This window comes from Motilimonas eburnea, assembly GCF_021295345.1.
In the GTDB taxonomy this organism is placed as follows: Bacteria; Pseudomonadota; Gammaproteobacteria; order Enterobacterales; family CBDFNC01; genus Motilimonas; species Motilimonas eburnea.
On the sequence record NZ_JAIMJB010000004.1, the window covers coordinates 57,672 to 115,342 of the forward strand.

The following is a 57,671-nucleotide window of genomic DNA, read 5'->3' on the forward strand; positions in this document are numbered from 1 at the left end:
CCGGCCAAGGAGCCCGGCACCCGCCCCACCAGCGCATAGAGTAAACCTTGCAATGAGAAGTTCTGGCGATATTGCCAAGCATTAAACAGCGACAAAATCAGGCCAATGATGGTGATGGGCGCAGGCACATAATCAATGGAAATAAAAATCAATATAGGCGCGGTTGCGATGGCCAAGCCAAAGCCGGTGGCCGATTGAATAAACGAGCCCATGATGATCACAGCCATGGCCAGCAGGATCTCGGGCGAAAACACACTTTCCATTATTAATTACCTTAAATAAACAAAAAGCCCCAAGCAACCAAGGCTACTCGGGGCATATCTTTACAATCAAGCTGTGCTTAAGTTAGCCACAGCATGACTCAGATAAGGCTATTTCGCTTATGCTTGTGGACGCATATGCGGGAACAATAATACGTCTTTGATTGATGGGCTGTCGGTGAAGATCATCACTAAACGGTCGATACCGATACCTTGGCCCGCTGTTGGCGGCAAGCCAAATTCCAGTGCCGTAATGTAGTCTTCATCGTAGTGCATGGCTTCATCATCGCCGGCATCTTTTTCTTCCACTTGCTTGCGAAAACGCTCGGCTTGGTCTTGCGCATCGTTAAGCTCAGAGAAACCGTTAGCCAGTTCACGACCACCAATAAAGAATTCAAAACGGTCGGTAATGAAATCATTTTCGTCGTTACGACGTGCCAGTGGCGACACTTCCCATGGATATTCGGTGATGAAGGTTGGCTGGATCAATAGATGCTCAGCGGTTTCTTCAAAGATTTCACACAATACGCGACCTGGGCCCCATACATCTGGGTTTTCAGGGAACTTAACACCGACTTGTTTCGCGTAAGCTTTTAGTTGCTCAAAGTGACCTTGTGGGTCGCGGATCACGGCTTCGTCAAACTCAGGGTTGTGCTGTAGCACTGCATCAGCCATAGAGATACGCGCAAAAGGTTGACCAAATTCGTAAACCACTTCTTCAACCACATTACCTTCGGCATCTTTTTTGGTGTTAACAACCGAGGTAGTGCCGAGGATATCTTGCGCTAGGGTGCGCAGCATATCTTCCGTTAGGTTCATCAGGTCTTTGTAATCGGCATACGCTTGGTAGAATTCAATCATGGTGAATTCAGGGTTATGACGTACGCTTAAGCCTTCGTTACGGAAGTTGCGGTTGATTTCAAACACGCGCTCAAAACCGCCCACAACCAAACGCTTTAGGTATAGCTCAGGTGCGATACGTAGGTACATATCGATATCTAAGGCATTGTGGTGAGTCACAAATGGACGCGCACTCGCACCGCCTGGGATCACCTGTAACATAGGTGTTTCCACTTCCATGAAGTCACGTTCAGTTAGGAAACGGCGGATACCGTCAACCACTTTAGAGCGGATCTTAAAGGTATCGCGGGTTTCTTGGCTCATCATTAAATCGATGTAGCGCTGACGGTACTTAGTTTCTTGGTCAGCTAAGCCGTGGAACTTCTCAGGCAATGGACGCAGTGACTTAGTGAGCAATTGGTATTGCGCCATATCCACGTACAAGTCGCCTTTACCAGACTTATGCAATGGGCCTTTAACACCGATAATGTCACCGATATCCAGTTGACCGTACTTGGCTTTTAGCTCTTTTTGCACATTTTTGTCGGCATAAGCTTGAATGCGGCCTTTCATGTCTTGTAACACAAGGAAAGGACCCCGTTTAGCCATAATACGACCCGCAATAGCTACCTCATGGCCCGCTTCGGCGAGTTCTTCTTTGCTTAGCTCACCGTATTGCGCTTGTAAATCCGCCGTATAATGCTCACGGTCAAAGTCATTCGGGTGACCATTGGCTGGGCAGTTTTCGCGGATCTGATCTAATTTGCCGCGTCGCTCTGCAATCAGTTTGTTTTCGTCTTGTACTTGTTCAGTCATGTGTGCTTCTCAAAGTTATTAAAGGCCAGATTTCAAGCTAGCTTCTATGAATTTATCTAAATCACCGTCGAGTACCGCTTGGGTATTGCGGTTTTCAATCCCTGTGCGCAGGTCTTTGATGCGCGAATCATCTAATACGTAAGAGCGGATTTGGCTTCCCCAACCGATATCAGACTTATTGTCCTCATTGGCTTGTTTTTCTGAGTTTTGCTTTTGCAGCTCATACTCGTATAACTTCGCCTTAAGTTGTTTCATCGCCTGATCTTTGTTCTTATGCTGCGAACGGTCGTTTTGACACTGCACCACAATATTGGTGGGCACGTGGGTAATCCGCACCGCTGATTCGGTGGTGTTGACGTGCTGACCACCCGCGCCCGAAGCACGGTAAACGTCAATGCGTAAATCAGCAGGGTTAATATCCACGGCGATATTGTCGTCAATTTCAGGGTAAATAAATGCCGAAGCAAATGACGTATGGCGACGGCCGCCGGAATCAAATGGCGATTTGCGCACCAAGCGATGCACGCCGGTTTCGGTGCGTAGCCAACCGTAAGCATATTCACCTTGAAAGCGAATAGTGGCACTTTTGATGCCCGCTACTTCACCTTCAGAGACTTCAATCAGCTCGGTTTTAAAGCCATGGGCTTCGCCCCAACGTAAATACATGCGCAGTAACATGCTGGCCCAGTCTTGGGCTTCGGTGCCACCAGAGCCAGCTTGTAAATCCAAGTAACAATCACTGGCGTCATGGTCGCCAGAAAACATACGACGAAACTCCAGCACTTCTAATTTGGCTTCCAAATCAGCTAGTTCGGCTTTGGCTTCATTGAAGGTTTCTTCGTCTTCCGCTTCAACGGCCAGTTCAACTAGCCCAGCCACGTCTTCGAGGCCGGCTTCCATGGTATCGATGGTTTCAACCACGGCTTCAAGGCTGCTGCGCTCTTTACCCAGCCCTTGAGCACGCTCAGGCTCATTCCAAACTTCTGGCGCTTCTAGTTCGCGGGATACTTCTTCAAGGCGTTCTTTCTTAGCCTCGTAGTCAAAGGTACCCCCTAAGAAGCTCAGTCCGCTCAGACAGCTCCTTAATTAAATTATTTACTGGATTGACTTCGAACATGGTTTTACTCGAATTGGTTTTAAAAAATAGGCGCAAAATTTTACCTGAAAGCGACATCAATAGACAGCCACTTTAGACAAAATCCTTAACGAGAAAGGATCTTTTTTCGCCTCACTACGTAAAACTTAAAAATTCGACCAAGATGAAAGTAAATCACTCAGTCAACGGTCTATTGTTAACAGCATCACATCAAATTAGCGTGGCGATATATGTCCAATAAAATTCACAGTAGTGAAATCACCCCAGAGTCGGTCTACTTAAACCGCCGCCAAATCATCAAGGCGTCAGGCTTGATTGCGGGTAGTGCGCTAGCGCCAAGTACCGCCAATGCCGGCTTTTTTGGCTTGTTTGAAGATGAGCCCGATGTGCCTGAGCAAGCGGTTTATCAGCCCAAGCCCCTCAATATTAGTAAAAAAGTACCCAACAACCTTAATGAAGCGCTTACGCCAGAAAGTAAGGTCACCACCCACAATAACTTCTACGAATTTGGCACCAACAAAGGCGATCCTGCCCATTATGCAAAGGCATTTAACCCCGAGCCTTGGACCATACAAGTTGACGGGGAAGTGGCTAAGCCACAAACCTTTGATATGGAATCGCTGCTCAAACAACATGCCATTGAAGAGCGCATTTACCGTCTGCGCTGCGTTGAAGCTTGGTCTATGGTGATCCCTTGGCTCGGCTTTTCGCTGGCTGATTTGCTTAAGCGCGTTGAGCCTACCTCAAAGGCTAAATACGTTGCGTTTCAAACCCTTTACGATCCAGAGCGGATGCCGGGCCAAGCGTCACGCGGTTTTGGTGGTGGCATCCCTTTTCCTTATGTCGAAGGACTCACTATCGCCGAAGCCATGCACCCACTGACCTTACTCTCGGTCGGTCTTTATGGCAAAACCTTACCGGCACAAAATGGCGCCCCCATTCGCCTTGTCGTGCCTTGGAAATACGGCTTTAAAAGCATTAAAAGTATTGTCAAAATCACCCTGACCGAAAAAGAGCCACCAACCACATGGCAGGTGTTAGCCCCCAACGAATACGGTTTTTATGCCAATGTGAACCCCTATGTTGACCACCCAAGATGGAGCCAAGCCAGTGAACGGCGCATTAGCGATGCCTTTCGCGCCGAGCGGATCGATACCTTGATGTTTAATGGCTATGGTGATGAGGTTGCTCACCTTTACAAGGGGATGGATCTGAGAAAGTTTTATTAACACAGGAGCAAGTCGTTGATAATCAAAACTTGGCTGGTAAAACATATATCACAGTTCAAACTCCTGCTGCATTTGGCTGCCGCCGCACCACTTTGCTGGCTTGCTTGGCAAACTTATACGGAGCAATTAGGCGGCGATCCGGTGCAATACTTAACCCATTTCACCGGTAAAGGCGGCCTTAACTTACTCTTAATAACCCTGTGCGTTAGCCCATTAGCAAAAGCAATGAAATGGGGCTTTTTACTGCAAACACGGCGTCTATTAGGATTGTGGTGTTTAGCCTATGCCCTTATCCATGTCGGCATTTTTTGGTGGCTGGACTTGATTGGTCGAGTGGATTTGCTGCTCAGTGAAGTAATTAAGCGCCCCTATATTAGTTTGGGTGCGTTAGCGCTGATGATTCTTATCGCTTTAGGGATCACCTCATTTAATCACTTAAGGCGACGCATGGGCCGACATTGGCAACGTTTGCACAACTGGGTTTATTTGGTTGCCATCCTAGTGCCAGTCCATTACTACTGGTCGGTTAGATCTGGCCTCACTGAGCCCAGCATCTATATTTTGTTGGCCCTGCTACTCTTGCTGCTACGCTATAGAAAGCTGTTGCACTGGCCCTTAACCAAAGGTATCGGCTAACTGGGTGAGTTTTTTCGCACTTAACTTCAGGCCAGCTAGGCTTTCATTCACCTCATTGGCTAGTTTCACATTCTCATTGGCGCCATCATTTAGGTTATTAATATTGCGATTAACCTCTTCAATGGTCGCGCCTTGTTGCTCACTCGCGGCCGATATTTGCATGGCCAGATCCGAAAGCGCATTCATCTGCTCGCCAATTTCTTCTATCATTTGTTTGTTCGATCCACTGGTTTCCAGAGCCTGCTGCGCCGCTTGTGCGCCGGCTGACATATCTTGCTGCCATTGATGAAGTTTCTTTTGCATCAGTTGAATTGAGCTGCCGATTTCTTCCGTGACCTTATGAGTTCGTGTGCTTAAGTTTCTTACTTCATCGGCCACCACAGCAAAACCTCGGCCCTGCTCACCCGCTCTTGCCGCCTCAATCGAGGCATTCAATGCGAGCAGATTAGTTTGATCCGCGATCCCTAAGATTTCATTCATTAAATCACTGACTTTATCGGCTTCGGCTACCAGAGTGGGTGCAGAATCAGCTGATGCAGCCATTTGATCCGCAAGGGAGCTTATTGTGGTATTGGTTTGCTCCACTTGGATTTGAGTGCCTTGACAATGCTGATTAACTACTGCGATACGCTCACCACTGCTCACTATGGTCTGAGTAATTTCCGCCGTTGCCGTGGACATTTGGTTCATGGCGGCGGCCACTTGCTGCAGTTCAAACGATTGTTTTTCGATTGACTGGGCACTGTGCTGTGCGGTGTTAGATAAGGCATCGGCAACGGATCTTACCTGTTTGGCCGAATCGGCAGTACGACCTAATATGGTGCGCACTTTGGCGGCCAGCAAACCTAAGCTAAATTCGATCACCGACACAGGGCCAAAGCCAGCAAAGACATGACGGGAAACGCTGTCATTTTGCCGCTTTAACTGCGCTATAAACGTCGGCGTATCGACTAACTCAGCCTTGAGGGTAAGGGCCAGCAGCAAGATAAGCACCAAGTTGACGCCACTTAGACTCGCGCCAGATAACCACAGGGGTAAAGTCAATAACGCCAACAAGAGTAGAGTCAAAATAGACCATTTTACTTTGGCGTGCTCAGATAGGTGCCAAGGCAAGGCTTTACCTTCATTGATCCTTTGGTATAACCGGTTGGCTGATGCTTTTTGTTGCTGAGTGGGTAATACCCTTACCGACTGATATCCCGTTACCTTACCCTGCTCTATTATGGGGGTAACATAAGCATCCACCCAATAAAAGTCACCGTTTTTACAACGGTTTTTCACCATGCCTCGCCAATGCTTACCTGCTTTTAAATTCCCCCATAAGTCGGCAAATGCCGCTGAGGGCATATCAGGATGACGCACAATATTGTGGTTTTTCTGATTAAGCTCTTGAGCGCTAAAGCCAGCCACCTCACAAAAGATAGGGTTTGCGTAAGTGATCACGCCTCTGAGATCCGTTGTCGACACTAACTGTTCATCAGCGCCGAACGTCACTTCAGCACCCGCAATTTTAGGCTCTGCCATAGTCCACCCTCGTCAAAACACGCGTTCCTAGATAAAGCATAGACCTAATTTAGTTAATGTTGATACTTTAAACGATAAAGCCCAGCATCGGCTGGGCTTTGTGGTGTTACGCATTTAACACATGACTAAGGCGTAGTTTTTTGTCTTTCGCGTTTACTAAAGATTTTTTCCACTATGACAAAGAACAATGGCACAAAGAAGATGCCTAAGAAGGTAGAGCTCATCATCCCCCCTAACACCGCGGTACCGATGGCGTTTTGGCTACCTGAGCCAACGCCGCTACTGATAGCTAAAGGCACAACCCCTAAACCAAAGGCGAGAGATGTCATCAAAATAGGACGCAAACGAACGCGCACTGCGTGTAAGGTCGCTTCGATTAATCCTGCGCCTTTTTCATAGAATTCCTTAGCAAATTCCACAATCAAGATGGCGTTTTTAGTGGCAAGGCCGACCGTGGTTAACAAGCCGACTTGGAAGAATACGTCGTTAGGTAACCCCCGCCCTTGCATCGCCAATAGCGCCCCAATGATACCTAAAGGCACAACCAAAATAACCGAGAAGGGTACCGACCAACTCTCGTAGAGTGCTGCTAAGACTAAGAACACCACGAGGATCGAAAGGGCGTATAGAAATGGCGCTTGGTTACCCGACAGCCGCTCTTCATATGATAAGCCATTCCATTCAATGCCAAAGCCCGGTGGCAACTGCTGTACCATTTCTTCAAGGATTGCCATCGCATCACCTGTGCTGTAGCCCGGCGCGGTGCCACCTTGAATGTTCATGGCCGGTAAGCCGTTAAAACGCTCGAGACGAGGTGAGCCAAAGTCCCATTGTCCGGTGGCAAAGGCAGAAAATGGTACCATTTCGTTGTTACTGTTACGCACATACCAAGAGTCTAAGTCCTCTGGCTGCATGCGATACTGTGCCTCACCTTGCATGTAGACTTTTTTGACGCGACCGCGATCAATAAAGTCATTCACATAAGCACCGCCCCATGCCGTACCAAGCACACTGTTAACATCGTTGATATTGATGCCCAGAGCACGAAGCTTAGCGTGATCCACATTTATTTCGTACATGGGCGCATCTTCCTGACCATTAGGACGCACACCCACTAGATTTGGGTTTTGCATCGCCATGCCCAGTAATTGATTACGCGCGGCCAGTAAAGCATCGTGACCTTGGCCGTTTTTATCTTGCAGATAAAAATCAAAACCGTTAGCCGTGCCTAACTCAATCACCGCAGGCGGCACAAAAGCAAATACAAAGGCTTCTTTAATTTGTGAAAAGCTCGCCATTGCTCGCCCTGCAACTGACTTAACGTCTAATCCAGGAGCATCACGCTCTGCCCAATCTTTCAAGTTAACAAACGACAGGCCCATGTTTTGACCGCTACCCGCAAAACTAAAACCTGCGACACTGAACACCGACTCCACACTGGCAGCTTCATCTTCAAGAAACACCTTATCAATCTTCTTCAGCACGTCGATGGTGCTTTCTTGAGTCGAGTTAGTCGGCAAGATCACCTGAGTAAACAATACCCCTTGGTCTTCATCCGGCAAGAAAGCGGTGGGCATGCGCAAAAACAGCCACGCCACCACCCCAACAAAGGCCAAGTACAACAGCATCACACGTAGTGAACGCTTGAGGATCCCGGCAACCGTCGACTCATAACGGGCAGTTAACTTATCAAAGCTGCGGTTAAACCAACCAAAAAAGCCGGTTTGAATATGACCATGACCTTTTGGAATGGGTTTTAACATGGTGGCACACAAAGCCGGTGTTAAGACCATGGCGACAAACACCGACAAGGCCATTGCAGATACGATTGTAATCGAGAACTGACGGTAAATAACCCCGGTCGAGCCTGTCATAAAGGCCATAGGCACAAACACGGCCGATAAGGTTAAACCTATGCCCACCAAGGCACCGGTTATTTGGTCCATGGATTTACGCGTGGCTTCCAAAGGGGGGAGCCCTTCTTCTTGCATTACCCGCTCCACGTTTTCCACTACCACGATGGCATCATCAACCAGTAAGCCGATGGCCAATACCATGGCAAACATAGTCAAGGTGTTAATGGAAAAGCCCGTTGCCGACAAAATGGCAAACGTACCCAGCAAAACCACAGGTACCGCGATGGTTGGGATCAAGGTGGCGCGGAAATTTTGAAGGAACAAGTACATGATGATAAACACCAGTACGACCGCCTCAATTAAGGTGTGCACAACCCCTTCAATGGACTTTTCCACAAACGGGGTGGTGTCATAGGGGTATTTTACCTCTAGGCCTTGCGGGAAGAACGGCTTCATTTCTGCTAATTTGGCTTTTACCAGTTCAGCCGTATCAAGGGCGTTAGCACCGGTTGCCAATTTAACCGCCAAGCCTGACGCTGGCATACCGTTATAGTATGACTCTACGGCATAGCTCTCTGCGCCTAATTCAACGCGTGCCACATCACGTAAGTAAACCTTAGCCCCAGAAGTGTCCGCTTTTACAATGATTTGTTCAAATTGCTCAACCGTTTGTAACCGGCTTTGCGCTGACACAGTGGCGTTCAATTCTTGGCCCGGTAACGAAGGTGAGCCCCCTAGCTGACCCGCTGACACCTGAGCATTTTGCTCACGAATAGAGGCCATGATATCTAGGCTAGTTAGGTTATATTGGGTTAGCTTTAACGGGTCTAACCATATACGCATCGCATATTGGGCGCCAAATAGCTGTAATTCACCGACCCCAGCCACACGGCTTAGTGGATCTTGAATATTGGAGGCCACGTAGTCCGAGACGTCATTTTTATCCATCGATCCATCGGCAGACACAAACGCCGCGACCATCAAAAAGCCCGAGCTGGATTTGGCTACATCTACCCCTTGGCTTTGCACCTCTTGAGGTAACAAAGGCATGGCTAAGGACAGCTTATTTTGCACTTGTACTTGCGCAATGTCGGCATCCGCCTCGGCGTTAAACGTTAAGGTAATTTGCGCATTACCGAAGCTATCACTGGTGGAAGAGATATAACGTAAATGGTCTAACCCTGTCATCCTTTGTTCGATAACTTGGGTTACCGTGTCTTCCATGGTCTTTGCCGATGCACCGGGATAAAACGCACTGATAACAATCGTCGGCGGCGCAATACTCGGGTATTGAGAGACTGGTAATCCCTTAATGGCTAAAATACCCGCCAGCATGATTAAAATTGAGATCACCCAAGCAAAGATGGGGCGATCGATAAAAAATCGAGCCATGATATAACCTTATTATTGGGCAACTGAATCAGAGAGAGGCGTTGGATTGACCACTGCGCCAGGGCGAATTTTTTGTAGCCCTTCCACAATAAGTTTATCGCCCGCATTTAAACCACTGGTAATACGCCACTCGTTATTGATAGCCTCGGCCGTGGTAACAACGCGAGGCTCAACCTTGTTATCGGCCCCTACGACCATAGCAACCGCTTGCCCCTTCGAATTACGGGTGATGGCTTTTTGTGGCACCATAATCGCCTGCGGATCACTGCCCGTATTTAAGATGGCGCGAACATACATACCGGGCAATAAAATCCCATCTGGGTTTGGAAACTCAGCGCGTAATGTCACTGAGCCGGTATTTTCATCAACACTCACTTCCGCAAATTGCAAGGTACCAGCATGATCATAAGTACTGCCATCCTCTAGCACTAATGTCACGCTCGCGTTATCCGTTGCTTTTAATTGACCTTCTTTAAGCTTGGCTTTCAAGCGCAACAACTGGGCACTGGATTGGACGATATCCACATTAATCGGGTCGAGCTGTTGTATGGTTGCTAAGGTTTGCGTTTGGTTGGCCGTGACTAACGCACCCGCCGTGACATTAGATTTGCCAATGCGTCCTGAAATCGGCGCTTTCACCTTAGTATATTCAAGGTTGATTTGAGCCGTATTAATGGCCGCTTTCGCTACCGTCACATCGGCTAACGCTTCTTTATAGGCCGCTTGTGCTTCGTCATAGTCTTGCTTACTGATCGAGTTTTTCTTTACTAGGGCCTGATAGCGCGCCGCTTTAGCTTTTGCAGATGCAAGCTTGGCATTGGCTCTCGTTAAATCGGCCTCTGCGCTCACTAGCTCGGCATTATATGTAGCTGAATCAATTTGATATAAAGATTGTCCCGCTGTAACGTTTGACCCTTCCTCAAACGAGCGTTCAATAATGATCCCGCTTACTTGTGGTCTCACTTCTGCAACTAAAAAAGCCTTACTGCGACCGGGTAATTCAACACTAATATCTTGTTCAATCGCCACAATATCAAGCACACTGACGGCAACAGGTGGAACGTCTTTCGGTGTTTCCTGGGTGGCGTTACTTTTATCACAAGCACTCAGCACCACAGTCAAGCCGAGGGCGAAGGCAACTTTAGCTATTTGCCACATAAATACTCCTAGGGAAAATGATAAATAAAATCAAAAAGAAATAATGAATTTAAAAACGATTATATTCCTCATTAATGCCAATATCTACAGTACAAAGCACTATAAAACACCTCATTTTCGTACTAGATATTTAAGTTCCGCGATTATGGCTAGTCGATTACAAATAAATATCCTAGCTGTGTCGTAAAATGTCGCCATCAAGGATGTAAACGCAGACATCATAGAGAGATGATCACCGCGCTTTACCGAAAATTCATCGGGCAAGATGACGACAGTGATCAGATAAAAGCTTCACTCAATGATAATTTAACGGGATAAAGAAAAATGGGGTCGTTTGTAGCACTCGTTTTCATCTTTAATCGCTAAAGTACGGATAACCAGAATTAAACTAGGCTCTTTTGCCAAAATAAGGCATCCCCCATTTCTGGGTCTAATTGATAACCAGCAAAGCCCGCCTTAAGATATGCATTTTGCGCAACGGTATTGCCCTGCAATACTTCGAGCGTCACCTTACAACAGCCTTTTTGGCGCGCGATGTCCTCTAACTTAGCTAGCATACGTTGGCTGATCCCTAATCCACGAAACGTCGATTTTACTGTAATATCATGGATGTTAATCAAAGGCTTGGCCTTAAATGTAGAAAAGCCATAAAAAGCATTGGTTAACCCTGCAGGTTGACCGTCTACATAACAGATCAAGCTTACAGCATGATCCAGCTCTGCCAACCTAGCGACCAAGTTTGCAGTCACATCGCCAGCTAAAGGCTCGCCTCCCCCCATCGCATCAAGGGCATAATCATTTAATAAGGCCACTAAATCTTGGCCCTGTTGAGGGTCGTGGTAATCCACAACTTGTACTTCTATTTTCATTACTAAACCTATTCAATTAGTCGATATGTTTGCTACGTAAGGGCGGTAATTTGTCACACCAAGCACGAGGAAACATTAACAGAGCCATGTGTCGACAAGGCGCCCAAAATGCCGAGAGCAATAACAGTCCAGCCCCAATTAACAATGCTGTGGTAGCAAACCCTGTACTGATCCCGCCTTGATTTGATAACAAGTTTGATAAGGCATAAATCACATAACCTAATGCCGATACCATCAGCGCACGCCTGTCTATGGCCAAAGACACGAAGCCAATAAACAAATAAACAGCAATGATGATAAACGGCTGGCTTTGTTCACTCATCCCATCAAATGTGCCAAGTAGAGCAAATACGGGGTGAACCATTAACGGTGCCGCTAACAAATGTAACCAAAAAGCCACATCTGCACGACGCGTTTCGCGTAACGGATCCGTGCTATCCCAATACAAGGCAAAAGCAAATACGCCTAGCCCAGAAAGAAGCAAGAGTAACAGCCACAACGCGTGGGCCTTTGGAAAAAAGCCCAATATCAAGCTCAATACCAGCGCCACAAGTGAAGCCGTGATGGCAGCAATCGTAATGGGCACAGCAAAGCGACGCCAATGTAGCCAGGCACAAAAAGCCGTGACGAGGCAAGTTATCGCAACATTAAGTGCCACATAAAGCGCCATATGATGTAACGCTCCAGCCCCTAACAAGTCCAGATCATTGGGCAAGCCAAGCATAGGCAACCAGTCAAACGTCGCTCTGGCGGCCCCCAACACAAAACAAAACATCAGTACAATGGCGGGCAGTGCCATCCGGCGCTTGCGAATAAAGAACTCACTGAGCCCCCAAGCTAGGATAGCAACCACGAATGGCCCCAACCCAGCCGCAAACTGAGCGGCAATATAATTTGCCGAGACCAATAATAAGCAGCAAGCAATGACAACAAAAATGTCATTGAATCCTGTCACTAACCGAAACTGCTCTTCGTCGGCATGAGCACTGTGTTGACGCTGCGCCACGTGTTCACGAAACGCGCGTGCCGTTTCATTGTTAAATATCCCGGCTGCAACGGCCGAGTTCACATCATCGTCACTATACAATGTTACGCTTCCCTAACAATTTAATTGTGATTGACATTATCCATTCCCCCATAGGGCTGCAAGCCCATTTATTGCCTTTGTCTGTGTTCATGATTTTGGCAAGCACATGTTATAGTGCCCTAAAGTCAACCTAAACGAGAATTATCATGGCCAATATCCCCCACAATTACGCCCAATTTGAGCAAGGCTACCGAGACAAGGCCCTTAAACTATTCCCTTGGATCTGCGGCCGCTGTGCACGCGAATTCACGTTTTCCAATTTACGTGAGTTGACCGTACACCATATCGATCACGACCATAATAATAACCCCAATGATGGCTCGAACTGGGAGTTATTATGCTTATATTGCCACGATAATGAGCATGCCAAATACACCGAAGCAAGGGAATACGGTTCAAGTGTCGAAGCTGGGGCTGATTTAAAACAAGATCATGCCACCAATAACCCATTTGCCAATTTACGCGAAATGATGAATAAAAAATAAACATAACCATTCATCATTATTATTGATGACCTGTTGCAATTTACTCTCCGTTTAATACACGCTAACGGAGAGTGGACTTATTAATTAGCGTGCTGATTTGAAATCACCAGCACGCTGTGGTCATCTGAAATGCTCATGCCGAGCCAAATAATTTGAACGAGAAAAAGGTTCAAGTGGGCGGCTGGAAGAGTATTGAGCCAAACGGCGTTGACTCGCCATTTCAACTAACCCTATATCTTTTAGCGTGTGTTCACTTAAATGAGCGTAATTTTCTATATTCAGCACTTTTGCACGTTTCTCGTTACGTCTTTCATCCAACTTGATCAACAAGTTTGCAAGCTTAATGTATATAGACTGTGACACTTTCGTTCCCTTTTTTATCAAAGGGTCGAGGGAAAAACGAAGACAATAATAATGACTATTAAAGGTCGTTTATCCACGACCCAGAACAGTTAGGCAGTGAATTTATTGTTTGTCTTGGCCTTGTTTGGTTAAGGCACAGCGTGCTTGTTTGGTTAAGGCACAGCGTGCTTGTTTGGTTAAGGCACAGCGTGCTTGTTTGGTTAAGGCACAGCGTGCTTGTTTGGTTAAGGCACAGCGTGCTTGTTTAACTCGAACAACAGACACAAGATCAGAGTGCAGCATTGGCATATAGACTGAAATATTCATGCTGACTCCTTATTCAAACAATAAATTCATGAGATAGATGGAGGGCCTAAAAAGCCAACCACAAGTGATATATTATTTATATTTTTACATAACACAAGCAATTATTTTATCTATTTACATTTAATTTTAAATCCAATCTCTTTTATTTACTTGGAAGTATCTCCACCTTCATCTTGGATGAAATAAAATTCAAAAAAACCAATAAATATCGCATATATAGACAAAAAAACATGCTTTTTAATCACGCAAACAAATTCAACAAACGGATATCAATTCGCCTTTAACAAGCAAAGCCAAATCATTAAACAAGTCAGTGATTAAGTGGTGCAAGCATGTGCTTGCGATTCATCCAGCGCCTACCCACCAGCACAAATAAAACATGGCGCGAAACTCACCCTCGTTTATTGATGCACTGCTATACTTTGAGCAGTCTATTTATGCTAGTGACACCATGAACTTACTCTCACGCTTGGTTATCATTGCCAGCCTTTTTCTTACTTGGATCCCACTTGGATACACGCAAGTTCTCTTTTGCGTTGAGGCCACTGAATACCCGCCATTTAACTATCAGCAGCGTCATCAACAAACGTCTGACCAATGGGTGGGCTATGATATTGATGTATTAAAACGCGTTTTTATACCCGCAAAGGTTGACTATCGGATCATCCCTCTACCTTGGTTGCGCTGCCTTAAAGAAGTTGAGAGAGGGGAAATCGACGGTGCCATGAGCGCATCATTAAATCCAAGGCGTCAATCCCTCTACCTAGCGACGCAGCCTTACTATCACCTTACACCGAGTTACTATTACTTAAAGTCTGCATTTCCTCATGGCGTGAACATCAAACAAGCGAGGGATTTGCTCAACTTGGGGTCAGTATGTGGCATCGATGGATTTAACTACGACAATTTCGGATTTTCACCTTCTGACGCCATATATCGGATCAAAGCTTTGTTCCAACTTCCGAAAATGCTAGAGCAAGGCCGCTGTCATTTTTTTCTGGCGCGGCAAGAAGTATTCAGTGCCACCTTAGTATTAAACCGGCTCACCCACCTTGAAGATAAGCTAGCTGCTCAGGTAATGCCTGACACCAAGCCAGAGCCGTTTCACATTCTGATATCTCGTCAGTCAAGGCACAAGGAGCAGCTGTTGTCATTACTTAACAGTAAAATAGAAGCCATGAGGCAATCTGGAAAGTTAAAGCGCTTACTGCATTATCATCGCTACATCGTGACGCAATTTGAGCCTGTGACTCCCCTCCCTGGCAACCAGTAGTGCTCCACTTACCTTGTTTGCCTAATATTCAAGGGGTATTCAACTAATATTTAACTAATGTTTAACTAATATTTATCTAACGTTTAGCTAGGGGGGGAGCAAAAATGACAACAAAAAACTACATCGTCGCGTTTGACCAAGGAACCACCAGCTCTCGCACCTTGATTTTTAACCATCAAGGTGAAATTGTGGCCATGGCTCAGCAAGGTATCAAGCAAATCTACCCGCATCCAGGCTGGATCGAACATGATGCAAATGACATATTACAAAGCCAACTCAATACCCTATCAGCCGCACTGCAACAGGCTGACATCTCAGCCAATCAAATCCAAGGGTTGGGGATCACCAATCAAAGAGAAACCACGGTCATCTGGAACAAGCACACGGGCCAGCCCATCTACAACGCCATCGTTTGGCAATGCCGACGAACTACCGCATTTTGCGAACAATTAAAACAACAAGATCCTGAGCTTAACCGCTATATTAAAACGCACACAGGTTTAGTCCTCGACCCTTATTTTTGCGCCAGTAAAATAAAATGGATTTTAGATAATGTAGCGAATGCCCGTGAGCAAGCCGAAGCTGGGGATTTACTCTTTGGCACAATAGATACTTGGTTACTTTGGCAACTCACCGAGGGCCAAGTCCACGCGACCGACTACACCAATGCCTCGCGCACCCTCTTGTTTAATATTGATACCTTAAGCTGGGATCCCTATTTGCTCGACAAGTTTGGTATTGCGGCCAGTTTATTGCCTGAGGTGAAGCCCTCCTCTGGTTTTTTCGGGGAATTTAAATATCGACAACACCGCATCCCAATTACCAGCCTAGTCGGCGATCAACAAGCCGCTTTGTTTGGTCACCTTGGGGTCAAAGCTGGACAGCTAAAGAATACCTACGGCACGGGTTGCTTTTTACTCATGCACACAGGAGCCAGCAAAGTGCAATCAGATCATGGGTTATTAACTACCCTAGCCTGTGGTCCAAAAGGTGAGCCGCAATATGCTTTAGAGGGCTCGGTGTTTATGGGCGGTGCAACCATGCAATGGTTGAGGGACGAAATGCAGCTATTTGAGGATGTTAGTCAGACGTCAGAGATGGCCAAACAAGCTGCCAGTGCGAACAAGGTGTACATGGTGCCGGCTTTTACCGGCATTGGCGCGCCTTATTGGCAACCCAATGCCCGAGGCACACTCGTAGGCTTGACGCGTGGTACTCAAGCAAAGCATATCGTTAGGGCCAGTTTAGAGAGTATCGCTTATCAAACTTATGATGTGTTATGTGCAATGCAAAGTGATGCCAACCTGACCTTAAAGCAAATGAAGGTAGATGGCGGCGCTAGCAGTAATGATTTTCTGATGCAATTTCAGGCCGACTTACTGAATATTCCCGTATTAAAGCCTAATCAGACCGAAGTGACCGCCTTAGGCGCTGCTTACTTGGCTGGACTCGCAGTCGGTTTTTGGTCGTCATTTAACGCATTAGAAAAACTAAATGTAACGAATGAGGTGTTTATCCCTCACCGAGATCCACAAAAAAGAACAGCGCGGCTCAAGGGCTGGCATAACGCTATTCAGTGCGCTCAGCTATGGGCTCAACTTAATCAAGCTGATTAAGCTGTGGCTAAGGAGTTGCCATGGTCATACCCGCAACCAAACTTTCTATTGCCCCGTTGCCCGAGCAGCAAACGGTATTGGACCTTATTGTCATTGGCGCTGGCATTAATGGGGCAGGCATTGCCGCCGATGCTGCGGGACAAGGTTTAACAGTAGGCCTTTATGATGCTAAAGATATCGCGGGCGCCACTTCATCAGCCAGCTCTAAGTTGATCCACGGCGGCCTGCGCTACTTAGAACAAGGCGACTTTGCATTAGTGGCCAGTGCGCTCGCCGAAAGAGAAATTATTAGCCAAGTCGCACGTCACTTGGTCACCCCAATTCGCTTTGTATTGCCCCATCAACCAACACTTAGGCCAGCTTGGTTGATCCGTTTAGGCTTGTTCTTATACGACCGCCTCTATTGGCACAATCGTTTTCCACCCAGCCAGCAGATACACTTGTCAGCGAACAATCCCCTTAAAGATGAATTTAACATCGCCTTTGAATACAGTGATTGCTGGGTAGATGATGCCCGCTTGGTCATCAGTAATGGCCTAAGAGTGTTAGAGCACCAAGGCGAAGTGGCTAATTACTGCGCAGTCACGCAAATCACTACCTGTGATGTGGGTTGGCAGCTGACCTTGTATGATCAGCGCCAGCAGCGCACTATCACGCGCCAAGCTAAGGCCATCGTCAACGCCACCGGCCCTTGGGTCAATCAATTACTCGATAAAGCCATGGCACAACCTATGCCAGAGCCCATAGCAGCCAAATCAACTAACTCAACAAAGGCAACTAGGCTGCGCTTAGTCAAAGGCTCACACCTAGTGGTGCGCAAAATGTATCCGGGCTCGCAAGCCTATATTTTGCAACACAGCGACAAACGTATTGTGTTTGTGATCCCCTTTATGAGTGATTTTACCCTGATTGGTACCACGGATGTGGATTACCAAGGCGATCCTCGACATGCCAGTTTAGATGAAAATGAACGCACCTATTTGCTGCAAGTCGTCAATCAGCATTTTAAGCAAGGCCTCGACGAACAAGACATTGTTTGGCACTTTAGCGGCGTCCGTCCCCTGTTTGACAGCGGGGACACCAGTGCCCAAAACGCATCGCGAGATTATCAAATCGACTTGAAACTGGCGGCCAATCAAGCCCCGATCGTGACCATCTACGGCGGTAAAATCACCACCTACCGCAAGCTCGCCTTGCGCTGTATGGAAAAATTACAACCCTTTTTTGGCCAGCTGCTCAGCCAAACAAAACGCAATTGGACAGCCCGCGCGCCCTTGCCCGGCTCAGAAGGCGATTTAGCCCAGCTCCACCAGACCTTATTGGCCCACCACCCTTATTTACCTGAAACCTTACTAACGCGCTACCAGCATCAATACGGTCAAACCACATTGAAAATGTTAGCTAAAGTAGAAAAATTAGCCGATCTTGGTCACTGCTTTGGCCATGATCTGTATCAGCGTGAAGTAGATCACCTCATTGAGCACGAATGGGCATTTCAAGTCGATGATATATTATGGCGGCGCACCAAGCTTGGTTTGTATTTATCTAAAGGTGAACAGCAAGCTCTTGCCCTGTATTTGTTTCGTCAAACAGGGCAAGTGAGCTAAGTACCTAAGTTCAAGTTAACTATGCACGGTTGTTAGCATGCTCAAGAAAGGTGTTTATAAATATCAGTTGTGTTATTCGCCGAGCAAGCTCGCCTCCCACAGGACAGAGCTTGAGTGCAATCGGGAGCTTGTGGAACCTGAGCTTGCCCAGAGAAGACATTTTTAAATATGAGTTTACTTCATCGCCTCTTCAACCATGGTGGCAACTTGCTGAGACTGAGGCGTCAGCGCATTAAGGCCATTAATAACCCCTTGTTGATTCACTCGAGGCTGATTTTGACTCAATTTCCACTTGCCTTGGATCCCTGTGATCTCAATCTCTATCCCCACAATGGCAGGTAGCATACGCTCTATATAACCCGGTGGTGCTTCATCAAAGGTCCAAGGGGTGGCGGAGTCGGCTTCATGAATCGAAGTTAAATCTTGGATACAAGTCATGATCCAATCAGGATCGCGAGTGAAATTTATCTTGCCTTGGACATGCACCACAGCATAGTTCCAAGTCGGCACGGCGCGGCCATCTTCTGCTTTAGTGGGGTAATGATTGGGTGAGATATAACAGTTTGGGCCATTGAAAATGACTTGTACTTGAGTACCTGATGCCACTTTTTGCCACAAGGGGTTGGCCTTAGCAATATGTCCTTGCAACAACCCACTTTCTCCGTTTGGCTTTAGCACCATAGGCAAGTGATAAACTTCTATGCCTTCATCGCTCTGCGCAACTAAGGTCGCAAACGGATACGCTTGCATCAAAGCCAAGCAGGCTTGGATATTTTCTTGGCGAAACGCCTTTGGAATAAACACTGAATCACCCTGCATCTGTAAAAAGACAGTGTAACTTATCAGGGAAACGACATGACAACAATCATTAAACCACTACTTTTAGGCTCAAATAGGGCACCACAAAAAAGCATAAGGTAATGAGCTTATAGGCACTTAAATATTTAAAATAAAGAATCGTTAATTGCGTTTCTTCAATCTCAAATAAACGACTATGTAGCTTCACGATAGATGATCTCAATACAACCACAGCTAACGTTGATGCAGTCAAAACGAGTATGTTAATCAAACTGCACCACCCTAAAACAGTCGCAACCGTGTCTAATTCAGTCATCACATTTCTCCCTTAGTCACTGATCTTAAAGCAATACATAACAGACAAAGATAAACCCAACAATTGGAAAAAATCCGCACTTTGAGTCAGATTTCTGATATCGAATAAGGTATTTTGTCTTGCAACAACACAAACTAGCATCAGTTGCTTCAAAAATTTAAATTCAAAGCATTATTCACTACCAAATTATGTAATATACTTATTAATGAGAAACCAACGTGCCACTTTGTCATTGTAATTTAAACCATAGGCCATCTGGCAATAAACCGTTAGTCAGTTGCAAACAACTTAGGCTGTTTGTCTTGTTGCTAAGCTTAGTTGCTAACGCAATCACTAGCCTGGTCGCGAATGCAACCAGCCAGTTCGATAACATTGACCAAGTCTTGCAAGAACATGCCCAAAGGTATGATATTCCCGCTCTAAGTGTGGTTATTCGCCAAGGCGACAAGATCATTTATGACCAAACTCATGGTCAAGCAGCACTGTCTGGACCTGATAATCCCATCGATAGTCATACCCCCATGTTTATCGGCTCAGTTTCTAAGCCCATTACGGCCAGTGCGCTGATGTTACTTGTCGCACAGGGGAAAATTGACCTCAACGCGCCGGTGACTGATTACCTTCGCGAATTGAAATTTAAACACGGCGGGGAAGGCAAGGTAAAAGTGAAACACTTACTCAATCACACCTCTGGGTTATCATCGCTTAATTACAAATACCAAGCCAATCAACGGTTTGAGACTAGCGATATCATCAAGGATTTAGCCCAAGTCAAACTCGCAACCATACCCGGTGAGCACTTTTCTTATAGTAATACAGGCTATCATTTACTGGGTGAAATTATCGAACGAGTCAGTGGCCAACCCTTCGACAGATTTGTTCATGAAGCGCTGTTTACTCCATTAGGCATGAGCCAATCTGCCACCATAGCCAGCAAGCATGTGACTCACTCGGGCTACAGTGCGTTTATGGGGTTTAATCTCAAACGACAAGAATTGACTCATAACCTAAGTGAAATACCAGCAGGATTTATTCTCAGTAGTGCCCAAGATCTTTCCCGCTTTATGCAGTTTCAGCTCACCGGATTAGATAAAGAAGGTAAGCCATTGCTAAGCCAGTCTCAGCTCGCTATGTTGCGCCCACCATTAAACTCACAAGCAGATAATGGCTTAAGCTGGTTTAACTACTCCAATGGCGACATGTCAGCCTTTGGTCACGATGGTGTGTTGGCGAACCATATGGCAGAGGTGATCGCCATGCCCGAGCAAGAACTGAGCATAGTGCTCCTTGCCAATAAATCAGGATTGCCGCTGGTTTATTTTGCTCATCCACAGTTAATCGCTGCGCTAAAGGCCGAGTTACAAGGTAAGCCACATGCGGGAAATGGCCTAGTTACTTGGCTTATCTTGCTCTATCCCCTGTTGATCTTAGCCGATGTTATCAGTCATATTTTTTCGACCAGAAAGTACTATCTAAAATATCTAGTCCAAGGAAATGTCAGCCAGCAATCAACAAGGCGTGATTTAGTAGGAATCGTTATCCTGCTTGTCTTTATCCTTGCCCTGCCGTATTTAGTCCAGCTGCTATTAGGCCGTGGTATGACTTACTACATGCTTTGGTATATGGCGCCAGATCTGGTGGTCTGGCTAGGGATCATAGGGTTACTCACCCTCATCAAGCTGGGCATATTGATTAAAGGCCAAGCTAATAGAGCTCAGTCGGTAACAAAAGGAAAAACACAGATAGCTTGATAAATACGCCTTTTGAGGCAAACCCAAAAGGCGCAACAGGGACATGGGGATACTAGGGAATAAGCTCGCCAGCCTTGATTGCGGCATCAATTTTCGAAGCCGATTTTGGAAAAGCGGAAGAGTCGGTTTGCCCTAACTCATTGGTTAAATCTCGGGTATTTTTTTGCGCTGTGATCACGGCAAACAAGGCCAGCAAAAACGAGATGCCGTAAAACCCTTTTTCACTGAGTAAAATATCCGCATTAATTAAACCGATGACCAACAAGGCAACGGCCGAGGCAAACGCAACCCAGCACATGCCGAAAAAAATCTTAGTTACCGGCAAGCCTTCTTCCTGGTCCCGAACACTTTTTTGCAGGGTCACCGCGGCAAACATTGCTAACAAAAACACGGCAAAATAATAACCTTTTTCATTGAGCTCAAAGGAGGCGTTCCATAAACCAATTAAATAACTCAATACACCGATCACAAGTGCAGCCCATGTCGCCATTATATAAGCGGTAGAAGGTTTGTTTAACTTGGCTTGGTTTAGCTTCATAGCAATATCCTTATTCGACATTAATGAGAGTCCGTAACGCGTTGCCTTAGAAACATACCTTAAGGCCGATAAATAGATGCTGTTGATTAAAAGCATTAACTTCCTCGAGTGAACCATACAGCGATGGAGTTGATCTGATTTCGCTGATACGATTGGCCAAAACGAACCTAATTACAACAAGGTATGAAATGTTGAAAGGATACATTAACCGCCACCTATAAAAACATATTTATCATTAAAAAGCGACTTAACTCACTATTTATGTCGTGATGCCTTAACGGATAAGTTTAATGCTTCACCCGCTTCAGCAAAAACTTGCTCTAATAGGGCGTAACCTTCCAGCTGCATAATAAGCTCGGCTTTTTGGGATTTCGCTATGGTCAGCCAATGCTCGCCTTCTAACGCGCCAACTAAGGCATACAATAAATTTAAACTGGGGGTTACCCCGCTGGCTTGTTTGACCTTGATAAAAGCAGCAATGGCGCCTAGCGCGTTTAACTGCTCAACGCTGGTGATCCCAGCTTGATGCAACATTTGCTCTGATTTTGGCCCAAGCCCGGGTAAGTCTCTTAGCTTCATGTGAACCTCAAGACTTAACCAGCTCAGTTAACGCATTAATTTGCTTTATCCTTGCAAGAGGCTCTAAGTCTTCCCTTCTAGGATTAAACCAAATCCCTTGAAGGCCTGCTGCGATAGCGGGTAAGACATCGTTTTGCAGTGAATCGCCCACCATGAGTACAGTATGAGGTGCAACATTAAGTTGCTTAATTATCCGATGAAAAAACTCAGGCGTGCCTTTTGCTACGCCTAAATTGGCACGGCAAAAATAACCCGATAGATACTTATCTAGCCCGACGCGGGCAAAGGCCGCTTGGATCTCAGACTCACTGGAATCAGCCGCATTGGTCGCTATATAGACAGGATAACACTGAGATAACTGAGCCAAGGTTGCGACCGCGCCGTCTACCGCTGCCACATTTGGCCAATCACACATCTTGCCCGACTGATTTGGAAAATCCGCCATCAAGGTATCACCCCAATCAAATAGATAGACTTGCTGCATATTGTTTTTCTCCGAGCCTTACTCTATCGCAACGATGTGATTTGCTTCATCGAGCTTCATACAAACTTGCCCAGCCCACAAACAACCTTCTTTAATGCGGAGGTCAGAGTTATAAACATCCTGACCAATCAAATGTTGCGCTTCATCTGCGCTCAGGCCAATTAAATTTAAGTTAGCCAAATGAGTTAACTGTTGATGTGAGCGCGCTAGGGTTTCATAACTCGCCTCAAGATAAGTAAAGCTAATACCTTGATCGAGAGCAGCAAAAAACCAAAATACATTGCTAGCAAAGAGCAACACAAATAGCACAATACAGATAAGTTTCATTATTTGACCTTAATTCACGGGCTGATAACGATAATGCCCTGTGATGGGGTAACTAAATAGCATATCTTCACGCACCGGCCCCGCGCCAATATTGTGAACCACCCAAGGTGAGTTTGATGAAGCCTCCCCCTCTGGCGGCGGCACTAAAATGCCAATATGAGGCAGGTTGCCCGGTAACATCCAGGTGACGATATCACCCACTTGATAAGTATCGCCTTGGTCAGAAACGGGCAATACCTCGCCATGGCGAGAAAAATACGCCTGCAGGTTAGGTACGCGACGATGATCGATATTGCGATCGGGGCGAGTTAATCCCCAAATACGTTTAGAGGGATAAGCACTAAAGTGCTTGGCCATATCCTGATGCACCCGTTGTTGTAAATCTATGCCTAAGGCGCGATAACTGCGCACAATCACATCGGTACAGACACCAATATAGGCAGGAACATCGCCATTAGGATAGGCAATGGCAATATAGCGACCATCGTAACGCACGTTTTGCGTGGTGCGGTATAACGCGGCCGTCACTAGTTGTTGCTTAACATCACTCGATGCCAGCTCACTGGGTGTAGAAGCTGGTGCAGCCATGGTTAAGCTCGGCACTAGCACCATTATTGGCCATAACGCAAAACCCAAAACCAGACCTCTGCAAGTCAGTTTCCTAATTATCTGACACATTGCCATTTTACTTTATCCTTGTTACGCACTCTGGCCCATAGATCGCTGATCTTAGCTTCACGCCAATATGCCTGTTCAGGATCTTGTTGATACTCTTGTACTTCCACCGAGACCGCAAATTGCGCTAAGGTTAAGCGCCATTTCCCCGTGAGTTTTTTCATCATAATTACTCGCTTCGCTTTTAGTTACTCGCTTCGCTTTTAGTTACTCGCTTCGCATTTAGTTACTCGCTGCGCTTTTAGTTACCGCTTAAGTCCACCAATATCGCACCAAATGAAAGAACACCGGCGCGGCAAAACAGACCGAATCAATGCGATCAAACATGCCGCCGTGACCTTCTATCATATGGCCCCAGTCTTTCACCTTGCAATCACGTTTAATGGCCGACATCACTATGCCACCGGCAAAACCAAGTAGATTAACCAGCAAGGCGATCAGAGCCGCTTGCCAAGGTGCAAAAGGCGTTAAATGATAAAGAGCCGCCCCCACAACCATGGATAGCAAGATCCCACCGACAAAACCTTCAACGGTTTTTGATGGTGACAAGGTCGGGGCAATTTTCGTTTTACCGAACAACTTGCCACAAACATATTGCAATACATCCGACAGCTGTACCACCAAGATAAACCACGCGATCAGTAACAGATTTCGCCCCGCAAAGCCTTCTATGTCTAGCAATAGCAAGGCAGGAATAGCCGAAACACAATACACGGCGATCATCAGCCCCCATTGCACCTTACTGGTCCGCTCTAAATAACGCGTAGTATCGCCGCCTAGCGCGGCCAAAATGGGCAAAAGCAAGAATAAATAAACCGGAATAAAAATAACCAACAAGCTATACCAGTCAATCGCAATTAAAAAATACTGCATCGGCAAGGCAAAATAAAACGCGGCAAACAAGGCCGGATAATCGCTATGACGAGTGGGCACTAAGGTTAAAAACTCCCGTAAGGCATAAAACGATACCAAGAAAAACAACACGATCACGCCCAAGTCGCCAAAATAAAAAGCAATGGCCAGCACGATGATCATGCCCCACCACGCCTTGATCCTAGCGGTTAAGTTTTCCAACACCGGCGATGCCGATGGCGGCTGTCCCGCTCGTTTTTGCCCTTGAGCATGGTGATACTGTAAGGCTTTAGCTATCACACTGGCGAGGGTTAAAAACAGTCCTAGACCTAAGAACAACATCTGCATATCTTGGCTCATTGGGCCTCCCCCGGCGCTTGGCCAAGTAAAGCTTGCTCTGCGCGCTGGAGAAAAGCGAGCTTGTCTTCACCATGCTGCAATAAAAGCGGCGGCGCAAAGTTAAGAGTACAAAGCAAAGGTAATGGCAGGCTACGCCCTTTAGGCATCACGCGATTCAAATTAGCTATCCACACCGGCACACATGGCACATGAGGGGCTCGGTTTAACAAATGGTACAAGCCAGATTTAAATGGCAACAGAGGTGTGTAACCCAGCTCTGGATTTGGCTCTGCCAAATTGCGGGTGCCTTCGGGGAAAAAGATAAGTGAATCCCCCTGCTTTAACGCATCTAACATGGGGGCTAACGGGTCGTCAGCATTAGGCTCATGCTTATTACGGCGCGCAATCAGTACGCCATTAAACACATGATGAATAATAAAACGGCGCAGCGGCCCTGCTTGCCAATAGTCAGCGCCAGCCACGGGACGCACGCGTTTGCGCAGCGCAGGGTGTAACGCTGCCCAGAGCAGTACAAAATCACCATGGCTGGTGTGGTTAGCGATATAAACGCGAGGCTGACCATAGGTATCCAAACTGGGCACTTGACCCAAGGCTTTAGCGCCTGTTATCAATTTAGCCGCAACAATAATCACAAGCCGAACCAAGGCCGCCGCCATACTAACAAACCATTTCACGCGATAGACCACTCCATATTCGTATTTATACCGCCAAGCAATTAGGCAAAGTGAGCCAAACTAGTCATGATGATCAGCACTAGCATCATCGCCAGTTGGCCAAATAAGTAAATCATTTGACGTTTTAACAAGCGCTTTGCCCCTAGACAGCGCTGCGCCAGTGTGCGCGTTTTAGTTGGGCGCTTGATAAGTCCTTGTTCAGCCAAGGCGAGATCTAATCTGGCCAAAGCATGGGTTAACGCCTTTTCATCAATGTCTGTTTCGCTTTTGCTCATTTGCGTTAGCTCACTGGCTAAGTTACTAAACAGCTCGGCATCCAAACTGACACGCAGCGCATAATATTTCTGCAATAACCCCAGCAAAACACCAGTCATTAAACAAATCACTTGCCATAAAGCGAAGTTCAACCATGGCTGCACTATCAGCAAAAGTAAGGCTAACAAGGTTAATTTAACCGAAAAACGATCAAGCTCGGCACCTTGACGTAATAGGCTGACTTGCAATTGTAATTGGCTAAACCCCGTCATGCTTGCACCGCGCTCATTTTTCTTTGCTGCTGATTTTGCTGACTAACATGACTGCGATGGCGCTGATACGCCTTAAAATCAGCTGTTGTGATCAGCTCTGCTAAAGCCTGTAAGTGATGGGGTTTAATCACCACTTGCGGCCTTGCTTTAGCCACCAAGGCATAAGCCTGCTCGACACTGCTGGCATGGCCAGCTAATAGCAGCCACGCCATTAGCGCCACACTGCTGCGTGAATAACCTAAGGCGCAAAATACCAACAAAGGAGAATGACAATGTGGATTTAAACTATCAATCGCCTTGGCTGCTGACCAACATTGCTCAGGCGTTAGAGGCGTTAAGTCCAATACATCTAACTGTTTATAATGACAATGTGAGCTTAGGGTAACAGGAAGCTCGGGACATAAGTCCACTAACCCCAAATAGCGTTGAATTTCATGGCGATTCGGTTTTCGTCCTAAAAATACACCGGGCACAACTTCATTGGCCGCCACTTGATTGGCCGTCCATAGCTTGTGATTAACCCAAGCGGCTAAGGTATAAGGCGCAAATAAAATCTTAGCCGCCCAACTTAGCCGGCCATCACCTTGTTTTTGAAAACCCGTTGCGCCAACAAAGGCATAATTCAATGCCACCAAAAACAAAGCTAAACTGGGCCAAAACAGCAGTAAGCTCAGGCCCGTATTGGGCTCAAATCCATACCAGCCCAAACAGCCAAATAGCGCACTGCCAATCAGGTACAAACAAGCTAACTTAAGCTGTGGCTTAATACGACCTTGCCACAACAATAACGGGCTGGGACGCTGCTGCGGCCAGCACCATAAACACAAGGCCCCGGCTAAAATGCCGGTGGGCACATCAATAAAATGATGCTGCCATGTGGTCAGCACCGAAATACCAATCAGCGCCATCCAAACATGCATCACATAGCGCCAAGGCCCACGTAAATGGGCGGCAAAACAAGCCCATAAAACAATCAACAAGGTAATGTGTAGCGAAGGGGCTTGATTAAAGGGCTTATCAAAGCCCATTAACAAATCGAACAGGCTACCAAAGACGCCCGTTAACTCAGGCCGCTCTAAACTAAACTTTAACGGCCAAATCAAAAAGCAGCTGATGCAAATCAGCTGAGCGGTCAGCAGCCTTAATCCCAAACGGTCAACGCCGCGTCGACTGCGAGGCAATAAAAAAGCCAAGCCATAGAGTAAATCTATCGACCAATAAGGAATTATGGTCCAAGGCAGCAAAGGAATCGCTGATTCCCAGCTCAGCATCAAGCTAGGCACCTGCGCCTGATTGGCCGCATATTGATTAGCAAAGTTATAGCTAATAAAAAATAGCGGCGCTAATAAGGCCAACCAGCCTAGACTGCGTCGCCATAAAATCGGCCCGGTTTCGCGTGCTAACTCGGCGGGTTTCATTGGCTAGCTATCCTGTTTTTGTGCGATCGATACGGTAAAAATACCCATTTCATCAATGCGCTGCTCTATTTTGGTAAAGCCTGCGGCGGCAACCAGCTGATCCATTTCTTGCTGACTACGACGGCGCATCACCCAAGCTTGCCCCTCTCGATGGCTGGTTAAGGCACGGGCAATCAGCTCTAGTTGCGGATGCCAAGGTTGGCCGGTATAAACCAAATAGCCGCCCGGCTCGATGGCTTGCGCAACCCCAGCAAGGGAGCGACTCACTAGCTCATTATCGCCAAATAACTCATATAACCCCGACACCACTGCTAAATTTGGTTTGGGCTCAATCCCTGCCAAACTGCTTTGGTCAAACGCATCCCCTTGCACAAACTGAGCAATATCACCTAGCCCCATGGCTTCAATCAAGGCTTGACCATCACGCACATTAATATCGCTATAGTCGCGTAGCAGCACAGAACTTGGCTTCACCTTGGCCTGTGCGATGGCTTCAAGAATATAACGGCCATGGCCGGCCGCAATATCGAGCATACGCACATCGCCCTGCTCTGCTTGCAGCTTTGTCATCGCCTTAGCCAATAGCTCTTCAAGGTGCAACTTACGTTGGCGAATACCGCGCCACCCCACAGAGTTAAGGTAATTTTTGTCAACGAGCTTACCAAATTCATTGGTGCCGGTGGGCTGGTTACGATAGACATAATCTAAGGTACTGCCCGAGTCAAAACCGGTATCAAAGCCAAGCTTGATCCCCGCACTAAAGCGACCAGCAAAGGCAAGGATTTGACGGTAACCACGCCAAGCAAGATCGCGCAGCGAAGAATGGGGTAAAGGTGTCGCTAAGGCTTCAGCCTCGGCGCAAAAATGGCCTTCTTTATCGGCATTAAGTCGGCTTTGCTCTTGATAAGGCTGAGCAAAACGCTGCTCCACAAAACGTTTAATGCGAACCAAGGCATATGCTCGGTCACGCTCGCCTAAGGTATCATGATAAAAACCGGGTAGTTCATGTAATTCCTTACACTCGGTGCCAAGGTTGGCAAAAAAGGTCCGCTGCGGCGCCTTGCGCACCACATAATCCGCGCCCGAGATAAACATCTGAGTAGGCACAGAAATGGCCGCTGCATCAGCGACAATGCGTTTTGCCGTATCATGTAATCCCAATAGCATATTGACCGAAATAGGCCGAGCAATAAGTGGATCTTGTTCAAAAGAAGCAATTCGCTTGGGATCATGGGTTAGGAGCTTGGCCTTAACATAGCTATTAACAAAAAAGTTGCCCTTTAACTGATGCAGTAATCGTAATCCGGGAATGGCAAAGGGCACATACAATTTGATGCTAAACGCCGGTGATGCCAGCACTAAACCGCGCAGCTTAGGCGCATAATCATGCACCCAAGTGGCCGCAAGCACCGCCCCAACACTTTGGGCGATCACCACGGTTTGCTCCATTTCTAGTTGATGCTTCGCACTTAAATGCGCCATAAAGGTTTGGATATCGCGTACGCTGGTGCCAAAACTAGGACTTTCACCCCGCTTACCCGGTGATAAACCATGGCCTCTGGCATCCCAAGCAAAAAAGTCACAGTCATCTAAACCAAGCTCATCCACCAAGTGCTCCATGCGACCACTGTGCTCATGACCACGGTGAAACATCACGATGCTTTTTTTCTGTTTCACTGACGCATACTTTGCCGGCCAATAGCGGTATTTCAATTCCGTGCCATCATGGCAAGTAAAACTCAAAAGCTGTGGGCTGGTTGGTAATGATTCCGACACGACTAAATCATCTTTTGCCTTTGAGCTGACAACGTTCGCAGTCATATCCATGTAAAGCTCCTAAAAAGGTTATTCGCAAATTTGCGGTAATTAATTCACTTTAACTCGGCTAAACCGCCACGTACGCGATTGACCAAGGTCGGCAGCAGTAATAACAAGGTAAAAATCAAAATGGCGTTAAACCAAGGCTCAGAAATAACATCTAGCCCCCATAACAGGGCTAACAAACCAAACACAAAAGCCCTGTCACTTTTGCCCATAGGGCCATCATAACGCCTTGACGCACCGACCATTAAACCCAATACCCCCGCCATTTCCGTCAAGGTGGCGAAAAAGATAATGGCCAGCACCCAAACGGGATCGACTAAAGGGATAAAGACAAAGGGAAGCAGTAAGGCCGCATCGGCTAGTACATCACTGAGCTCATTCAGATAGGCGCCCAAAGGCGATTGCTGGCCAAATTCACGCGCCAACATGCCATCGATGGCATTAAAGGCCATGCGTAAAAACATCCAAACGGGCACGAGTAAAAACCAAGCTTGGCTGACACTAGCCAAGCACAGGAAAGCACCTAACAAGGCAGAGATAATCATGGCCAGCAAGGTCACCTGATTAGCCGTTACCTTATGCTGATACAGCCAAGCAACCAGTGGACGAAGACAAGTTTGAAAACGGGACTTGAGCAAATAAATAGACAAGCCAACTCCCTCAGCGTAAAGACGCAAAAGTTGATTAAAAGCAGGAGCTTATCAAAAACGATTAAACAGTCAATTTAGCCATCACAATTTTGTGAACACAAATTAAACTAGTTTAACCCCGCCATCACTAAAAACCCCGACAAGGACACCACACTCAGCAAAGTTGATATGACAATCGAAGAAGCGACAAGAGCCGCCACCTGTTCCCCCTTTGGCTCATTCATATAACGCTGCGCAAAACCATAACAGCTGATCCCAACGGGCAAGGAAGCCGCCATCACCGCCGTCGTCGACCAAAGCGGGTCTAGCTCAAAACAAATGAAGACAAGTAACGCAACCAATAAAGGGAAAATCCCCATTTTAAGTATTACCAGATAGAGCGCAGGGGCTAATTTGGCCTGAATTTGGTATTGGCTTAATGACATACCTAACACAACCAAAGCCAGCGGGATGGCCAACTCACCAAGCCACCCCAACCCTTGAAGTAAGGTAGGAAAGAGCTCAACACCAAACAAGTTACACAGCAAGCCAAGTAATAAACTGGCGGTGATGGGGGTTTGAAGCAACTGCTTAATGATATACCAAACACTTTGCCCAAAACGCCGAAAAGACAGATGTTGCCATTGGACCGCCAATAAACCTAAAGTAAAAAGCACGAGGTTATGAATTGAAATAAGCATAAGTAAAGGCACCAGTGCAGCCTCGCCGAGTCCATACGCACAGATAGGAATGCCAATGATGGTGATGTTTGAATAGACACCAGTCATAGCAAATGCACCCAGCGCGCCTTGGCTAAATCCCCAATATCTGCGCGCTATTTTAATGGTCAGCAGAAATAGTGCGAGCACCACGCCATAATAACAACCTAAAAAAACCCACGGGACAGGTTGCGGAAATTGCGCTTTAGCCGCGCTAACGAATAACAAGGCAGGTAATCCAAGATTAAACACGGCATAGCTTAAATATCGCGCATGAACTTGGCTCACCCAGGCTCGTTTGATCAGAAAAAAACCGAACAAACTTAACAACAATAAAGGGCATATAACTTGAACAATAATCATCAATAAGACATCAAAATACAGGGCTCATCAAGGGTATCGCAAAGTTTAATGAAGTGCGATGGCTAGCGTGCGAGTGACATCGGCCAATATCACTAAAAAGGCAACTTAATTCTCTGTTCCCCCTGCCATTAAGGGGGCTCACCTGTTAACATACAGCGCAATCATGATCGTCACTTAGGTCAGGGAAGTCTCCTCTACAGCCATGGAACAAGAGCAACGCGAACCAAGCCCTACTTTCTCAGTTAAGAGACTGATTAAATGGCTTTTAATTATTTTTATTCTTGTTGCAATTGCACTTGGGATTTATGAAGCCAAGACTTCACATTTGCAATCTGTGTTTATTTCAGACTATGCACGCACACTCAACTATCAACTTGAGCCAGGGCCCAGTGAGCAGCTTATTTTCCCAAGTGAAGGTCCTTTTGATGAGCGCTTAGGCTATGTTTCTCTGCCTAAGATTCAAGCCAGATTATTAACCCGAGGGTTTGAAGTATCACAACAAGTTCGGTTTTCACCGGCCCTGTATGACTACACCCAGCAAGGCTTTTTTGCTCCTTATACCGAGAAGGTACAAGCTGGGCTCACGTTAAAAGATTGCAGTGGGGCTCCTTTTTACCGGTTTAACTACCCCTATCACCATTACAGTGATTTTTCCGACATTCCCCCTTTAGTGATCCAGTCGTTGCTTTTCATTGAAAACCGTCACCTTTTGAGCAGCAAAAACCCCCTTGCCAACCCCGCTGTAGATTGGCCACGCTTAGGCATAGCGGCGATAAGTCAAGTGACAAAGGCTTTAGGCATGTCTGGGCAATCTTCTGGGGGCAGCACCCTCGCGACCCAAGTCGAAAAATATCGCCACTCTGCCGATGGATTAACCGACTCCCCGGTGGAAAAACTCAAACAAATGGTGTCAGCCAGCGTGAGGGCTTATTACCATGGTCCACAAACCTTAGCGGCAAGAAAATTGGTGGTATGGGCTTACTTAAACTCAGTGCCTTTGTCTGCAGCACCGAGTTACGGAGAGGTACATGGCATTGGTGATGGCTTATGGGTTTGGTTCGGGGCCAATTTTCAAGAGGTTAATCGTCTTTTAGACCCAAAGCGTAACCAAAATGACACCCTTAAAGATATCGGCTTAGCTCTGCGTCAAATTACAGCATTAATGATTGCCCATCGTCGCCCATCTTTTTACCTTGCCCCGAAAGGCCGTGATGAGTTAGCCAGATTAACCGACAGTTACATACGCCTTTTTATGCAACAAGGCATGATCACAGGCCCCTTGATGGCGGCGGCGCTCGAGGCAAAAACACAATTTCGTGATTTTAAAAGTAACCCAGCGTTAATGCGTGTCGCCAGTAGCAAGGGCTTACAATTAGCGAGAGGACGCCTGAGCCAATTGCTCGCCACTCAATTTTACGATCTTGACCGCATGGATTTGACGGCGAACACCAGTTTGAACATCCGACTGCAGCGTGCCGCTTCAACGTTTTTAGCCGAGCTAGCCGATCCCGCTATCGCGCAACAAGTGGGGCTTATCGGTCATCGATTATTGTCACCAGCGCATACCGCGCAGGTCAATTACAGCTTTACCTTGCTGCAACAGTCTCCACAAGGCTTTAAGGTTCGGGTACAAACCGATAACACCAACCAACCTTTTGATATCAACGAGGGCAGCAAGCTTGAGTTGGGCTCTACGGCAAAAATTCGCGTATTAACCACCTATTTAGAAATTATTGCCGAATTACATCAAAAGTATGCCACCACCGAGCAAGGGGAATTAAAACAACTGGCAAACCAGCAACAAGATAGCCTAACCCGTTGGTCAATCAATTACCTGCTCGCCAATCCTGAGCGAAGTTTGACCAAGATGCTCGATGCCGCCATGGCACGTAAGTATTCAGCCAACCCATCGGAGCAATTTTTTACCGGTGGTGGCATTCACGTGTTTCATAACTTTAGCCCACAAGATAACAAGCTCAATGCCACCCTTACCGACTCACTCAGATTGTCATTAAACTTGCCATTTGTGCGATTACTGCGTGACATAGTGCGCTATAGCACTTATCAAGATATCAACCGAGCCCGCTTACTTAGCGACGATAAGCACCCTAAACGCCAAGAATACTTAAGTCGTTTTGCTGACCGTGAAGGCAAAGCCTTTTTGAGCCGTTTTTGGAAAAAATATGCCGGCAAAACCGACACTGAGCAGTTGGATATCTTTTTAAATGGCTTAAAGCAAACACCGGTGAGACTCGCCGCCGTGCACCGCTATATTTTGCCTGATGCTACTTTTGCCCAATTTCAGCAGTTCCTGCAGCAACGTTTAGGCTCGCAAACACCTGACAATAAAACCCTAAATCAGCTTTACCAACGTTATGCCCCAGGTAAGTATTCACTGCCCGATCAAGGTTATATTGCTCGTGTTCACCCGCTTGAGCTGTGGCTGCTGGCTTACCTGATGCAAACGGATCAAGTGACCTTCAACGATGCCATTCAAGCCAGCCAAGTACAACGTCAAGAAGTCTATGGTTGGCTCTTTAAAACTCGCCATCGTAATGCACGAGACTCGCGTATTCGCACCATGTTAGAAGTTGAAGCCTTTTTGGATATCCACCAACGCTGGGTTAAATTAGGCTATCCATTTCAACATTTAGTGCCTTCCCTCGCCACCGCTCTAGGCAGCTCTGGCGATCGTCCACTGGCACTGGCTACCTTACTCGGCATCATTCAAAATGGCGGGGTAAAATACCCAACTGTTCGTATTCAAAGCTTAGCGTTTGCCCAAGATACCCCCTATGAAACCCACTTTAGCCCACAAATCATTGCCGGTGAGCGGGTGATGATGAAAGAAGTGGCCGATACCCTAAAACAGGCCCTTGCACAGGTAGTTAACAACGGCACGGCAAGACGATTAGCTGGCGTGTTCCAATTGGACGATGGCACCCAACTCACGGTTGGGGGGAAAACCGGCACCGGTGATAACCGCATAGAAAGCGTCAATAGCAGTGGTCAAGTGACCCGCTCGGTTGCACGTAACCGCACCGCAACCTTAGTCTTTTATATAGGTGAATCGTATTTTGGCACCTTAACGGCTTATGTCGCCGGTAACGCGGCAGAGCAATTTAGTTTTACTTCCGCCTTACCATCACAAGTGCTTAAGGGCATGGCCCCGATGATAGCCCCGTATTTAGACGATGACGCCGCCGTTGCAGCGCAGCATCAAGGGCATTGTTTACATTAATGGGAGCGGTTCAATGATAGTCAATTTTGAAGCCTTTATTATTGCGATCACCTTGCTTACCTTAACTCCGGGATTGGATACTGCCCTCGTCATACGCAATACCAGCAAAGGCACAGGCCTCAGCGGATACGTTACCAGTTTAGGCATTTGCTGTGGTTTATTTGTCCACGCTCTTTGCTCTGCCATCGGTATCTCAGCAATCCTTGCTCAATCTGCCTATTGGTTTAATGTCATTAAGTGGGCGGGCGCTTTATATTTAATCTGGCTTGGGCTCAGCAGCTTGGTGAGTATCCTCAAAAATCGTGGGCGCAGGGCAGCAATCACTCCCCCCATTGACTCTGCGTCCTCCCTGCCCAAATTAACGCATCAACCTAGGCAATATTTTCAGCAAGGCTTTATCTCGAATGTGCTCAACCCCAAAACCGCCATTTTTTATCTGGCATTTTTACCCCAATTTATTAACCCCGATTATTCCCCCCTTTGGCAGTCCTTCATCTTGGCAGGGATCCACTTTGTGATCGCCATGGTATGGCAATGTGCCATTGCAGCCAGTCTCGAGACGAGCAAAAAGTGGTTCAATCAAGGTGGGTTCAGTACGTGGATGGAAGGCGTAACAGGCACTATCTTAATTGCATTGGGGACGATGCTACTGGTCGACAATTCGCCGACTTAAGAGCGTTTAACCTTCAGTTAACGGCCAAGGTGTTGGTCTATCAATTGCGATAACCTCTCATTAAGGTGCATTTCAAAATCATCTAACTCTTTGCCAAACAAGGCCATGTATTTACACGCTTGTTGGTAAGTTAACTGTTTACCTGCTAAAAGGTATTGCGTCTCCGGCAGGGATTTATCATAGCGGGGCACAATTTGCCAACGCACAAAGTCGGCATCAATATCGGCAAAAACCTTGCCTGCAAAAGCGCAAAAATCTTCTATATAGTCTTTACCTTGTGGCCCCAGGCAACCGGGTTCAACGCGAAACAACACGGTTAGTTTTTTGTCATCGGATAAGGGTGAAGCAAGGTTCATTGGCGTGGGTTTGTTGGCTTCAATTAACTTTAGTGTAGGCCAACTCAGGATTGAGTGAAAGCAATACTGATGGATGTCACTGGGCAAACTCGAGGAAGATCACTCATCTCATACTTAAGTTTTAACTATTCATGCGCTTTATCTCATTTTATAAACGATGTAATAACCAATACGGATTCTTAGCCTATACTTTTTATGATTTTTTTATCATATAACAATTTGGAGATAACCAAATGATGTATAGACGCTCTATTTTAGCCACCGTAATTTGTACCACCCTCGCCGCTTGTGGCGGCTCTAGCAGCTCCAGTGATGTAACAACAGTCACCCCCGAGCCAACTATCGAACCGACCGTAGAGCCAACGCCAGAGCCATTAAGCTTTAGCGGTAAAGCAGCAGATGGTTATTTAGTTGATGCTAAAGCCTGTTTGGATTTGAACGCCAACAAACAATGTGATGACGATGAGCCCTTCGCTACCACAGGTGAAGGCGGTGTATTTACTATAGAAGGCGTCACTCAAGAGCAAATCGATTCTGCAGCCTTATTGGTAGAAGTCATCGAGAACGTCACCAAAGACGAAGATAACCTAGATGATGAAAACGGTGGCGTGATTCAAAAGTCTTACAAACTCACAGCCCCAGCGGGATCTGACTTTGTCAGCCCGATTACCACATTAGTACAAAACGAAATTGAAAAAGGCAGCACGGCCGAGCAAGCCAAAGAAACCGTTAAGAAAAAACTCGGTACGACTAAAGACGTCAGTGAAGATTACGTTGCCGCGCAACAATCTGAAGAGCTAACGGAAGAAGAAAAACAAGAGTACGCCACCCTACATAAAATTGCACAAGTCACTGCAACCGTTATCGCAGATAACACGGAAACCTTAGAGCAAGTGGCGCAAAGTGCGGACATTAGTGTTGAAGAGCTCACCGCTATCATTGTCGAAGAAGTCAATAAAGCCCTTGAAACCATTGTCGAAAAAGTGGCAGAAGCCGAACAAAATCAAGGTGAAGTAGGTGAAGGCGAAGAAGAGCCTGACTTCGACCCAACAACCATCGCAGCTGAAATTGACGAAGAGCATATCGATCTTGATGAAGAGAACCTAAAAGACAAAATTGACGAAAACGAAGCAGAAAAATCGGCCACTGCTGCTGATTTAGGTGAGCTACTCAAAGGAGATGGCATTCACTGGTTCTACGGTGAAAAAGAAGCCGATCGTGAACTTGAACTCGAGTACGGTAACCTTCAACTGGATGATGAAGGCAACGCCATTGAAACCATCTATTACCTAAATGAAACAATGGATGGCTTTGAAATGGAAGTCATGGATGCCGATGGCGAAGAAGATGATTACTTGCAGCGCATGCTCACCGCTGATGGCTGGGTAACAGAAGACGATGATATTGTCAGCGTGAACATCAATGACGATGGCAGCATTGAACTCGTGATGCAAACGCCAGCGCTGAATGAAACAGCAACAGCGAAGCAAGTTAATATTGGTGACCTAAAAGTGGCCGTTGTCCTTGCAGAATCAGGCGGTAATGGTGCTTGGTCTAAGGTGTTACCAAAAGATGCCACCTTCCCAGCCGATACCATGGCGTATCGATTGAAAACCGAATCAAGTATCGAGCAATATTATAGCTTCCACGAAGGTGATTGGTGTGATGATGACCGTAAATCAAAACTTAACGGCATGTGTAATGGAGCAGAAATTGTCGCTGCCGATGGCACACGCAGCTGGGCGCAAAGCTTAGATGAGTTTATTGGTCAAAAACATTATGTGATGGGTTTTGACCAAGCCGAAGGAGCGGTTGAGCTCAGCGAAGATGGCAAAGTGCATTTTTACAGCCAAAAATGGGGTGAAGCCGAATTTACTAAATTAGAAGCCGTAGGTACTTGGCAAGATATCACAGTACACGGTGAAACCTTGCGTGAAATCGTCCTCCCTGACAGCATCGCAATGCGCGATGATATCCGCTGGAATAACTTTAACGAAGAAGATAACAAGCAATACCTTACTGTGGTTGACAACTACGTACGTGTCACTTGGAGTGAAACACGGGACAGTGCGGATGGTGAATATGTATTCGATAAGGCGACCCAAGAATACATAGTGAATAAATTCGATTTCGACCTCTATCATCCAAAAACCTTAGCCAGCTGTTTGGCGAGTTTGGCGGATAAAGGATATGTAGCAAAAGTCGGTGATGAGTTTGAGCAATATACCGAGATAACTCGTGCTTCAGGCGATTATTCAGATACATTCAAACGTTATGAAACCTTCAAAACAACAAGCCTTACTGGCTCTTGGTTGCAAAATACGAAAGACGTAACAGGGCTACCTAGCTGGGTTGAAGATATGACAGGGGATTTACAAGTTATTTTCTGGTCAGCAGTTTCTCCTGAAGGAGACTCTTTTGGACATGTAAATATATACCAGTCCGATCACACTTATTACGGGGAAGAAATGGTTGATGGGGATGGCAACTTAGTTGTTGATGAGCAAGGAAACTATAGTGGCTGGGGTATAGCCCGAGCAGGCTTATTTGAGCGAGTTCCTGAACAAATGGTGCTCAACCAACCTGTTCCCTTTAGCTATTCCAATTTCTCAACCTATCCTCTGTATAACGCTGAGCCAGGCGCCGATGTAAAAGATTATATTACGGCAGAGTTCAATGGTGCAGAAGAGTATCTAGGTAAAGAGACAATAAGTATCCCAGCAGGCCAATTTGATGCCTGTAAGGTGCGTCACACCAGCCAACAAAAAGGCTATGATGGCCATACCTATGAAGAGACTTATTGGAAAATAAATCGAGCAATGCTCAAGCTTGTAGCGCATGAAATGTCACCGGATTCAGAAATGAAAACAACAAAACATAAAACTCGCCTACCGCGCCACTAAATACAAATGAGTTAATTCTAATGCCGCCCTCGGGCGGCATTTTTTTACTCGTCCATCTCGTTACGATTCTTCGCTTCAATCCACTGCGACATATACTGGGTACTTTTCATGCTGTGGTGGAGTAGCATGGCGCCGATAAAGTTGCCTTGTCGGTGAGTCGCTAAATTCGCTTGCAGCGCTGCCAATCTAGCAACCAAGGCCTGCCCCAATGTCTTAGCATCATACACTTGCGTTAATAACACCTGCCCTGCCTCACTGGCTTGTTGCCACGTTTGCTCATCTTGATACAAGGCGACGGCACCCGCAATAAATGCTTGCTCGGTCTCAGCCACCTTACCGGGCCACGGCAATTCGTCTGTCATACCTTCACTGCCAATGGGTGTGGTGACACTTGGTGTGCCCATTTGCATGGCATCAATAAACTTCCCCTTAATGCCCGCGCCAAAGCGCAGCGGCGCAAGGCAAACTCGCGCACTGGCCATCACGGCATGGGCATCTTCGGCCCACCCTTTGACCATAAATCCCGTTTTGGGGTTATGTAGGGCCGTTGCCTTGGGCGGCGGATAAGAGCCATAAATATGCAGCTCAGCCTCTGGGCATTGGCGTCTTATCTCTGGCCATAACTGACTTAACTGCAGCACCGCATCCCAATTCGGCGCATGGCGAAAATTACCAATGGAAACAAAGTGCTGACGCTGTGCATACGGTACTGGGTTCACTTCTTTGGGCGCCACCATAAACGGCAAGAGATGCAAGATCTCCGGCGCCATATTAAAGTGCTGCTTAAGCAAGTGCATTTCATAACTTGAAATAATCAATGACAAATCACAGCGATAAATGGCGGCAATTTCACGCATGGCCAGATCGGACGTCATTAAATCGCTGATGGCAAACTCACGCTGCTGCTTTACCGCTTGATGACGCGCTTGGCGCAGGCACTGTAAATCCTCTGTATCAAGCACCCGCATGGCATTAGGGCAGTTTTTTTCTACCCGCCAGCCAAATTGCTCTTCCATCATAAAGCGGTCAAACATCACCATATCGGGCTGCAACTCGCTAATAAACACATCAAACGAGCTGCAATTTAGCGCGATACTAACGCCGTCGATGCCCTCTTGCGCCAGATCCACCATATGCTCGGTGCGCGCCGCGGGGCTAGCAAAGGTCACTTGCCAGTTTTGCTGTTTAAATAAGCGCAGTAACGACATCATATGGCTGCCAGCCGCCGACGAATTGGGCTCTGGCCACACGTAGCCAATCACAAGAACTTTTTGCATAGAATGCCTTACAAAGGATTAATCAATTCAACGATGAGTTGTACGCTACGATTGCCGCGAAACTCATTGATGTCTAACCGATAAGCCAGCTCAACCCAGCGGTTCATGGGGTTAGGCCAAAGGTTTAAGTCGACATTAAAGGCAATAGCATCAATAGCAGCGCCGCCCGACTCCGGCTCCAGCACCATTTTTAAGTGCTTTTGCCCAACAAGACGCTGTTGCAACAGTTTAAATTTACCGTCAAACATTGGCTCTGGGAACGCTTGGCCCCAAGGCGCAGCAAATTTCAGTTGTTGGGCGAGCTCAAGATTGAAATCCGATGGACTTAGCTCGCCATCGGTTAACAAGCTGCCCTGCAACACACTAGGGCTAATGTGTTGATTAACCACTTTATTGAGCGCTGCTTTAAAATCAGCAAAGTGCGCTAAAGGCAAAGACAATCCCGCCGCCATGGCATGGCCACCAAACTTAGTAATTAAGCCCGGATATTGGGTATCCACCGAATCCAGCATATCACGCATATGAATGCCGGGAATGGAGCGCGCCGAGCCTTTAATTTCTCCTTCACCCGCACTGGCAAACGCTAAGGTAGGACGGTAGTAGCGCTCCTTGATCCGTGAGGCCACCAAACCTATCACGCCCTGATGCCAATCTTCTTGATATAAACAAATCGCTGTCGGTAAATCGTCTTCATCCAGCTCAAGGCGCTCTAAGGTGCTGATGGCTTCTTGTTGCATTGCCCCTTCGATGTCGCGGCGATCGCGATTTAAGGCATCCAGTTCAACGGCGAGTGAGCGCGCTTGGGGCAGCTCCTCACATAACAAGAGCGACACCCCTAAACTCATTTCATCAAGACGACCGGCCGCATTAATGCGCGGGCCTAGCGCAAAGCCCAAGTCGCTGGCTACCAGTTGCTGCTGGTTTCTGCCGGCCACTTCAATCAGGGCTTGTATGCCCGGACGACAATGTCCGGCGCGAATACGACTGATGCCTTGATGTACTAAGATGCGATTATTGGTATCAAGGGCGACCACATCCGCGACCGTGCCAAGGGCGACAATATCGAGCAAACTGGCCAAGTTAGGTGGCGCACCATTAAAGCCGCCGCGCTCGTTTATATATTGGCGCAGGGCCAACATTAAATAAAAGGCAACCCCGACACCGGCAAGGTTTTTACTTGGGAAACCACAACCATGTTGATTGGGGTTTACGATGGCATCGGCCGGCGGCAGCTCATTACCCGGTAAATGGTGATCGGTAACCACAACGGTTAAGCCCAGTTGCTTGGCCGCCATCACACCTTGAATACTGGAAATACCGTTATCCACGGTAACGATGACTTGCGCGCCCCTGTCTGCGGCTAACTGTACGGTTTCAGGACTTAAGCCATAGCCGTAATCAAACCGGTTGGGCACCAAAAAGTCGACATTGCGACAGCCGAGCATTTTGAGGGCCAGCACACATAAAGCGGTGCTGGTAGCGCCATCGGCGTCAAAGTCGCCGACAATAATAATGCGTTGCCCGGTGTTGATGGCATCAAAAAGCAGCTGACAGGCACGCTCTATGCCTTGCATCGTACCAGGAGGGCATAAAGCGCTGGCGGCTGTGGCTAGCTCACTGGCACAAGTAATGCCGCGACTAGCATAAATTTGCCGTAACACGGCTGGGATCTCTGGGGGTAAAAAGCTGTCATCCACCCGCTCACGGCGCTGGATTGAAAATGTCGCCATTAGCTAAACTGCCTCTTTTAAAAAAACAAAAGGCGACCTAGGCCGCCTTTGCGATAAAATGATGAAATTATTGCGCGGTATCAGCTTGCGCAGTCACTTTCTCTTTTTCCGCCATTTCAGCTAACAACGGAGCCAGACGCGCAGCAGGCACATAACCGGGTTGCATCGAGCCATCAGACAGCACCATAGCTGGTGTACCGTTAACGCCGAACATACCGCCTAACTCATATTGCTTTAACACGGTATTATCACAAGTCTTGGCCTGAATTGGCTGACGGCTTTTCGCTGCGTCCATGGTGGCTTTCTGATCTTCAGCACACCAGATCGACACCATGTCACGATAGGTTTGTGAGCGCTCACCACCACGTGGGAAGGCTAAATAGCGAATGGTGATGCCTTCTTTATGGTAATCCGCCATTTCACTGTGTAGCTTTTGACAGTAACCACAGTCGGTATCGGTGAATACGGTGACCACGTATTTCTCGTCTTTCGCTGGGTACACTATCATGTCTGTTTCAAACGCTTTTAACTGCTCAGCGCGCAGCACAGATTGCGCTTGTTCGGTCAAGTTAGTCACTTCTTTATTCTCTACTTCGTAGAGGTTACCAAATATTAAATAACGACCCGTTGGGTTGCTGTATAAAATGCCGCGATTGGTTTTCACTTCATACATGCTTGGAATAATGCTGCGATCCATGGTGAAGGGCTCAATACCAATGGTCGCTAACTGCTCACGGATCATTTCAAAGTGCTGCGACTGTTCACGCGCCGCTTCCAGATCGGGGTGCTCCGCCTTCAGTGCACGCAATTCGGTGGTCAAATCACTGTTCTTTTGGTTTTGCTCATTGAGCACCTGCTCCAACTCGGCAATACGTTGCTCAGCAGAGCTTAATTGAGCCTGTAATGCCTTGGTTTGACTGTCCGTAGTCTCAGCAATTACTGGGGCACTGATGGCGCCCATTAAAGCAACTGCTAGCAAGGTTTTCTTCCACATAACAACTCCAAATACTGGTTGATTAGTCGCCTAATTATTCAGGCAACAAAAATGGCTATCGCCCAATTATGCACACCCTTTGCAAAAGCCCAAGTAGTTTATTCCTGTTTCTTGCATTGGCATTTCATTAAGCCCGAGGATGATGAGCTTGATGTAAGCTTTTCAAGCGCTCACCTGCCACATGGGTATATATTTGCGTGGTAGATAAATCACTGTGCCCCAATAACAATTGCACTACGCGTAAATCGGCACCATGGTTTAATAAGTGAGTCGCAAAGGCGTGACGCAAGGTATGAGGCGATAAATGTGTGTCAATTTGCGCCACTTGCGCATAATGCTTGATCCGGTGCCAAAAGGTTTGCCGAGTCATATACTGGCCGCGCCGGCTAGGAAACACCACATCTGAGCTGATTTGTTTCAACAGCGCACCGCGCGCCTCGTTAAAATAGCGCTGCAACCAATAGATGGCCTCTTCCCCCATGGGCACGAGTCGCTCTTTATTGCCTTTACCCACTATGCGAATTACCCCTTGGCGTAGGCTAATGCGCTCGGTGCTTAGACCCACCAGCTCGGAGACGCGCAAACCCGTTGCGTATAATAGCTCTAACATGGCCTTGTCTCTCAGACCGATGGCATCTTCTAGATCCGGCGCCATCAGCAGCGCATCCACCTCAGACTCAGATAAATCGGCAGGCAGATATTTAGGTAATTTAGGATTAACAATTAACGCGCTGGGATCGTCTTCACGGATTTTTTCACGGCACATATACTGGTAAAACCGGCGTACGGCGCTCAGTAATCGCGCACTGGAGGTGGCCTTATAACCCGCGTGTTGACGCGCCGCTAAGTAATCTTGCAAATCACTGCGGCTTAGGGTCAACAGGGCTAAGCCTTGCTCGTCACACCAAGTGGCAAGATGATTTAAATCATGACGATAAGAGCTGGTGGTGTTATCACTTAAGCCCCGCTCTAACCACATGGCATCTAAAAAATCATCGATTAATGTGTTCATTGCCTACCACTCTCAGTTCAGTTGGCCTGATTCTAAATCACTCCCCTACAAACTCAAGGCACGGCTCGCTTATCGACCTGATTCCTTGCTAGAATGCGACCAGTTTAACAAAGGGGACTGTAATGAAAATTGGTTTATTTTATGGCTCAACCACCTGCTACACCGAAATCGCCGCCGAGAAAATCCGCGAGGCGATTGGTCCCGAGTTGGTTGATATCTTTAATATAAAAGAAACCCCACTAAGTAAAACAAGCGACTATCAAGTGCTGATCTTGGGTATCTCCACTTGGGACTATGGCGAGTTACAAGAAGATTGGGCTGAGCTGTGGCAACAAGTTAATGGCTTATCGGTGCAAGGTAAAATCATTGCTTTGTACGGCATGGGCGATCAAGAAGGCTATGGCCAATGGTTTCAAGATGCCCTGGGTATGCTTCATGATGAATTGCAGCCCCAACAGCCGACCTTTATTGGCTATACCAGTACCGACGGCTATCAATTTGAAGCCTCTAAGGCCCTGACCCCAGATGGTGAACACTTTGTTGGCCTCGCCCTAGATGAAGATAACCAATACGATTTATCTGATCAGCGCATTCAAGATTGGGCAATTCAAATTTTAACCGAAATACAGGAACTGTCAGAGTAAGTCGACTTTTTATGCCGTAAAAACGGGCCTTTGCTCAAGTTTTAGCCACTTATCCATTAGCCCAGACCATTAACTAAGCTAGTATTGCAACAAATAGGCAAACAAAGGTAGAAGGTAACATGGTCAAAGCAACACTGAAAAAGGTTAGCCTAATGAGTGGCCTGTTATGTTTATTTGGCTTTAGTAGCCATGGCCACAGCGCCGTATATAAGTGCCAAGTCAAAGGTAAAACCGTCTACCAATCAACTACCTGCTTTAACGGCAAGCAAACCGTATTACACCCTAGCAAACATGATACAGGCCTGCATGCATCTTGGTTTGCTCGCCCGAAAATGCTCCCTGATAGTGCCCGTTGTCAGCCCGAACAATGCCAATGCGGTGAACAAACCTTGCCTTTAGGCCAAAACCAGACAGAAAATGTGGCCGCGTCACTTAATGCCATTATCACCGACTGGCAGCGCCACCAAAACGCATACCTTAGTTATCAAGCATTGTCTGATGAGGACAAATTTACCTCACCGTTACAAGATCAAGTGGCGACTTCTGCTTGCAGTATTGCCATGCATCAGGCGGTACTGAACCAAGCCTATTTAAGCGTACTCAATGATGACTTGAAGCCTGCCTTAACCGATGTTCAGCAACAAGAAATTAAGGCTAAATGTGAGTCTGAATCGCAAGAGAATAGTAGCGATGAGGCCAATTCGCGCCTTCAGGCTTGTATCACCCGTGCGCAAAATGAGGCAAGTAACAATGCCCAAGCAAGGGATGAAAGAATAGCCCAAGCAAAGGCTAAGTTCGCCAAACCCGTGGCAGTGTTAAAACAAAAAAATCCCTACTTTAGCGAGTAACGCAGGGAGCCTAGGCTCCCTTTATTATCACTTTATCGCTCAGCTCATCCTTTTGAGTATGCTGTAACATGGGTTGTCTTTTTAAAAGCAAACATGGCGATCAATAAGGCGCCAGCCGTAGGCAACAGCCACGCCATGCCATTATTGAATAAGGGGAGATAGTTAAACGATTGCATATCCACCCCGGCCACTTTTAAACCGTCAAGCACTCCAAACATCAAGGCCACCGCAAGCACAAATTGATAGGATAACTTTTTATTTGCCAACTTATCGCTAACAAAGGTCAGGGCCACCAGCGCAATAGCAACAGGGTAAACCGCGAAAAGAACAGGAATCGAAATACTGATTAACTGGCTTAACCCCACGTTAGTCACAAGGGCGCAAATAGCACAATTGATTAATGCTAATTTGGTGTAATTCCAATGGGGCTGTAATTGAACTAAAAACGTCGTCAAGGCACTGACTAATCCCACCGCCGTGGTTAAACATGCCAGCATCACAACCAGCGCCAAGGCCATTAACCCTGTCTGCCCAAACATAGCAAACACATACTGAGCTAAAATATCCGTGCCTTGGGTCGCGCCTTGGGCAACCACCTGGCTGGTTGCGCCAAGATAAAAGAGTGCCACATAAACAAAAGCCAGTCCCGCTGCAGCAATGCAACCTGCAATCATTAAATACTTATAAATATAGGCTTTTTCACTTACACCTTTACTAATCAAAACATTGACGATCAACATGCCAAACACCAAGGCTCCGAAGGTATCCATGGTGTTATAGCCCTCTAAAAAGCCGTTAATAAACGCCGAATCTTGATAACGTTCTGTTGGCACGCCTAACCCATCTAACGGCGCAACAAATACCGCAATGGCTAATGCCACGAGCAACATGACTAATAATGGAGTAATGAATTTTCCAATATAATCCAGTAATTTACCGGGGTTTATTGCAAGCCAAGCAACAATAGAAAAGAACACCACAGAGAATAAAGCCAAAGCAATCGCGCTATGTTCAATGAAGGGCTTTACGCCAATCTCATACGCTACCAAGCCCGTTCTTGGCGTGGCAAAGCTTGGCCCGATAATGATATACACTGCCAAGGCCAATACAGTGGCGACCTTAACCGGCAAATACCTTGCCATGGTGCTAATGCCGCCTCCCGCCTTTGCCACGGCAATCAAGGTGATTAATGGCAACCCGACCGCGGTAACCAAAAAGCCAAGCATAGCAGGAACCAGCTCGGTCCCTGCTTGAGCGCCAGCCAAAGGAGGAAAGATAATATTGCCCGCGCCAAGAAAGAAAGCGAAGGTCATCAAGCCTAACCCGAAGATATCCAGGCCAGTTAAGGGTTTTTTCATGTTGTGTGTCCTGTTTTATATGAAACAACAGGGCTAACACCCAATAATTAACCACAAAAAGATTAAAAAACTAGAGCATTAGGCTATTGTTTTATTTTTTTTGCAACAGGATAAAGCAAGGGAGCAGCTGAGAAAATACCTAGTTTCACCTAGACCTAACAAAACATAATCAAGATCAAAGTGTCGAGACATATACCTAGTATTAAGTCATTTTTAAATAAAAGTCTCTGGTTAGAGCAACATAGTCAGACGAATACTCGCCAGCTTGATGGTGTATCGTCAATGTTGAACTATCGCAGCCTTGTGCCGTTTTAGCCAGACTGAGCAGCATGCGATGAGGGGGCTTATTGCTTAGCGTGTGAACGTCAACGCGCTTAACTAAAAAAAGACCTATCTTCTTTGCGGCATCGATATATTCAAGGGCGACATCAAAAGGAAGCACCAGATCGCAACGGCCATTAGCGCTAAGTAATTGCATGATTGCCGTTAATAAATCCATTTTGCCTAAACTGCCCGTATGTCGTGCGGTCGCTCTAGCTTGGGAGGCCAGCGCTTGTCCCGCAGGAAAATACGGTGGATTAGAGACAATCAAATCATATTGCTGGCAAGCTGTTGCGGCAAATTGCTGAATGCTTTGCTCAACCACCTTTACTTTATTAGGCCATGGGCTGGCGGCCACATTTTGCTTAGCTTGCAAAGCCGCGTTGGAGTCAATTTCGACAGCCGTAATATGACAAGCACCGTGGCTGCGCTGAGCAAGTTGGAGTGCGATCAACCCCGATCCCGTCCCCATATCCAGCACCTGCTCTGCCGAGCCAACATCGGCCCAAGCGCCCAATAAAATCCCGTCCGTGCCCACTTTCATGGCACATAAATCATGATTGATATGAAAGCGTTTAAAGGTAAAGCCTGCTTTGCTTGCCATGATTTTTCCTAAACTCGATCAAAAGTGGCCACTATACCTTTTACAAAGTGAAATACCACCTCAGCCATACCCAAGGCTGAGGTTATCCTCTATAATCCCACGCTAATTTAGTTACTCACTCAGTTACACTGGAAAACATTATGTCTTTTGCCGATCTAGAGTTAGATCCCACCCTCGTTGATGCATTGACCCGTATGGGTTTGGAAAAGCCAACCACCATTCAACAAGAAGCCATCCCACCCGCACTTGATGGCCGAGATCTAATGGCAAGCTCACCGACGGGGACAGGTAAAACCCTCGCGTTTTTACTGCCTGCTATCGAGCACATGTTGAATTTTCCACGCCGTAAACCTGGCTCACCTCGGGTATTGATCCTAACCCCAACACGAGAGCTCGCGGTGCAAATCCAAGTGGAAGCGACCAAGTTATGCCAAGACACGCCACTAAAAGTCGGCGCGATCATTGGCGGCATTAGCTACCAAACCCAAGAAGAAGTGCTCACTAAAAATATGGATCTGGTGGTCGCCACACCCGGTCGACTCATGGAATACATAGAGCAAGAAGCCTTTGACTGTCGAGAAATTGAAATCCTAACCTTAGATGAAGCCGATCGCATGTTGGATATGGGCTTTATTAGCACCATGGAGCGTATCGCCGAAGAAGCGCGCTGGCGTAAACAAACCTTTTTATTCTCGGCGACCCTTGAGGGTAAAGGGCTATCTCAGTTTGCCGCCAAGGTACTCAAAGAGCCTGTTGCCATTTCTGCCGCCGCGCCACGCAGTGAGCGAGGCAAGATCCTGCAATGGATACACCTAGCAGACAACGCCGAGCACAAGTTTGAGCTGTTAAAAGCCACCCTGAAAAAACCAGAGGTCAGCCATGCTATCGTGTTTGTGAAAACCCGTGACCGCCTAACAAACTTGGTAACCCAGCTAGAAGAAGCGGGGATTAAATGCTGTTTTTTACGTGGTGAAATGGAGCAAGCCAAGCGCACAACCGCCATCATGCGGTTTAAAACCGGTAAGGTAAATGTGTTAGTCGCGACCGACGTCGCGGCTCGCGGCATCGATGTCCCCGAAATTAGCCACGTGATCAACTATGATATGCCAAGAACAGCGGATATTTATTTACACCGCATTGGCCGTACTGCGCGTGGAGGCCGTAAAGGCACCGCCATTTCCTTGATTGAAGCCCATGATATGGAAATACTGGGCAAAGTTGAGCGCTATATGAAAGAGCCACTAAAACGTCGCGTGATCGACTCACTGCGCCCAAAAAACAAAGAAGCGACCATCCCCGCCAAGAAAAAGCGCCCCACTGCCAAGGCCGATAACAAAAAATCCGCGCCTAAGCAAAAAGTCAAAGCCAAGAAAAATAAAGGCAAACCCAATTGGGCTAAAAAAGCCAAAAAATAATTGGCTAACACCACCTCAGGGTCAAGGTAACCCCATGGATGTGTTTTGAGCGTTCATTCGCTCGCACTGACCTAGGGGTGGTGTTTTTATTTGCCCCGCCACATCATCACGCTTCTAATGCGATTAACCTCTTGGTTTACTATCAATAATTCCATCTTTTAATAATCTCAGGCTAAACTAAACAGGAGCCCCACACGACAGGAGCACTGGATGTTAAATGTGGACGATTATTTCTCACCATCCATACTGGATCGCCCACTTGATGCACTGTGGCATAACCTCGCAGAGCATTACCTTTGCCAAGAGCACCCCCTTATATTACAAATGCAAAACTATGCCTGCATTAGTAGCTGGGAAATGTCCAAAACCACTCAGTTAGCGGCCAATATTATTGCCAGAGTGAGAGCAGATAAAAGCCAAAAGAGCTTAGCGCAAGCTTTCCTTGAGGAGTACAACCTCAGTAGTCAGGAAGGCATATTGCTTTTGTGCTTAGCAGAATCGTTAATGCGTGTTTCAGATGCTGACACCTTAGACAGCATACTACGGGATAGGCTCAGCCAAATAAACTGGGCTAAGCATGTCAAACATTCCGACTCCTTTCTTGTTAATGCGTCAACTTGGGCATTATTACTGACCGGGCGATTAACCCCACAACCTGAACAGAAAATGACGGTAAAGCAAGGGGTTAAACATCTCATCAGCCAACTAACAGAGCCCATTGTCCGCAAAGCCTTACACAAGGCCATCAACATGATTGCCGAACAATACATTATCGGTAGTACCATAGAGCAAGCATTGGCGACGAGTGTAACCCAAGCACAGCCTAAGGAACTCTCAACTGAGCTGGCGTTTTCATTTGATTATTTAGCCGAAGCGGCCCTGATCAACGAGCAAGTACAACAGGCAAAACACCAATATATTCAAGCCATTCATCATATTGCTCATCACAACCGCCAGCATCAGCGACACGACAATATTTCAATCAGACTCTCGGTGTTGCAACCCCAATTTGACTATCGCTATCGACAACATGCTATCAGTGAATTAATGGCAACTTTACTCCCCCTCCTTGAGCTAGCCCAGGCATTAGATGTAGGGGTGTATTTAGACGGAGAAACGGCCACGCGATTGGAATTGTGTTTAACCGTGTTTGAGCGCTTAATTAGCCATTCATCCCTACGCGGTTGGGGCAAACTCGGGATCGCCATACAAGCCTATTCCAAGCGCAGCTTAGCCAGTCTATGTTGGTTAGCCGCCTTGGCCAAAAAGCAACAAACAAGTATTCCCATCCGCTTGGTTAAAGGGGCTTATTGGCGTGAAGACATGCGTCAAGCCCAGCTTAACCACCTGAGCGACTTCCCTGTTTTTACCAGTCAAGCGGCCACGGATATCAGTTTTCTATGTAATGCACGCTGGCTGCTGTCGCACTATGTTACTCCCTATCTCAAGGCTGAATTTGCTACCCATAACCCCCATACGGTGGCCGCACTGGAAGTGATGGCGGCGCAGCACCCCATTAAAATGCAAAAAGTGTACGGCATGGGTGAGCCTCTTTATACTATTCACCCTCAGCCCAGCTTGTGTGTGTTAGCGGCATTTGGCCCCCATCATCAATTGGTGCCATTTATTTTAAGGCGCTTGCTTGATTTTGCTGCTCAACCTGGCTTTGTGCCACAGTTGCAGTCAAAACAACAACCTTTAAGTGAGCTTATAGAGCACCCGATTGATAAATATGCCACACTTTCGCCAGCAGAGCGCCCTGCGCCCTCGGCAAAAGAGACGCTTTTTAGTATCAATCTTCCTTGCCAACATACTCTCAACCATTGGCTACAAGCTTGTGCTCCCTTTCTCAGTCAGGTTGAAGAGTGCCGCTCAATCATTCATCACTCTGGGACGTTAAATCCAGCGCACGAGACACAGGCGAACGCGGCATCAATGGGCCAACTAGCTTGCCCCCACGCCATAGATACCCGTTACGCTCACCTACATTTCGCCAGCAAAGCCGATTGTGAGCTAGCCGTGAGCGCAGCCCAACAAGGTTTTGATAGCGGGCAAAAGCCGCCCCTAGAGCAACGTAAACACATGTTAATCGAGTTTAGCTCTACCTTAGTTAACCATGCTCCCTTACTACTTGCTCGATACATGGCAAGCACAGGGCAGCCTATCTTTGCCGCTGAAACAGAGCTTAGGTTAGCCATTAAACTGTTTAAACAAACCCTAGAGCAAGGCATCCACCTATTTGACGAACAAGAAGTCAGCCTAGCCGATCCCACGCCTTATCACTGGCAACGCCAAGGCCGAGGTGTATGGCTTTGTTGCCCAGAGCCCACCCATCCACTGATCACTTTATTAACCCAACTCGCGGGGGCGCTGATTTGCGCCAACAGTGTCATTGTTGCCTGCTGCCCGACAAGCGCGAGCATTTGCTCACAGCTTGTGCGCTTATTGCAACAACAAGGGTTAGCCGAAAACGGTTTACAATTGATTATCAGCGACCCTAGTTGGACATTGCCTTTACCTGGCTCTTGTATGGCTAAACTCAATGGTATCAGTGGCTCATTCACTCAAGAACAACGCCAACAACTGAATCAGATTAATCAAGACGTTAACAACAAGCAGCAACAAGCCATCAAACACAACGTCATGAACATGATGATCATTGACAACTCAACGGCATTTGAAGATCTTATCAGCGTCATCTTAACTTTGGCCTTTGACTTAGCGGGCCAATCTCCCACCAGTTTAAAGCTGATTTGTGTTGAGCAAGACATTGCCGACGAGTTTATATACCTACTTAGCAATGCCATGATTGAATTAGATATTGCCAATCATGATCTTAGTCAGGGCTGTGTTGGGCCCTTACTCAATGCCGCTCGATTAGACATGTTCAACCAGCATGCCAAGCAGTTGAGCCAACAGGCAAGCTTATTACGTCAAACGCCGATGGCACATGATCTGAACGGGTATTATGCCCCCCCCTATTTGTTTCAGGTTGACGACTTACAACAAATTAACGCCGAAATTAAAGGGCCTGTATTGCACCTCTATCGGTATTCAAACTCAACGTTGCAACCGCTGTTAGATGAGCTCAATCGTATTCAAGCGAAAGGTTACTGCTCAATCCACAGTCGACATCAAACACGGTTACGTCAATTAGAGCATGGCATATTAGGCCGCCAACTTATTATCAATCAAAACCACAGTCTGCCCTTAGCTGCCTACTATGCAACCTTTGATGATCAGCAAGCAGGTATCACCTATAGCCAATTGGAGGCGACCCTATGCCAAAACGCTGGCAAACCCTTAACCAATCACTAAGCGATTGGCGCAATCAACCACAGCTAGAAAGGTGCCACATTTTTCGCCATTGGATGAGTGAAATCCCCGACCACTTAACCAAGCTACCACTCACACAAACAGAGTGGCAAGCCATAGATCAAATCAGCCGAGCATGTGATTATTTCTGCACTATGGCGGAAATCAAGCTCATTCCCCGCTTAACCCATCACCATGAGCTCATCACAACGCGTCACTATTACCAAGGTAAAGGGGTCTACTGTCTTGGTGAAATCCCACTACCCGAACAGCACCAAGGCAAACCTGCATCCATTGAATTAGCCCCAGCTAAAATAACGCATTTCACCCTATTGGTGGCCAGTGCTATCGCTATTTTACTGTGTGGAAACGGGGTCTTTATGCATGCTTATCACCCATTAACTAAGTGGCAAAAGTCTTTACTTATCTCTTTATTTCGGGCCTTACCCAGCAACCTATTCCAACTCACCTCTAGCCTAAGTTGGCACACCATCCACCAACAGCCAGAAATTGTTGGGTCTGTGTATATTCCCCATGCTGAGCAGCAAGTTACCCAAGCCTTTCAGCGCACGTTATTGGCCCGTCAAGAGACCTTAGTACAACAAGTCTGCTTAGCCCCCAAACAAGCTTTAGCCCAAGTATTCCACCCCGATTGGCTGTATCAGTTCTGTGTTGCTGTCAGTGTCAGCCACACCAACCAAGATCACCCGTGTAGATAAATGACCCTAGAGCGAACAAGAAATACAAAATAGCCCCCGTAAAGTGAGCTGATCATAGGTTCCCTTCGTTAAATCATGTTAGATTGATTAAAAAGACATTAACTCTTACTTTATTTATTGAATTTAATGACTCACAAGGATGTTTCCTATGCTACACCCGTCAACAAAACTGGCCGCTCTGTTGGCCTGTGCGAGTTTTTTACCCCCCTCTTTCGCGCGCCCAATGGCGGACGAAGCGGGCTGGCAATTTACCCTAAACGTGAATGCTGGATTTATGCAATCCCAATCACAAATAAGTACCGACAGTGATAACAAGGTAACCGAAGATCTGAATAACAAGGGTAAACAAGTGGATTCCGCCATTGTGTTTCCCCTTGCCAGGTTGGACTACACCTTTGACGACTTAAAAACACAACTCTTCATCGGTAATAGCCTTGAAAACGTCTCCCAAGGCCAGTTCCAATTAGAAGTGGGAGGCAAGCATCAATTGGCCAGTGGCAGTACCATCACCTTGGCTTGGATCCCCTTACTGCCCAGTTTTCAAAAAACCTGGCAAGATCCTTACTTACAAAACCAACACCGCGATAAAACCGATCAAGATACACAAGGGTTACGATTTGCTTGGGAGAACATTGCAGGCAGCTTGTTTAGTGTTAAATATGGCTATGCCAAAAACGACCTCGATCATGAGCGTAGCGGCCAGAGCTTAGGGCTTTCAGCGCCTGAACTACGCTCGCTGGATCGCAACAGTGACTACCACAGAGGCAGCCTAGAAATGTTAGTGCCACTAGGCAATGGCTTATTCTTTGAGCCGGCCCTGACTTATACCCGTGGTGACGCCAAAGGGGATGCCATGAGTTATGACGAATATGGCACCCGACTGAGTTTAGTCAAACTGTATAACAAGCATAGGATCGCCGGGAACCTGTTCTACAGCCGCGCTGAATACGATCAAACCAATCCCGTGTTTAACCGCAAGCAAAAAGACGACAATTGGGGTGCATTTGCATTTTACAGTTACAAAGCCCCCTTTAATTGGCAGAACGCGAGTTTCACCTTGTTTGGCGTATGGACTGACACTCATTCCAACATTCGTTTTTATGAATCCGACATGTTTAGCCTAGCTGCGGGTATGGCCTACACATTTTAGGCTTGAATTGGAATGGTTAAGCAAAAGCAGCAGCCAGATAATTGAATGGGCTGCTGTAGTTTGATTTCGCCATCATGCCATTCGCAAACCTTTTGCGCGATGGCCAAGCCCAAGCCATAATGCCCCTGCTCTCGGTTTCTACTGGCTTCTAATCGCACAAAAGGCTTAAATACATGCTGCCAATTGGCAACGGCGATCCCCGGCCCATCATCTTCTATGGTTAAGACCAAATGTGCACCTCGAACATAGAAGGTTAATCCAACTTGTTGCTTGGCAAAACGGACGCCATTAGCCACTATGTTCAGAACAGCGCGAGTGAGCCACACCTTGTCGGCCATCAACTCAACTCCGTGAGTGTGGTTTATCACGACAAAATCCTTATTTTGCTGCTTTGCCAGAACCTGAGCTTGGCGTTCAATATCAACGATAAGTTCATTCAATGTTAATCGCGTTTGCTGCAGTTGATCACGCTTCTTCTCTAAACCGGCAAAATCCAAAAATGCCGTCACCATTTGCTCCATTTGATCTAAATCTTGCTCCATACGAAGCAGCATGTTGTCCTTTTGCTCAGGTGTCGGCGCATCAAGAGCGGCATCTACGCCAAAGCGTAAACAAGCTAATGGAGTCCTTAAATCATGGGACAGGCCACTGGCTAACATGCGATTCTCGGCGATTAACTGCTCTATTTGCGCCGCCATGCGATTAAAACTGCCTTCAATCCAATGGATATATGAAAACCGGCTTTGCGGCACTCGGCTGGCTAGATTGCCTTTACCAAATTCCGTGGCCATCTTGTGGATCAAACTCAAGCGCCGAGTCAGTGGCAACAGCCACAACGCCATCAATAAGCCCGCGCCAATATAAAAAGCCAAGGTTAAGCCCAGATCTAAGGTGGAATGGCTGGCAATCTTGGGCAAATCTAGGTACAGCTGATGCTCTGGGTGGGCCACTAAGGATCGAACTAAATAAGGGCGTTGATCCGACTCTAACAACAAGCCCCCATCACCTTGTAACGCTTGCTCTAATTCCGGGGGCAAGGCGAGTTCATTAATATGGTGTAAGGTGATAGGCAATTGATAAAGCCGTTGCCAAGTGCTCACTTGCTCGGCTAATTTTAGCGTCGACAATCCCTCAGCTTGTTGAGCAAAGCCTTCCATTAAATCAAAATAAATTTGATACTCATTTTGATGGCTCGGCTCAGCGTCACTGTCTTGAAACTGATCTAACGTCCAGCCCAAAAAGAACAAGGACGCCAGCGCCATCAGCACTAAACTTAAATAGAGACGGCGCATGACTATTCCCATGCATCAGCAACAAAGAGATACCCCTTACCCCATACCGTCTTGATACGCTTTGCTTTTCCTTGGCTATCGCCTACCTTACGGCGTAAACTTGATACCAGCACATCGATACGCCGATCTAGGCCGTCATACTCCCACCCTTTCATGGTTTTAAACACGGTATCACGATCAAGGACTTGCCCAGCTGAACTAGCCAGCAGCCAAAGTAGCTCAAACTCGGTTGTAGTTAAATTCAGCTCCTTGGCTGCTAACTCGGCACGCTGTGATGCGGCATCGAGCACTAACGAACCAAAAATTAGTTGCGATTGATTCGTCTGCGCTGCGGGTTGTTCTGGACTTAATTGAATTTGCTGATGCTTTTGTAGCTCAGAGCGAATACGGGTCAGTAATGCACGGGGCCTAACGGGTTTCAACAGATAATCATTGGCACCTAATTCTAAACCCAGCACTTCATCAAACTCATCATCGCGAGCCGTTAACATAATGATGGGCGCAGTAAAAAAGGTCCTTAATTGCTTACACACCTGATGCCCATCTAAGCCAGGTAACATTAAGTCGAGCAATACCAAGTCAACTTGATGCTGTTGAATATAGGCCACAACTTGATCACCTCGTCCTAGGTGAGCAGTACTAAAACCTTGATTATCTAAATATTCAATAATCCATTGCGCCAATGAAATATCATCTTCTACTACCAAGATATGCGTTTTGTTGTCCATGGCTCCCCCTAAAACAAGCGCCAGCGGCGCTTCTTATTCTTGGTTTTATACACCCAACTCACTTCCACCTGAGTGGATACCAAGGTATTGCGCTGGCCGTTTTTTATTAGGCTATATTGTGTGGTTTGTTGGCCCGTAAATTTAAACTTGTGCTCACCTTGCTGGCTATGCTGCCAACATTTCAGCACCTTCTCACTGCCTTGCTCAATGAGGCAATAATCCCCTTGCACCTTAGCCTGCCACTTAAACGTTAATTCAGCCAAACAGTCCCGGCCTTCACGCAGAGCCACACACTTCTCTGGTGTGACTTGTAGGTGGGGCTCATCATTTAATGACTGCGCGAGCGTCAACACGGGCACTAACCAAATCAATACGGAAAAGCCGGTTAACAACAGGGCTAGCGGGTTAAAAAACATACTTAACCCCCATATAACCGACACTTCTAACCGCACTGCTGGTTAACGGGCTGTTATAAATACTGGGCGAGGCCACGCCCAATAAAGCACCACCATTAAACACCCAGTCTTCAGTGATGGGGTATTCCGCCACCAGCATAACATAACCACCAAAAGAGGTGCCCGGCTGGTATTGGGGGCGATAAGCATTGGCTTCCCCAGCGCTAACGCCGTAATAGTAATTGGCTAATCGGGCAGAGTAGAGATCGATACCTACGCCCCCGCGCATATCCCAGTTACCAAGGGGAATAGCCTTACTGACCACACTACGCCACATCCAAGCGCCATGAGCGGAGCCAACATCATTGACGAGCTCGGAACTAAAATCGACATATTGAAATTGACGCGCTATCTTCAGCCCGACATTAAAATCATCATCTCGTCGGGTGATCCCTGCTAACCACGGGCCGCTTGTTTTGGTATAGAGGTTACCGTTTTCATCAAAGCCCGAAATGTAGGTGCCACCGACCAGATCGAGCTGCCAGTCTTCTCCCTGCCACAACTGATAGCCCAAAAAGGCGCCACCGGGCAAGTTGCTGCGTTGCACATCGAAATAAAAGTTCTTGTACTCTAAAGAAAAATTAACATCAAAAAAGGGGGTTAGATTACGCTCTTCGGCAACCGCGAGGATATCATGACTGAAATCGATACCCACACCGATACTCATATCCCAACGTAAATCATCCCAAAATGATGACTCCGTTTCAGGAGATTCAGGCGGGCTCTCTGCCTGCGCCAGCGCGGGCAATATCAGCACGGCCAGCAACACGATAAGCTTGCTAAAGGGGGTTGCCATTGACTTCCATTTCATTTGGTAACTTCTGTGACAAGGATTATATGTTAATGAAATAATTTAATCAGGCAGTGAGCGGGGATAAATTGTAATAATTTGTAATGACCTCGACTCAATCAAACCAACATACGTATGCGTTACCTACGCGTTACCTACGCGTTGCGCGATTAGAGAACCTTTACTTACAATTATTGACGTTTTTCCCTAACTCTATGACAGATTTCTCCCTGTCCTTGCGTCATCTTAATCAACAAGAATGACACCATTAAAGGGAATAATCATGGTTAGGCTAGCGAAATCAACAATCACTTCAACACCCGTTTTACCGACTGTTTCAACAGCTGTTTCAACAACTGTTCAGCGCCACTCAAGATGGAAAACCCTCACCATTGGCGCATTACTGTTAGCGCCAACGGGGGCATATGCAGATTTAGCACAAGAACCAGGGTTTGATTTTATTTTGAATCTTAACGTCGGAGTTGGCGAAGTCACGTCACAACAGAACACCAGTAAAGACAATGCGAGAACGGCTAGCCTTCAGAGCAATGGCAAACGAGAAAGTGGCCTCAGCGCCTTTGTATTAGGTCGACTTTCCT

The 57,671-nt window shown here is 46.9% G+C and carries 53 protein-coding genes (2 of these 53 cut by a window edge); 17 read left to right on the forward strand and 36 right to left on the reverse strand.

Going from position 1 to position 57,671, the window contains the following annotated elements; genetic code table 11:
- From K6Y21_RS05150 to prfB, 3 genes are all read right to left on the reverse strand, one after another.
- A protein-coding gene (locus K6Y21_RS05150) for a sulfite exporter TauE/SafE family protein (RefSeq protein WP_233070708.1) crosses the window boundary here: on the reverse strand, nucleotides 1-263 show its 5' end (the start). Its footprint begins 466 nt before the window's first position; 263 of the gene's 729 nt are visible here — the first part of the coding sequence; its start codon is at nucleotides 261-263; its stop codon lies off the left edge, out of view.
- A 117-nt stretch (nucleotides 264-380) separates the two neighbouring features.
- Nucleotides 381-1,916 carry a lysine--tRNA ligase gene (lysS, locus tag K6Y21_RS05155; protein ID WP_233070709.1) on the reverse strand — a complete coding sequence of 512 codons (1,536 nt, stop codon included), beginning with the start codon at nucleotides 1,914-1,916 and terminating at the stop codon, nucleotides 381-383.
- Nucleotides 1,917-1,934: 18 nt separating this feature from the next.
- A protein-coding gene (gene prfB / locus K6Y21_RS05160) for a peptide chain release factor 2 (protein WP_233070867.1) occupies nucleotides 1,935-3,033 on the reverse strand; the annotation gives its coding sequence in 2 pieces (ribosomal slippage) (nucleotides 1,935-2,957 and nucleotides 2,959-3,033; 1,098 coding nt in all).
- Nucleotides 3,034-3,242: 209 nt separating this feature from the next.
- On the opposite strand from prfB, the gene msrP reads away from it, so the two are divergent.
- A complete protein-coding gene (gene msrP / locus K6Y21_RS05165; protein WP_233070710.1) occupies nucleotides 3,243-4,241 on the forward strand; it encodes a protein-methionine-sulfoxide reductase catalytic subunit MsrP in 999 nt (332 codons plus the stop codon).
- 15 nt (nucleotides 4,242-4,256) lie between these two features.
- Complete coding sequence (gene msrQ / locus K6Y21_RS05170; RefSeq protein WP_233070711.1) at nucleotides 4,257-4,877, forward strand: protein-methionine-sulfoxide reductase heme-binding subunit MsrQ; 621 nt, start codon at nucleotides 4,257-4,259, stop codon at nucleotides 4,875-4,877.
- Here msrQ and K6Y21_RS05175 read toward each other — a convergent pair.
- The 5 genes from K6Y21_RS05175 to K6Y21_RS05195 form a co-directional block, all read right to left on the reverse strand.
- Entirely contained in the window at nucleotides 4,857-6,401 is a 1,545-nt protein-coding gene (locus K6Y21_RS05175) for a methyl-accepting chemotaxis protein (protein WP_233070712.1), read from the reverse strand. The genes msrQ and K6Y21_RS05175 overlap by 21 nt on opposite strands.
- 125 nt (nucleotides 6,402-6,526) lie before the next feature.
- Entirely contained in the window at nucleotides 6,527-9,649 is a 3,123-nt protein-coding gene (locus K6Y21_RS05180) for an efflux RND transporter permease subunit (RefSeq protein ID WP_233070713.1), read from the reverse strand.
- Nucleotides 9,650-9,661: 12 nt separating this feature from the next.
- The gene (locus tag K6Y21_RS05185; protein WP_233070714.1) at nucleotides 9,662-10,807 is read right to left on the reverse strand and encodes an efflux RND transporter periplasmic adaptor subunit; all 1,146 of its coding nucleotides are present in this window, start codon (nucleotides 10,805-10,807) and stop codon (nucleotides 9,662-9,664) included.
- 383 nt (nucleotides 10,808-11,190) lie between these two features.
- On the reverse strand, nucleotides 11,191-11,676 hold the full coding sequence (locus tag K6Y21_RS05190) for a GNAT family N-acetyltransferase (RefSeq protein ID WP_233070715.1): 486 nt from the start codon (nucleotides 11,674-11,676) through the stop codon (nucleotides 11,191-11,193).
- Between the two features lie 16 nt (nucleotides 11,677-11,692).
- Nucleotides 11,693-12,763: a hypothetical protein gene (locus K6Y21_RS05195; RefSeq protein ID WP_233070716.1), complete on the reverse strand. Its 1,071-nt coding sequence runs from the start codon at nucleotides 12,761-12,763 to the stop codon at nucleotides 11,693-11,695.
- 146 nt (nucleotides 12,764-12,909) lie between these two features.
- Here K6Y21_RS05195 and K6Y21_RS05200 point away from each other — a divergent pair, with 146 nt between their 5' ends.
- Nucleotides 12,910-13,248 (forward strand): YajD family HNH nuclease, encoded by a 339-nt coding sequence (locus K6Y21_RS05200; protein WP_233070717.1) that lies wholly within the window; start codon nucleotides 12,910-12,912, stop codon nucleotides 13,246-13,248.
- A 120-nt stretch (nucleotides 13,249-13,368) separates the two neighbouring features.
- Here K6Y21_RS05200 and K6Y21_RS05205 read toward each other — a convergent pair whose 3' ends face one another.
- Complete coding sequence (locus tag K6Y21_RS05205; RefSeq protein WP_233070718.1) at nucleotides 13,369-13,611, reverse strand: hypothetical protein; 243 nt, start codon at nucleotides 13,609-13,611, stop codon at nucleotides 13,369-13,371.
- A gap of 102 nt (nucleotides 13,612-13,713) precedes the next feature.
- Nucleotides 13,714-13,917, reverse strand: coding sequence for a hypothetical protein (locus K6Y21_RS05210; RefSeq protein WP_233070719.1), 204 nt, complete (start codon nucleotides 13,915-13,917; stop codon nucleotides 13,714-13,716).
- 379 nt (nucleotides 13,918-14,296) lie between these two features.
- On the opposite strand from K6Y21_RS05210, the gene K6Y21_RS05215 reads away from it, so the two are divergent.
- The 3 genes from K6Y21_RS05215 to glpD all read left to right on the forward strand — a co-directional run bounded on the left by K6Y21_RS05215 (nucleotide 14,297) and on the right by glpD (nucleotide 18,413).
- The gene (locus K6Y21_RS05215; RefSeq protein WP_233070720.1) at nucleotides 14,297-15,190 is read left to right on the forward strand and encodes a substrate-binding periplasmic protein; all 894 of its coding nucleotides are present in this window, start codon (nucleotides 14,297-14,299) and stop codon (nucleotides 15,188-15,190) included.
- A 104-nt stretch (nucleotides 15,191-15,294) separates the two neighbouring features.
- A complete protein-coding gene (gene glpK / locus K6Y21_RS05220; RefSeq protein ID WP_233070721.1) occupies nucleotides 15,295-16,806 on the forward strand; it encodes a glycerol kinase GlpK in 1,512 nt (503 codons plus the stop codon).
- Nucleotides 16,807-16,826: 20 nt separating this feature from the next.
- Nucleotides 16,827-18,413 (forward strand): glycerol-3-phosphate dehydrogenase, encoded by a 1,587-nt coding sequence (gene glpD / locus K6Y21_RS05225; RefSeq protein ID WP_233070722.1) that lies wholly within the window; start codon nucleotides 16,827-16,829, stop codon nucleotides 18,411-18,413.
- 174 nt (nucleotides 18,414-18,587) lie between these two features.
- On the opposite strand, the gene K6Y21_RS05230 is transcribed toward glpD, so the two are convergent.
- Together K6Y21_RS05230 and K6Y21_RS05235 are read right to left on the reverse strand one after the other, a co-directional pair.
- Nucleotides 18,588-19,217 carry an FMN-binding negative transcriptional regulator gene (locus K6Y21_RS05230; RefSeq protein WP_233070723.1) on the reverse strand — a complete coding sequence of 210 codons (630 nt, stop codon included), beginning with the start codon at nucleotides 19,215-19,217 and terminating at the stop codon, nucleotides 18,588-18,590.
- Between the two features lie 64 nt (nucleotides 19,218-19,281).
- Entirely contained in the window at nucleotides 19,282-19,527 is a 246-nt protein-coding gene (locus K6Y21_RS05235) for a DUF6868 family protein (protein WP_233070724.1), read from the reverse strand.
- Between the two features lie 302 nt (nucleotides 19,528-19,829).
- On the opposite strand from K6Y21_RS05235, the gene K6Y21_RS05240 reads away from it, so the two are divergent.
- Nucleotides 19,830-21,278 (forward strand): serine hydrolase domain-containing protein, encoded by a 1,449-nt coding sequence (locus K6Y21_RS05240; protein ID WP_233070725.1) that lies wholly within the window; start codon nucleotides 19,830-19,832, stop codon nucleotides 21,276-21,278.
- A 52-nt stretch (nucleotides 21,279-21,330) separates the two neighbouring features.
- On the opposite strand, the gene yiaA is transcribed toward K6Y21_RS05240, so the two are convergent.
- The 13 genes from yiaA to K6Y21_RS21395 form a co-directional block, all read right to left on the reverse strand.
- Nucleotides 21,331-21,912, reverse strand: a complete 582-nt coding sequence (gene yiaA / locus K6Y21_RS05245) for an inner membrane protein YiaA (protein ID WP_238486344.1) — start codon at nucleotides 21,910-21,912, stop codon at nucleotides 21,331-21,333.
- A 159-nt stretch (nucleotides 21,913-22,071) separates the two neighbouring features.
- Nucleotides 22,072-22,395, reverse strand: coding sequence for a TfoX/Sxy family protein (locus tag K6Y21_RS05250; RefSeq protein ID WP_233070726.1), 324 nt, complete (start codon nucleotides 22,393-22,395; stop codon nucleotides 22,072-22,074).
- Nucleotides 22,396-22,402: 7 nt separating this feature from the next.
- Entirely contained in the window at nucleotides 22,403-22,879 is a 477-nt protein-coding gene (locus K6Y21_RS05255; protein ID WP_233070727.1) for an HAD family hydrolase, read from the reverse strand.
- An 18-nt stretch (nucleotides 22,880-22,897) separates the two neighbouring features.
- Nucleotides 22,898-23,206 (reverse strand): Imm58 family immunity protein, encoded by a 309-nt coding sequence (locus K6Y21_RS05260; protein ID WP_233070728.1) that lies wholly within the window; start codon nucleotides 23,204-23,206, stop codon nucleotides 22,898-22,900.
- Nucleotides 23,207-23,215: 9 nt separating this feature from the next.
- Nucleotides 23,216-23,794, reverse strand: a complete 579-nt coding sequence (locus K6Y21_RS05265; RefSeq protein WP_233070729.1) for a DUF1287 domain-containing protein — start codon at nucleotides 23,792-23,794, stop codon at nucleotides 23,216-23,218.
- Nucleotides 23,795-23,871: 77 nt separating this feature from the next.
- Nucleotides 23,872-24,048: a hypothetical protein gene (locus tag K6Y21_RS05270; RefSeq protein ID WP_233070730.1), complete on the reverse strand. Its 177-nt coding sequence runs from the start codon at nucleotides 24,046-24,048 to the stop codon at nucleotides 23,872-23,874.
- A gap of 85 nt (nucleotides 24,049-24,133) precedes the next feature.
- On the reverse strand, nucleotides 24,134-25,093 hold the full coding sequence (locus tag K6Y21_RS05275; protein WP_233070731.1) for a phosphatidate cytidylyltransferase: 960 nt from the start codon (nucleotides 25,091-25,093) through the stop codon (nucleotides 24,134-24,136).
- Nucleotides 25,090-25,767 carry a lysophospholipid acyltransferase family protein gene (locus K6Y21_RS05280; RefSeq protein WP_233070732.1) on the reverse strand — a complete coding sequence of 226 codons (678 nt, stop codon included), beginning with the start codon at nucleotides 25,765-25,767 and terminating at the stop codon, nucleotides 25,090-25,092. The genes K6Y21_RS05275 and K6Y21_RS05280 overlap by 4 nt, the downstream gene beginning before the upstream one ends.
- Before the next feature lie 41 nt (nucleotides 25,768-25,808).
- The gene (locus K6Y21_RS05285; RefSeq protein ID WP_233070733.1) at nucleotides 25,809-26,294 is read right to left on the reverse strand and encodes a hypothetical protein; all 486 of its coding nucleotides are present in this window, start codon (nucleotides 26,292-26,294) and stop codon (nucleotides 25,809-25,811) included.
- Nucleotides 26,291-27,712 carry a phosphatase PAP2/dual specificity phosphatase family protein gene (locus K6Y21_RS05290; protein ID WP_233070734.1) on the reverse strand — a complete coding sequence of 474 codons (1,422 nt, stop codon included), beginning with the start codon at nucleotides 27,710-27,712 and terminating at the stop codon, nucleotides 26,291-26,293. The genes K6Y21_RS05285 and K6Y21_RS05290 overlap by 4 nt, the downstream gene beginning before the upstream one ends.
- 3 nt (nucleotides 27,713-27,715) lie before the next feature.
- Nucleotides 27,716-29,539 carry a bifunctional alpha/beta hydrolase/class I SAM-dependent methyltransferase gene (locus K6Y21_RS05295; RefSeq protein WP_233070735.1) on the reverse strand — a complete coding sequence of 608 codons (1,824 nt, stop codon included), beginning with the start codon at nucleotides 29,537-29,539 and terminating at the stop codon, nucleotides 27,716-27,718.
- A gap of 44 nt (nucleotides 29,540-29,583) precedes the next feature.
- Nucleotides 29,584-30,186 carry a CDP-alcohol phosphatidyltransferase family protein gene (locus K6Y21_RS05300; protein ID WP_233070736.1) on the reverse strand — a complete coding sequence of 201 codons (603 nt, stop codon included), beginning with the start codon at nucleotides 30,184-30,186 and terminating at the stop codon, nucleotides 29,584-29,586.
- A 107-nt stretch (nucleotides 30,187-30,293) separates the two neighbouring features.
- The gene (locus tag K6Y21_RS21395; RefSeq protein ID WP_349629466.1) at nucleotides 30,294-31,247 is read right to left on the reverse strand and encodes an AEC family transporter; all 954 of its coding nucleotides are present in this window, start codon (nucleotides 31,245-31,247) and stop codon (nucleotides 30,294-30,296) included.
- Between the two features lie 334 nt (nucleotides 31,248-31,581).
- On the opposite strand from K6Y21_RS21395, the gene K6Y21_RS05310 reads away from it, so the two are divergent.
- Together K6Y21_RS05310 and K6Y21_RS05315 are read left to right on the forward strand one after the other, a co-directional pair.
- The gene (locus K6Y21_RS05310) at nucleotides 31,582-34,488 is read left to right on the forward strand and encodes a transglycosylase domain-containing protein (RefSeq protein WP_233070738.1); all 2,907 of its coding nucleotides are present in this window, start codon (nucleotides 31,582-31,584) and stop codon (nucleotides 34,486-34,488) included.
- A 13-nt stretch (nucleotides 34,489-34,501) separates the two neighbouring features.
- Nucleotides 34,502-35,161 (forward strand): LysE family translocator, encoded by a 660-nt coding sequence (locus K6Y21_RS05315; protein WP_233070739.1) that lies wholly within the window; start codon nucleotides 34,502-34,504, stop codon nucleotides 35,159-35,161.
- Nucleotides 35,162-35,178: 17 nt separating this feature from the next.
- Here K6Y21_RS05315 and K6Y21_RS05320 read toward each other — a convergent pair whose 3' ends face one another.
- Nucleotides 35,179-35,517 carry a hypothetical protein gene (locus K6Y21_RS05320; RefSeq protein ID WP_233070740.1) on the reverse strand — a complete coding sequence of 113 codons (339 nt, stop codon included), beginning with the start codon at nucleotides 35,515-35,517 and terminating at the stop codon, nucleotides 35,179-35,181.
- A gap of 233 nt (nucleotides 35,518-35,750) precedes the next feature.
- Here K6Y21_RS05320 and K6Y21_RS05325 point away from each other — a divergent pair, with 233 nt between their 5' ends.
- Entirely contained in the window at nucleotides 35,751-38,420 is a 2,670-nt protein-coding gene (locus K6Y21_RS05325) for a hypothetical protein (protein WP_233070741.1), read from the forward strand.
- 44 nt (nucleotides 38,421-38,464) lie between these two features.
- Here K6Y21_RS05325 and K6Y21_RS05330 read toward each other — a convergent pair whose 3' ends face one another.
- The 4 genes from K6Y21_RS05330 to xerD form a co-directional block, all read right to left on the reverse strand.
- Nucleotides 38,465-39,697 (reverse strand): glycosyltransferase, encoded by a 1,233-nt coding sequence (locus K6Y21_RS05330; protein ID WP_233070742.1) that lies wholly within the window; start codon nucleotides 39,695-39,697, stop codon nucleotides 38,465-38,467.
- Nucleotides 39,698-39,705: 8 nt separating this feature from the next.
- Nucleotides 39,706-41,427, reverse strand: a complete 1,722-nt coding sequence (gene recJ / locus K6Y21_RS05335) for a single-stranded-DNA-specific exonuclease RecJ (RefSeq protein WP_233070743.1) — start codon at nucleotides 41,425-41,427, stop codon at nucleotides 39,706-39,708.
- A 67-nt stretch (nucleotides 41,428-41,494) separates the two neighbouring features.
- Nucleotides 41,495-42,421 (reverse strand): bifunctional protein-disulfide isomerase/oxidoreductase DsbC, encoded by a 927-nt coding sequence (gene dsbC, locus K6Y21_RS05340; RefSeq protein WP_233070744.1) that lies wholly within the window; start codon nucleotides 42,419-42,421, stop codon nucleotides 41,495-41,497.
- A 127-nt stretch (nucleotides 42,422-42,548) separates the two neighbouring features.
- On the reverse strand, nucleotides 42,549-43,433 hold the full coding sequence (xerD, locus tag K6Y21_RS05345; protein ID WP_233070745.1) for a site-specific tyrosine recombinase XerD: 885 nt from the start codon (nucleotides 43,431-43,433) through the stop codon (nucleotides 42,549-42,551).
- 122 nt (nucleotides 43,434-43,555) lie between these two features.
- On the opposite strand from xerD, the gene fldB reads away from it, so the two are divergent.
- Nucleotides 43,556-44,077: a flavodoxin FldB gene (gene fldB / locus K6Y21_RS05350; protein WP_233070746.1), complete on the forward strand. Its 522-nt coding sequence runs from the start codon at nucleotides 43,556-43,558 to the stop codon at nucleotides 44,075-44,077.
- Nucleotides 44,078-44,229: 152 nt separating this feature from the next.
- Nucleotides 44,230-44,925: a hypothetical protein gene (locus K6Y21_RS05355; protein WP_233070747.1), complete on the forward strand. Its 696-nt coding sequence runs from the start codon at nucleotides 44,230-44,232 to the stop codon at nucleotides 44,923-44,925.
- 44 nt (nucleotides 44,926-44,969) lie between these two features.
- Here K6Y21_RS05355 and brnQ read toward each other — a convergent pair whose 3' ends face one another.
- The gene (brnQ, locus tag K6Y21_RS05360) at nucleotides 44,970-46,283 is read right to left on the reverse strand and encodes a branched-chain amino acid transport system II carrier protein (RefSeq protein WP_233070748.1); all 1,314 of its coding nucleotides are present in this window, start codon (nucleotides 46,281-46,283) and stop codon (nucleotides 44,970-44,972) included.
- A 202-nt stretch (nucleotides 46,284-46,485) separates the two neighbouring features.
- On the reverse strand, nucleotides 46,486-47,208 hold the full coding sequence (locus K6Y21_RS05365) for a tRNA1(Val) (adenine(37)-N6)-methyltransferase (protein WP_233070749.1): 723 nt from the start codon (nucleotides 47,206-47,208) through the stop codon (nucleotides 46,486-46,488).
- A 140-nt stretch (nucleotides 47,209-47,348) separates the two neighbouring features.
- Between K6Y21_RS05365 and srmB the strand changes: the two genes are divergently transcribed.
- The 4 genes from srmB to K6Y21_RS05385 all read left to right on the forward strand — a co-directional run bounded on the left by srmB (nucleotide 47,349) and on the right by K6Y21_RS05385 (nucleotide 53,807).
- On the forward strand, nucleotides 47,349-48,623 hold the full coding sequence (gene srmB / locus K6Y21_RS05370; protein ID WP_233070750.1) for an ATP-dependent RNA helicase SrmB: 1,275 nt from the start codon (nucleotides 47,349-47,351) through the stop codon (nucleotides 48,621-48,623).
- Nucleotides 48,624-48,833: 210 nt separating this feature from the next.
- Nucleotides 48,834-51,941 (forward strand): proline dehydrogenase family protein, encoded by a 3,108-nt coding sequence (locus K6Y21_RS05375; protein WP_233070751.1) that lies wholly within the window; start codon nucleotides 48,834-48,836, stop codon nucleotides 51,939-51,941.
- The gene (locus K6Y21_RS05380) at nucleotides 51,905-52,657 is read left to right on the forward strand and encodes a hypothetical protein (protein WP_233070752.1); all 753 of its coding nucleotides are present in this window, start codon (nucleotides 51,905-51,907) and stop codon (nucleotides 52,655-52,657) included. The genes K6Y21_RS05375 and K6Y21_RS05380 overlap by 37 nt, the downstream gene beginning before the upstream one ends.
- 148 nt (nucleotides 52,658-52,805) lie before the next feature.
- On the forward strand, nucleotides 52,806-53,807 hold the full coding sequence (locus K6Y21_RS05385) for a DUF2860 domain-containing protein (RefSeq protein ID WP_233070753.1): 1,002 nt from the start codon (nucleotides 52,806-52,808) through the stop codon (nucleotides 53,805-53,807).
- On the opposite strand, the gene K6Y21_RS05390 is transcribed toward K6Y21_RS05385, so the two are convergent.
- The 4 genes from K6Y21_RS05390 to K6Y21_RS05405 are packed head-to-tail and all read right to left on the reverse strand — an operon-like array spanning nucleotide 53,804 to nucleotide 57,078.
- A complete protein-coding gene (locus tag K6Y21_RS05390) occupies nucleotides 53,804-55,099 on the reverse strand; it encodes a sensor histidine kinase (protein WP_233070754.1) in 1,296 nt (431 codons plus the stop codon). The two genes, K6Y21_RS05385 and K6Y21_RS05390, sit on opposite strands and share 4 nt — an antisense overlap.
- A 2-nt stretch (nucleotides 55,100-55,101) precedes the next feature.
- Nucleotides 55,102-55,827, reverse strand: coding sequence for a response regulator (locus K6Y21_RS05395; RefSeq protein ID WP_233070755.1), 726 nt, complete (start codon nucleotides 55,825-55,827; stop codon nucleotides 55,102-55,104).
- An 8-nt stretch (nucleotides 55,828-55,835) separates the two neighbouring features.
- Nucleotides 55,836-56,243 (reverse strand): DUF3019 domain-containing protein, encoded by a 408-nt coding sequence (locus tag K6Y21_RS05400; protein ID WP_233070756.1) that lies wholly within the window; start codon nucleotides 56,241-56,243, stop codon nucleotides 55,836-55,838.
- Nucleotides 56,233-57,078, reverse strand: coding sequence for a MipA/OmpV family protein (locus K6Y21_RS05405; protein ID WP_233070757.1), 846 nt, complete (start codon nucleotides 57,076-57,078; stop codon nucleotides 56,233-56,235). The genes K6Y21_RS05400 and K6Y21_RS05405 overlap by 11 nt, the downstream gene beginning before the upstream one ends.
- Nucleotides 57,079-57,355: 277 nt before the next feature.
- On the opposite strand from K6Y21_RS05405, the gene K6Y21_RS05410 reads away from it, so the two are divergent.
- On the forward strand, nucleotides 57,356-57,671 hold the start of the coding sequence (locus K6Y21_RS05410; protein ID WP_233070758.1) for a DUF2860 family protein. The gene runs 767 nt beyond the window's last position; 316 of the gene's 1,083 nt are visible here — the first part of the coding sequence; it begins with the start codon at nucleotides 57,356-57,358; its stop codon lies off the right edge, out of view.

Coding starts and splice junctions, on each gene's coding strand:
- K6Y21_RS05320 (WP_233070740.1), bottom strand. CDS start 35,517: ATGAACCTTGCTTCACCCTTATCCGATGACAAAAAACTAACCGTGTTG.
- fldB (WP_233070746.1), top strand. CDS start 43,556: ATGAAAATTGGTTTATTTTATGGCTCAACCACCTGCTACACCGAAATC.
- K6Y21_RS05405 (WP_233070757.1), bottom strand. CDS start 57,078: ATGGCAACCCCCTTTAGCAAGCTTATCGTGTTGCTGGCCGTGCTGATA.
- K6Y21_RS05330 (WP_233070742.1), bottom strand. CDS start 39,697: ATGCAAAAAGTTCTTGTGATTGGCTACGTGTGGCCAGAGCCCAATTCG.
- K6Y21_RS05210 (WP_233070719.1), bottom strand. CDS start 13,917: ATGAATATTTCAGTCTATATGCCAATGCTGCACTCTGATCTTGTGTCT.
- lysS (WP_233070709.1), bottom strand. CDS start 1,916: ATGACTGAACAAGTACAAGACGAAAACAAACTGATTGCAGAGCGACGC.
- yiaA (WP_238486344.1), bottom strand. CDS start 21,912: ATGCTTTTAATCAACAGCATCTATTTATCGGCCTTAAGGTATGTTTCT.
- K6Y21_RS05325 (WP_233070741.1), top strand. CDS start 35,751: ATGATGTATAGACGCTCTATTTTAGCCACCGTAATTTGTACCACCCTC.
- K6Y21_RS21395 (WP_349629466.1), bottom strand. CDS start 31,247: ATGATTATTGTTCAAGTTATATGCCCTTTATTGTTGTTAAGTTTGTTC.
- K6Y21_RS05315 (WP_233070739.1), top strand. CDS start 34,502: ATGATAGTCAATTTTGAAGCCTTTATTATTGCGATCACCTTGCTTACC.
- msrP (WP_233070710.1), top strand. CDS start 3,243: ATGTCCAATAAAATTCACAGTAGTGAAATCACCCCAGAGTCGGTCTAC.
- K6Y21_RS05185 (WP_233070714.1), bottom strand. CDS start 10,807: ATGTGGCAAATAGCTAAAGTTGCCTTCGCCCTCGGCTTGACTGTGGTG.
- K6Y21_RS05235 (WP_233070724.1), bottom strand. CDS start 19,527: ATGACTGAATTAGACACGGTTGCGACTGTTTTAGGGTGGTGCAGTTTG.
- K6Y21_RS05260 (WP_233070728.1), bottom strand. CDS start 23,206: ATGAAACTTATCTGTATTGTGCTATTTGTGTTGCTCTTTGCTAGCAAT.
- K6Y21_RS05275 (WP_233070731.1), bottom strand. CDS start 25,093: ATGAGCCAAGATATGCAGATGTTGTTCTTAGGTCTAGGACTGTTTTTA.
- brnQ (WP_233070748.1), bottom strand. CDS start 46,283: ATGAAAAAACCCTTAACTGGCCTGGATATCTTCGGGTTAGGCTTGATG.
- glpD (WP_233070722.1), top strand. CDS start 16,827: ATGGTCATACCCGCAACCAAACTTTCTATTGCCCCGTTGCCCGAGCAG.
- K6Y21_RS05395 (WP_233070755.1), bottom strand. CDS start 55,827: ATGGACAACAAAACGCATATCTTGGTAGTAGAAGATGATATTTCATTG.
- recJ (WP_233070743.1), bottom strand. CDS start 41,427: ATGGCGACATTTTCAATCCAGCGCCGTGAGCGGGTGGATGACAGCTTT.
- K6Y21_RS05265 (WP_233070729.1), bottom strand. CDS start 23,794: ATGGCTGCACCAGCTTCTACACCCAGTGAGCTGGCATCGAGTGATGTT.
- K6Y21_RS05255 (WP_233070727.1), bottom strand. CDS start 22,879: ATGCAGCAAGTCTATCTATTTGATTGGGGTGATACCTTGATGGCGGAT.
- K6Y21_RS05375 (WP_233070751.1), top strand. CDS start 48,834: ATGTTAAATGTGGACGATTATTTCTCACCATCCATACTGGATCGCCCA.
- K6Y21_RS05365 (WP_233070749.1), bottom strand. CDS start 47,208: ATGGCAAGCAAAGCAGGCTTTACCTTTAAACGCTTTCATATCAATCAT.
- K6Y21_RS05400 (WP_233070756.1), bottom strand. CDS start 56,243: ATGTTTTTTAACCCGCTAGCCCTGTTGTTAACCGGCTTTTCCGTATTG.
- K6Y21_RS05190 (WP_233070715.1), bottom strand. CDS start 11,676: ATGAAAATAGAAGTACAAGTTGTGGATTACCACGACCCTCAACAGGGC.
- K6Y21_RS05175 (WP_233070712.1), bottom strand. CDS start 6,401: ATGGCAGAGCCTAAAATTGCGGGTGCTGAAGTGACGTTCGGCGCTGAT.
- K6Y21_RS05355 (WP_233070747.1), top strand. CDS start 44,230: ATGAGTGGCCTGTTATGTTTATTTGGCTTTAGTAGCCATGGCCACAGC.
- K6Y21_RS05180 (WP_233070713.1), bottom strand. CDS start 9,649: ATGGCTCGATTTTTTATCGATCGCCCCATCTTTGCTTGGGTGATCTCA.
- dsbC (WP_233070744.1), bottom strand. CDS start 42,421: ATGTGGAAGAAAACCTTGCTAGCAGTTGCTTTAATGGGCGCCATCAGT.
- K6Y21_RS05290 (WP_233070734.1), bottom strand. CDS start 27,712: ATGAAACCCGCCGAGTTAGCACGCGAAACCGGGCCGATTTTATGGCGA.
- K6Y21_RS05390 (WP_233070754.1), bottom strand. CDS start 55,099: ATGCGCCGTCTCTATTTAAGTTTAGTGCTGATGGCGCTGGCGTCCTTG.
- K6Y21_RS05250 (WP_233070726.1), bottom strand. CDS start 22,395: ATGAAGCTAAGAGACTTACCCGGGCTTGGGCCAAAATCAGAGCAAATG.
- K6Y21_RS05215 (WP_233070720.1), top strand. CDS start 14,297: ATGGCGCGAAACTCACCCTCGTTTATTGATGCACTGCTATACTTTGAG.
- K6Y21_RS05295 (WP_233070735.1), bottom strand. CDS start 29,539: ATGGATATGACTGCGAACGTTGTCAGCTCAAAGGCAAAAGATGATTTA.
- K6Y21_RS05285 (WP_233070733.1), bottom strand. CDS start 26,294: ATGACGGGGTTTAGCCAATTACAATTGCAAGTCAGCCTATTACGTCAA.
- K6Y21_RS05385 (WP_233070753.1), top strand. CDS start 52,806: ATGCTACACCCGTCAACAAAACTGGCCGCTCTGTTGGCCTGTGCGAGT.
- xerD (WP_233070745.1), bottom strand. CDS start 43,433: ATGAACACATTAATCGATGATTTTTTAGATGCCATGTGGTTAGAGCGG.
- K6Y21_RS05380 (WP_233070752.1), top strand. CDS start 51,905: ATGCCAAAACGCTGGCAAACCCTTAACCAATCACTAAGCGATTGGCGC.
- srmB (WP_233070750.1), top strand. CDS start 47,349: ATGTCTTTTGCCGATCTAGAGTTAGATCCCACCCTCGTTGATGCATTG.
- K6Y21_RS05200 (WP_233070717.1), top strand. CDS start 12,910: ATGGCCAATATCCCCCACAATTACGCCCAATTTGAGCAAGGCTACCGA.
- glpK (WP_233070721.1), top strand. CDS start 15,295: ATGACAACAAAAAACTACATCGTCGCGTTTGACCAAGGAACCACCAGC.
- K6Y21_RS05270 (WP_233070730.1), bottom strand. CDS start 24,048: ATGATGAAAAAACTCACGGGGAAATGGCGCTTAACCTTAGCGCAATTT.